Raw genomic sequence first — 57,671 nt, forward strand, 5'->3', positions numbered from 1 at the left:
AAAAAATTTGGAAATACTTTTAGAAAAATAATGCTATTTTATTTCTCAATAACAGGTTTAAGTTCGTTATTGCTCTCATGCATACCTGTTATTTATACCACTAACATAGCATCAAATTTAATAAAAAAAGGATTAAAAATGATTTCAAGGAAATCTGATTGGCATCCTGCCGATATAATTGCAGCTTTACGCAAGCGGGGAACAACCTTAGCTGAGGTATCACGCAGGGCAGGGCTCAGCTCATCAACCCTGGCGAATGCACTATCTCGTCCGTGGCCAAAGGGAGAATGGATAATTGCGAATTATCTGGAAATACACCCTTCAGAAATTTGGCCAAGTCGTTATTTTGATCCAAATACTGGAGAATTATTAGAAAGGAAAGTACGCGAACAAACAAATAATTAGCTAACGAATTATACCCTAATGGATCTCACGATGCATCGCGGCAGCAAGGGAGCGAATCCCCGGGAGCATAGATAACGATGTGACCAGGGTGAGTGAGTGCAGCTAACTAAAGAGGCAACTTGAAAGATGACGGGTATATATTAGTTGAACAAAAACCGCCGGTAATTCGCTATACCAGCGGTTTTATCGTTTCATAGATATATATTTTTTATTTATAAAATATATTAATTAGTTATTAATAAATTTTTCGCCTAATTCTATATCTTTTCTCAATACATCTAGCATGCCTTCCAGTGCTTTCTGTTCAAAATCACTCAACTCACCAATGTTCAAACGCTCTTCTACGCCATTTTTACCCAAACGAACTGGCTGAGCGAAGAAGCGAGCATATTTACCATCACCTTCAACATAAGCGCATTCTACAACATCACTTTCGCCTTGTAAGCCACGGACCAAAGAGAGGCCCAGACGAGCCGCAGCTTGCCCCATAGACAGAGTTGCAGATCCTCCACCTGCCTTAGCCTCAACAACTTCAGTACCAGCATTCTGAATACGCTTAGTTAAAGCAGCCAACTCTCCATCAGTAAAGTTCACACCAGGGATCTGAGACAACAGAGGTAAGATTGTCACACCAGAATGACCACCGATAACGGGTACTTCGATTTCCTGTGGTTTTTTACCTTTCAATTCAGCAACAAAAGTATTAGAACGAATAACATCCAACGTTGTAACACCAAACAGGCGGTTTTTGTCATATACACCCGCTTTTTTCAGCACTTCGGCTGCAATAGCCACCGTTGTGTTGACTGGGTTAGTAATAATCCCAATCAGTGATTTCGGGCAAGTTTTAGCCACTTGTTCTACCAGGTTACGAACGATCCCCGCATTAATATTAAACAGATCTGAACGATCCATGCCTGGTTTACGGGCAACCCCAGCAGAAATCAATACAACATTTGCTCCTTCCAACGCTGGAGTTGCATCTTCACCAGCAAAGCCTTTAATTTTCACTTCCGTTGGAATGTGGCTCAGATCAACAGCCACCCCAGGTGTTACTGGAGCGATATCATATAAAGAAAGTTCTGAACCTGAAGGAAGCTGGGTTTTGAGTAGAAGAGCAAGAGCCTGACCAATACCACCGGCTGCACCGAGAACTGCAACTTTCATCCTGATACTCCTTAAATCGTTTATACTTTAAAATGCTGTGAATTCATCTAGTTAAGAACCATAGATTACTACTTTTTTGAAAACAATCGGTTAACAACCAAATTGTGGACTTACGCTCTAATCGTGGGACGCAAAAGTCGCCGTATTCTAGGCAAAATGCTTATCTGTTAATGAGATAACGGACACTATTTTGAGAATTTCCTTATGATTTTACGAAACAATTGGCTAAATACCTTACACCCAACAACAACGCCAAACAACATCATTTGATTAACAATATATTTACTTGATAACCGGCTAAAAAAGCAAATTTCCATATTCATATTTTATGAATTTCTATATAACATAAGACCAATTTTGCGCGGTTCAAATTGGCTATAAAATCATTATTATTGCATAAAAATTCATTTATATGCATAATACAAGCTTCATAGCTGATTGAATATGGTGAAATATGCGCACTCCCTCTAAACAGGAAGACTTAGTAAAAGCTTTCAAAGCGTTATTGAAAGAAGAAAAATTTAGCTCTCAAGGTGAAATTGTTACTGCTTTACTGGAAGAAGGTTTTGAGAACATTAACCAATCCAAAGTCTCTAGAATGCTGACTAAATTTGGTGCTGTTCGCACCCGTAATGCTAAAATGGAGATGGTTTACTGCCTGCCTGCTGAGCTTGGTGTTCCTACTGCCACTAGCCCACTAAAAAATCTAGTATTAGACGTTGATTACAACCATCCTATAGTTGTGATTCGCACAAGCCCTGGTGCTGCTCAACTTATTGCTCGTCTGCTAGATTCTCTTGGTAAATCAGAAGGTATACTCGGCAGTATCGCAGGTGATGACACCATTTTCGTTACACTCACCAGAGATTCCACAACAGAACAGCTGCGTGGAGCCATCCTTGGGTTGTTCGAACAAGAGCTTTAAATGAACGCGCCAACATGGCGCGATTCATTTTCCCGCAGCTATTCTCAGGATTGATAAGCTTTTTTATTCAACTTAGAGAGTAATTTTTCATGAATATCACCAAATCCTCCATTACTCATAACCAGAATATGATCCCCCTGCTGTGCTTTATCAACAATCATATGCACCAGTGAATCTATATCAGCGCTCCAATACGCAGGCTGAACACAGTGATCTGCAATTTCTGATACGTGCCATTTAATATTAGCTGGCTGGAATAAAAATACTTCATCAGCACGCCCCAATGCTGGTGCGATCTCATTCTTACTCACACCCATTTTCATCGTATTTGAACGCGGTTCCAGTACGGTAATAATACGGGCTGTTCCTCCAACCTTACTACGCAGGGCTTCGAGTGTTGCCAGAATTGCTGTCGGGTGATGAGCAAAATCATCATAAACAGTAACGCCGTTTTCCTCACCACGTAGTTCAAGACGACGACGGGCATTAATAAATTCACTTAAAGCACAACAGGCATCTGCGGGCTGGACACCAACATGATGTGCAGCAGCAATTGCAATCAACCCATTGCGCATATTATGTTCACCCACCAGCGACCCGTTCACTTCTCCGACAACTTTACCACCATAAAACACCTGATAATGACGACTGTCTGTACTGATCTTTTTTGCCTGCCAGTTACCCGTTTCACCCACTAGTTCCAACTCACTCCAACAGCCCATAGACAAAACCTGTTTCAGGTTAACATCGTTATCCGGGACACAGATCTTACCACTACCCGGAACGATCCTGACAAGATGGTGGAACTGTCTCTGAATAGCAGCCAGATCGCCAAAAATATCGCCATGATCGAATTCCAGATTGTTCATGATCAGCGTACGTGGACTGTAATGCACAAACTTAGATCGTTTATCAAAAAAAGCACTGTCATATTCATCAGCTTCTATTACGAAAAACGGGCTTTCCCCGATCTGAGCTGATGTTTCAAAATTCCCCGGAACACCACCGATTAAGAAACCTGGTTTATAACCACAGGCTTCCAAAATCCAAGCTAACATACCCGCAGTTGTTGTCTTGCCATGCGTCCCTGCAACCGCCAGCACCCAACGTTCTGGCAAAACATAATCATGCAGCCATTGTGGGCCAGAAGTATAAGGGAGCCCACGCTCCAACACAGCTTCTACACAAGGATTCCCACGGCTCATAATATTACCGATGATGACCATATCTGGCACAGAATCCAACTGTGCCGGGTCATATCCCTGAATCAGATTAATCCCATGTTTTTCCAGTAAGGTACTCATTGGTGGATAAACATTGGCATCAGAACCAGTCACTTCATGACCAAGAGAACGAGCCAAAATTGCCAGTCCTCCCATAAAAGTGCCGCAGATACCAAGAATATGAATACGCATTGATTTCCTATTCCATAGCATGAAGTTAGCCACTATTCTAACCATCAAAAGCAAGATAAGAAATGGAATAGCCTATGAATCATCCCTTTCTTTGGCTAAACTGCCCGCGTAAGAGTGCAATGGACACTCTAAAACCACTATCAAATCACATTCAGGACTTTCGTCATGAAAACATTAGGCGAATTCATCGTCGAAAAGCAGCAAGATTTTTCTCACGCTACAGGTGAACTCACTGCATTGCTTTCTGCTATTAAGCTCGGAGCAAAAATCATTCACCGTGATATCAACAAAGCCGGTTTAGTGGATATTTTAGGAACCAGCGGTGTGTCCAATGTCCAAGGCGAAGTACAGATGAAACTGGATCTGTATGCTAATGAAAAACTCAAAGCAGCACTGAAAGCACGCGGTGAAGTTGCAGGAATCGCTTCTGAAGAAGAAGATGATATCGTTATTTTCGAAGGCGACCGCGCTGAAAACGCAAAATATGTTGTTTTGATGGACCCATTAGATGGCTCTTCAAATATTGATGTAAACGTTTCCGTCGGTACTATCTTCTCTATCTACCGCCGTATTACCCCCATTGGTCAGCCAGTAACTGAAAAAGATTTCCTGCAACCAGGTCATCGTCAAGTCGCCGCCGGCTATGTTGTTTATGGTTCTTCAACTATGCTGGTCTACACCACCGGCTGTGGGGTACACGCCTTTACTTACGATCCTTCTTTGGGAGTATTTTGTCTTTCCCATGAGAAAGTTCAGTTCCCACCCAATGGCAATATGTATTCCATCAACGAAGGGAATTACATCAAATTCCCTATGGGGGTAAAGAAATACATCAAATATTGCCAGGAACAAGATGAAGCAACTCAGCGCCCTTATACCACCCGTTATATTGGTTCGCTGGTTGCTGATTTCCACCGCAATTTACTGAAAGGTGGTATCTACATTTACCCAAGTACCGCCAGCCACCCATCAGGAAAATTACGCCTACTGTATGAATGTAACCCAATGGCATTCCTGGCCGAACAAGCGGGTGGTAAAGCCAGTGATGGTGCCAACCGCATTCTGGATATCACTCCATCCAAACTGCACCAACGCGTACCTTTCTTTGTGGGTAGTAAATCGATGGTGGAAAAGGCAGAGAGTTTTATGGCTGAGTTCCCTGATGAGTAATTTCATCGGTTAATTACGGATAAGCGGCGGGATTTTTCGTCGCTTTTTTAATTTTAACTATGTTCGTTAGATGATTCTTTAAAATTTATGGTCACCAACGGGTAACCCAAGCCACCTCGAAGAAGTAAACTATACCACTGTGTGATTGACGTATTAGTGATGAGTTATTTTATTACTGATTGGTGGCCACCTAGCAGATCACCTTCAACAAAATGGTGACTACACAAAATCGTGCGCAGGCTCAAGGAGTAGTCACCACTTCTGTCAGATACGAAAAATTCGCTCATCTCCAGTTGGAGGTTCTACGGCTTTATTAGACCACTACAGCTTTATTAAAAGCTCCATCCCAATAGACTATAAATTACACTTTTGAAAAAAATTATTCTGAAAATTTCAGTATATCCAACAAATTAATATACCAGCCCAAATAGCCGGGAAAATCGGACCTTATCGAGAGCTAAGTGACAACCTGTATTATCGGTTAGTAACTACACCACGGAGCAATCATCAAACTCAGAGACAGCATTTACCAACACAGAAAAATGGAGAGTACTTTAAAAAATGTTTTGGCTATAATACCCCACACTCTATTCTGGTTTGAAATAAAGGAAACTTTCATGAGCCTGAACTTAGTACCAGCAGGAAAAGAACTGCCTGAAGATATCTATGTCATTATTGAGATCCCTGCAAATGCAGATCCGATTAAATATGAAATTGATAAAGAATCCGGTGCACTGTTTGTAGACCGTTTTATGTCTACCACGATGTTCTATCCATGCAACTATGGTTACATCAACAACACCTTATCTCTGGATGGTGACCCGGTTGATGTTCTGGTTCCCACACCATACCCACTACAACCCGGCTCTGTGATCCGTTGCCGTCCAGTTGGCGTTCTGAAAATGACTGATGAATCAGGTGAAGACGCGAAACTGGTTGCAGTTCCACATAGCAAACTAACCAAAGAGTATGATCACATTAAAGATGTGAATGATCTACCAGAACTACTACGCGCTCAGATCACTCACTTCTTTGAGCACTATAAAGATCTGGAAAAAGGTAAATGGGTTAAAGTTGATGGTTGGGATAATGTCGAAGCTGCTAAAGCAGAAATTATCTCCTCTTTCGAACGTGCTGCTAAGAAATAACTTTTCTCTATTTAAATAATTAAAAAACCTCTGGGGAACATCACCGGCAGAGGTTTTTTAATACCATACTCCCTTTTTATGACAAAAAAGGGTTTTTATTTACTCTTCCACATGGCGCTTCAACCAATCACCGCTTTTTATCCGCCGTAAACCGGTTATTGGAAACTGATAAAGATATATCCATGCATTGCCATACGGTGTCTGAATCAATTCCCTTACATACTCCCGCGAATTATCTTTCAAATCATCTAATTCTGTCAGTATAGTAGAATTGATTCGATATACCTCACATTCAATACTTCCGTCACCACGGATAACCGCAGGATAATGCCCAAGGTCATATAGCTCATAGCCTTCCAGCCGATGATCACCTAACCATTGAGCATCGGTCATCCAATGATGATTGCCCTGTTTGCGCCGTAAGCTGCCATAAACAATAATTCGCATTTTTAAAACTCAAACTGATAGAGCAAATCCAATGTCTGATCAATACCAGATACCGCTTCCAGATACAATCTAGGCATTAATCTATAGCGTAAGGTTAATGTTGCCAGTGAATCAAATATACCAACACCATACTTAACTTGCAGATCTTTTGTAATTTTCCCGCTAACAACTACCTGTGATTTATCACCAACCCCCTGAGTATCCAGTGCTAAGTCGGAAACACCAAATATTTCACCGATCTTACCCACCAACTGACCACTCTGTGCAACCCCCAAACCTATTAATATTGCCGTCATCTGTGAGTTGTCCGAGTTACTATTCTCTAAACCCTCACCACGCAACAGATAAGAAAGTGCTTCCAATTGTGATCTAACAGGCTCTGAAAAAATTTCTACTTTTGGCTGATCCGCCAAACCAGTCACCCTTACCCCTGCAATAACCTGCCCATCGGTAGAATCTGGATTACGGATAGCCTCAATGTTGAGTAATGGCTGATCAGGTGGACCTGAGAACATAATCAGCCCTTTACGAACGATCAGATCCTGCCCATAAGTACGGAAACGGCCATCAAGAATATCAACTTGACCATTCAAACCCATGCCTTGTTTATCTTGAACAACCATCAGATCGCCTTTAAGTTGTGCTTTAAGACCGAAAGCACTAAGACGAACATCATCTCCTATATGAATCGTCAAGTTACTTTGAATCGGGATAGATGCTTTTTTCTGTTGTAATGGCTGAAGATTTTCATTCAATATGACTTCATCCGATGAAGTCTCAACTGTCGATTCTGGTAGCTCCTTCACGGTAATACGCGCCCAAGGAATGCCAACGCTACCATCCAATTTCAGCAACTGAGGAGAAGCCTCAAACACCAGAGCAGGGCTAACATCAATTTTCACCATTGGTGGAAAAACGACTCTTAACTTGTCACCGTTAGCCGTTACTCGTGCATGCCATGCATCCACATTACGCCAGTCCGCGTCACCATTTAGGTTAAGCTGCCCCTTCGGCGTTTTAATAACACCATCAAGAACGGAACGTATTCCATCAAAATTCACACCCATTTGCCCTTGAACAATATCAAATGGGATCCAATGGCCCGAAGCTTGCAGTGCACTCAAGTCTAACCGGCCAAACAATAATGGATTTCTGACATTGCCTCCCAGACGCAGGTTAGCATTCAAATGACCTTCAGCTTTATCACCTTTCCCAAGAATCGGCTTGATTAACGCCAGTGAAATATCCTGAATATCTACATTACCCGACAGCTTACGGCTCCCAGCAAGATCAGCAACTTGTACGCCACCGTTGAATCGGCCATTTCCCATAATCTTAAATAACCAATTCAACTCTGCTGTGCCATTCTTCAAGCCTGCATTGAGTGTCAGGGTCTGGAAATCTACCGGTAATGCAGTGCCATCAACCATCTGCTTAACATGCACCCCATCACCACGCAAATTAACGTTGGCCTGAGGCAATCCGCTTTCCGCACTCCATTTAACGTCGGCATTGCCACTGAATATACCTTTCAAATGTGTTTCAGGTGCCAGTAATGGCTGAATCAAAGCAAGATCCAAACGTTCAAGAACGATGGATGCACTACCGCTGACACCAGCTTCAATGGATTTAGGTACGCAGAACTGCGCATGTGGATTTAGCCAACAGTGAGGGCCCACAGTAACTTTCTGCTGCTGATTAAGATAATCAAGAGTTATCGCTTTAGTTAAGCGCCATTCTCCAACCGGGGTGTCAAAACGGGTATTGTTAATGCTACCTTTCCATCGCTGTTGCTTACGATCAAAACTACCATGCAATGCAAGTTGACCCGCAATCGGTTTGCCGTCAATCTTCAATTGCAAGTCGTGCTGTTTCTCATTGCCCTTAGCATCCAACGTAAAATTACGGACAATCAAATCCGCTTGTTTCAACTCACTGACTTTAGCAGCAAGATTCCCTTGGATCTGTTCAGCAGAACGTACATCCCCTTTCACATTCACTCGATCAACACGCAAATCCTGCCATTTCAACCCGTTAGCATTGAGATCAACCAAAAGCTGAGGCGCTTGTATATTACCGCGCAGTTTCAGCGTCCCATTCACGACACCGCCAAGCCCCGGAAATATACCATCCAACTTCGGTGCACGGATATCGCCATCCAGTTTCCACTGTTTGGACAATTGTCCCTGGAGATTCATTTTATTGCGCCCTAAAGCCAGCTCGAATTGAGGAATATTCCACTGACCCGCCGCGTTACCAGAAATCTTACCTTTGGCTTTTATTAAGTTCTGTTTTACGTTACCGTCCAGCGTAATTTCCGGGATCTGAAGCTGCCAACTACCACCGTGTAAACTCCCCCGAGTCACTATTTTCCCATCGATTTTAGCAGGCCATTCCGGCCACTGTTTAGCGGTATTGATCCCGGAGAGTGTCAGCACCGCATTCCAACTTACCGCCTTACTCCAATCTGCCACACCTACCAGTTCACTCTTTCCCTGCAAAGCAGACAGGCGTAAACGGGTCAACTTAAACTGTTCTTCATTACCTTTGGCATCTAATACAAGTAATGCTGGCGGGATTTCACTACCGTTAATACCGGAACGCAATGACAAATCATAACCACTGGCCTTACCATTAAGGCGCATTTTTACGCCATCTAGCTGATATTCTGGCTTCCCCGTTAAAGGCCAACTTAGTTGTTGGCTTTCAAGCGTCACCCGCACGGGTAAACCTACCTTAGCCAGTTCCGCTTGAGCATCAAGTTTAGCACTGACAGGACCAGACAAATTTAGCCCTAAGCTGAGTTGCTCCTGTAAAGCGCCATTAAGCTTTACATTAACCTTTTGTCCTTGGATCTCTTGTCGATTTAGCTCACCTTTTATTACCAGTTTTATCGGCCATTGCTGTGCCAGAGTTGCGGAACCATTAATGGCGAGAGAACCTTCCGGCATTTTAACATTCAATTTATTGAGCTGAATCTGCTGCCCCTGATTGCTAAGTTGCAATAAAAACTGATTGATTGTGATATTGGTATCACCCGTCAGCCGTAATTGCTTACCACTTATCCCTGCAACAGTGATATCCAGTGGAATAGGCACTTCTGGTAATGTTGCCAATAGCGGTTGAGAGAATAATTTTTTCAGAATTTCTGCCAACGATTTTTCCGGTTCACTCCCTCGTTTCGCTTTCCCCTCTGCTTCCGCTATTTTCAGCCGTTCAGGCGGCGTTTTTGGCAGTTCCACCAGCAATCCATTAATTTTCGTTGGTTTAAGCGTTAATGCTTTTTGCTGCCAGTGAGCAGCGGTCCTAAATTCATCAAGGGCAAATATCGTATCATTTACGGTGACAGTGACATTTTTAACGGATAGCAAATCAAGTGAGACTGGATACGGTGTCCTCAGTTCGGTGAAAGGTTCTGACTTTGGCGACGGTTCTCCCGCAGGAGGCAATTGTTTAGTATTAATCGCAACTTTTACGCCTTCCGTTGTCAATGCATTCACACATAATTGACTCTTTTTCAGACAGGAAAGACGCAATGAAAGGTGGAGTTGATCCACATTGACATTAACACCGGGCATTTGGTACTTAACGCCTTTCAGGGTCAAATCACGCCAACCGCCGCTGACGCTGGTTATATCCAGCCCCGGTACCCAACGGGCAGCACTGTTAATCATAAAATGCAGGCCAGATTGCGTTCCTACCAATCCAGCAACAGCAATAACCAACAAAGTCACTATCAGCAGAAAAGCAATGCTGACCTTTTTCATCCATCTCATAATTCAGATCCTAACCCGATGTAAAACTGGATGTTACGGGATTCTGAATCCCCTATTGGTCTGGCAAGGTCAAACTTAATAGGTCCGACCGGAGAAGCCCAACGCACACCAATACCTACGCCGGTTTTAAAATTGCTCTTTCTAACGTCATTAATGGCTTCACCGGTATCAACAAAAACAGCACTCCACCAATTACCTGTTACGTTATATTGATACTCAAGCGAACCCACAACCAATGCGGATGCACCGGTCAATTTTCCTTTATTATCTTTAGGCGAGATTTTCTGATATCTGTAACCACGAACACTGTGATCACCACCAGCGAAAAAACGTAGGTCGGGTGGAACCTTCTCGAATGCATTGGTTTCTATCCAACCCAAATTACCCCGAGCAACAAAACGGTGATTATCCCAATAAGTTCTGATCCAAACGTTTTGCGCCTGTAACACCAAGAAATCAACATCAGAGCCCCAAAGGGTATCAGAGATATCAATAGAATAGCGCTGGCTATCGCCCCAATAAGGCATCGTTCCTCCACGCTGGCGGATACGGCTGACGTTCGCCCCTGGGTACAATAACATTGCCGTATTGGTAACATTAGCCTGAGTAAAGTGGCTGAGACTCCAACGCATATTGATCCCATACTGCCAACCCGTTGAAAGATCCCAATTACGGGAAAAATTTACTGTCGCGGTATCTGATACGGTATCGTTGATATCTTTACGCTTATAACCCGTCTGCAATGCGTAATATTGCTCTAACGGATTCACCTTCAGCGGCATTTTATAGGTAGCATCAATAACCTGTTCAGGTGCAGAAAGGTTGATACTGGCGCTAAGGCTGTGTCCACGGGAATTAAGCCACGGTTTTGTCCATTTCGCCTTTACCCGTGGCCCTACATCAGATCCATAACCCCCACCCAGTTCAACATAGTTTTTGGAACGTGGCGTTAATACCGCTTCAAGAGGAAGCATTCCGTCACCATTTTTTCTAGCGGAATTAAAATCCGGTGAGACTACTGCTGAATTAAACCAGCCAGTTTCTGCTAACCGCCGATTCAATTCGGCTAATTGTTCAGAGGTATAAAAATCCCCTTCGCTGAATGGAACTAGATGATTCAAATAATCTTCGCGGATCTGTGAACCACGATAACGCACCTGACCAAAGTGATAACGCTCACCGCTATTAAAAACAAAGTCCCAGAATGCCTCATGTCGTTCTTTGGCAACACCTAATTGGCTCTTTTTCATAACCGCGTCAAAATAACCTTTCCTAATAGCGAGCCCGGTCAAAGAACCTTTAAGGTTTTCATATTCATCATGATTAAGAATCGTTCCTTTCTTTGGGCTTTTGCTTTTAACAAGTTTGGCATAATCTCCATCTGTCTTAGCCCCACCTTCCAAAACAACATTAACATCGGCAATTCTCACCGGTTCGCCTACAGTAACTTTTGCCGTTAATACCGAGCGAGCTGGCGGTCTATTTTCCTGATAGGTAAATTCGATAATGGGTTCATAATAACCAAGCGGGCGCAAGCCTTCACGAATCGCTTTATCTACACGAGATCGAAAACGGCCATCTGGCGCAACTTCATCAGTACTAATAGTGGAGAGATGAATTCGGGCATTTTTTTCCAACTTACCTGTTAATCCTTCTATTTTCAGACGAAGATTAGCACTATGAGCAATGGGAGTTACGATAGACACACAAAGAAAGCATAAAACGGGGTATCTCGACACGCGAACTCCTAACCTGATCGGAATAATTTAACTATAATCAATTTATCTTGAGTAAAGTTTACAATATATACAATCTATCAATATCTGAAAACTTAATAATTACGGGAGTGAATTGTGCCAACTTCAGCTAATAAAAGCCTATCTATTGATCCTCATAGTGCATTACCAGGCAGAACTGAGCCACTTAAGGTTTCACCTAACCATGCTGTTACTGATCATACGATAGAACCTGTTCCAGAAAATATGGAAGTGGCCTATTTTGGTATGGGATGCTTCTGGGGCGTAGAACGCCTATTCTGGCAACAACCTGATATTTACACCACCTCCGCAGGTTATAGCGGCGGTACAACAGCCAATCCAACTTACGAAGAAATTTGTAGCGGCCTGACCGGACATGCTGAGGTTGTTAGAATTGTTTACGATCCAGCAAAAAACAGCTACGAAAACTTATTAAAACTCTTCTGGGAAAACCACGATCCTGCTCAAGGGATGCGCCAGGGCGGGGATATTGGTTCTCAATATCGCTCCGCGATTTATACCGTGTCACCTCAGCAACATGAACTGGCATTAGCCAGCCGTGAACATTTCCAAAAAGCAATGCAACAACAAAGCGACAATCGCCCTATTACAACGGAGATCACAGAAGCGGGGCCATTCTATTTTGCTGAAGACTATCACCAACAGTATCTATTTAAGAATCCTGAGGGGTATTGCGGGCTAGGCGGTATTGGTGTTTGCCTACCCAAAATGAACGAAAACTAGTCGCTACATTTAATTAATGTTATAATTACTACGCTAATCAATAGCTTTCTAAGTGTTTGTCGTCACTTTTTATTTTATATGATTTTTATTGTTTCCTCCGGTGCTTTTCTAATGACAACCTACCCTACCACCGGAGGTAGAACATGGATTCCTTATGCTAAATAGTCTCTTAATAGTATTTCTATTGTGCGCGATAAGCGCCTTTTTTTCGTTATCTGAAATCTCTCTTGCTGCCTCTAGGAGAATCAAACTAAAACTGATGGCAGATGAAGGTAATATCAACGCAGCTCATGTCCTCAAATTACAAGAAACGCCGGGAATGTTTTTTACCGTGGTGCAAATCGGCCTAAATGCAGTAGCAATTTTGGCAGGTGTTGTCGGTGAATCCGCATTCTCTCCTTCATTGAAAACGTTTTTCATGAAATTTATGCGCCCCGAATGGGCAGACCAGTTGGGCTTTATCTGCTCATTTATCATTGTGACCAGTATATTTATTTTGCTCGCTGACTTGACACCAAAACGTATCGGCATGATTAAGCCTGAAGCAGTCGCCGTGAAAATCGTTAACCCAATGCGTTTCTGTCTGACCGTTTTTCGTCCACTAGTTTGGCTATTTAATGGCCTGTCTGATCTTATCTTTAAGCTCTTTAAAATTCCGACAGCACGTAATGAAGATATCACATCCGATGATATTTTTGCGGTTGTGGAAGCAGGGGCTGTTGCGGGTGTGCTGCGTAAACAAGAGCATGAACTGATTGAAAACGTGTTCGAGCTCGAATCCCGCACAGTGCCTTCTGCCATGACCTCAAGGGAAAGTATCATTTACTTCGATAAGGATGAAAGTGAGGAAAGTATCAAGCAGCGGGTTTCTAGCCAGCCACATTCCAAGTACCTGATATGTGATAGAGATATTGATCACGTTATCGGTTATGTGGATTCCAAAGATCTGCTTAACCGTGTCCTAAGTGGTCAAAGCCTAAGCTTCAATAAAGGTGTCCAGATCCGCAACGCGCTGATCATTCCAGATACCTTGACACTTTCAGATGCACTGGAAAGTTTTAAAGCGGCAGGTGAAGATTTCGCTATTATTCTGAATGAATATGCATTGGTAATGGGTGTGATTACCCTTAATGATGTTATGACCACACTGATGGGTGATTTAGTCGACCAAGGACAAGAAGAGCAGATCATCATCCGTGACGAAAATTCATGGTTAGTAGAAGGAGGAACACCTATTGATGATGTACAGCGTGTACTGGATATTGATGATTTTCCTGATTCAAGTAACTATGAAACCATTGCAGGTTTCATGATGTTTCGGTTGCGTAAAATTCCAAAGCGTACTGATTCAGTTAAGTTTGCTGGTTACAAATTTGAAGTTGTCGATATTGATAACTACAAAATCGATCAGCTATTAGTCACAAAAATTACTGATACTCTCACCACGGCACCCACGCAAAACCAGCCTATCAGTGATGATAAATAAAAACGGCCTATTCTTGAGCTAAGGCCGTTTAGTATTCTCATGTTAAGCGCCACTTATTGTTATTTTGTGGCGCAGATTACACCAGTATGCAACCCGATTCTTTTTCGTTATCTATCCTATTTCGGCCTGCAAACGTAGCACTTGCTGATTGACTTCGCTCATTACACTAAAATGGCGCTTATCTCTCACCTTCGGCGGTAAAATTTTGCCGCAGTCAAATTCAAAAGCCCCCATGTCTTTAATGTATAAACGTCCACGGAATAAAGTTTTAACGTAGAGAGCAATTTTCAGTGGGTTATATCGGTGAAAAATTTTCATCTCTGCTTTTTTCCTCCTAGCGACTTCTTACGGTTACGTTTGGTGAGCCAACTCCACACACCATACCGTTATGTAGAATAATAGACTGAATTTATCCGATTTTGTTCCCTCCATTTTTAGTTTTATGCACTGAATTTACATAAAATGACAGATATTTAGATATACATAACTATGTAACTTTATCTCTTACTTAATGTTAAAAATTTGATCTTCTTTAAAGAGATAAATCAGTTAATACCCGCTATGCTAGAGATCCATGCATTGTCACACTAACCTACAAAGGAAAAATTATGATAAAGAACTTTATGCTATATGCTGCGCTACTTTGTTCTCCTGCTTTAGCATTCGCCCACAACATCACTCTGGAACAACAGGTTCCTGCGATCAGTGTTTCTGATAAAGGTGAGTTGTTACTCAACAATAACAAGTTTAGCTACCAAAATTGGGATAGTGGAAAACTGATTGGTAAAGTGAGAGTCATACAACATATTGCAGGTCGTAGTGCAGCTAAAGAGATGAATGCTCCACTGATAGAAGAAATAAAACGCGCTGATTTTTCAAAAGAAAAATACCAAACAACCACCATCATCAATATCAATGATGCCATATTCGGTACTGGACCCTTTGTCCGCAGCAGTATTGAAGATAGCAAAAGAGAGTTTCCGTGGTCTCAGTTTATCGCTGACAGCAACGGTGTGGCCAAAAAAGCTTGGCAGTTGGAAGCTAAAAGTTCTGCCATTATTGTCCTGGACAAAAATGGCGCAGCGAAGTTTACCAAAGAAGGTGCATTAAACAGTAGTGAAATCAAACAGGTCATTGAATTAGTTCGTAAGGAACTACAGTAAAAACATCCGTGGTGATAACGACTTGCAGGTATGTTTTCGTTTGCCCTTATCACCACAGCTCCGCTAAAAAACAGCCATGATTAAAAAATCGTTACTCTAAATCCCGGATTCAGGAATGATTCACGAGGCGTATAATCTAGCGTCTGACCTTTCCAGTTCGTCACGTGAGCACCAGCAGCAATGGCTATAGCGTGACCCGCCGCAGTATCCCAGATATGAGTGGGCCCAAAGCGAGGATAAAGTTGCGCTTTTCCTTCCGCCACCAAACAGAACTTTAGTGAAGACCCTACAGAAACCGTCTGATGTTCACCTAATTGATTGAGATAATCTTCTAATTCTGTATCCATATGAGAGCGGCTAACAACGACCATTGGTGGATTAGCATCACGAATCTTAATCGGCAAACATTGACCTCCACAGGCTTTTTTCCATGCCTGCCGCCCTTGCCCGGAATAAAGCGTATCCTGCACAGGAGCATATATAACGCCCATCACAGGAACGCCCTCATCAATCAAGGCGATATTAACCGTAAATTCACCGTTACGATTAATAAATTCCTTGGTACCATCCAGAGGATCAACTAACCAATAGCGCTTCCAATCACGCCTCTCTTCCCAAGTAGGAAGCTCTTCTTCCGACAACAGTGGAATTTCTGGGGCGATACGGGATAATCCGGCTTTAATTATTTTATGAGCCACAATATCAGCCATAGTAACCGGTGAATCATCTTGCTTATGATCAACTTTCAGGGGATGTTCATCCTGATAAATTGTCATAATAGCCGCACCAGCTTCCTGAGCCAGTTGGCAGATTTGTTCTAGCATCACACACCTCTGCGGTTAGTCATCTGTTATCATTTTATACCCGTTATCTTTCAAATTGCCTCTTTGTTGGCTGCACTCGCTCACTCCCGGTCACATAGTTTGCTATGCTCCCGGGGATTCACTCCCTTGCCGCCGCGATGCATCTTGAAATCCATAGGGTATAGACTATATTACCAATTGATCTTTTTATTGGAACGGTAAGAATTTTATTACCACTCCTAAAATAAAAACAGCCGGATATACCTGCTCAAGTTATTGACAATCTGATGCAATCACTGTGATCTTCATGTTCTCACCAAACACTTTTGCCCAATATGATGCCGTCATCCAACCCGCTGTACCACCAACAATTCATCTAAGCAAGCATTAAACCTTCAAGATATTTGACCGCATTGTGATCAATCAGACATTCGCACGGTTCATCCATCACACCCAGCGCCGTATTCGGGAGCATTTCAGTGATAGCTCAAGAAGAGATGCATTCATTTCCGCCAGACTTTTGGCAATAAAAGCGTTTTTCTGGACCATATTCCTAACATCAGGAGAATTCAAAATTTATTTTCGGGCAGTTTCATTCTCAATTAGATAACGTAACGAGCTTATCAGATGGAAACTTTCCATCGATTTAATCACCAAGACATCGGTTGGTAAATACGGTGAGAAAAATAGGGTATTAATAATGATATTTCAATTGTATTCATTTCCTTTATATCAAGATAACTTCCTGGCTTATTAATCCGCCAGACCTTTCATAATCGTTGATACAATAAAGTATCCATGCCATTCTTAAATATATACCCGTAATCATTGAAGATGCTTGATTTTATCCGAAATGGAGATCATTATCCTCGCTATGAAAATATTCATTACCGATGAACAAAAAGCCGAACTTGAACATCTCCATCACACCTGCCGTGATAAGAGGGAGTGTGATCGCATCAAAGCGGTCCTGCTGGCCTCTGAAGGCTGGAGTTCAGTGATGATCGCTCAGGCCCTGCGTCTTCATGAAATGACCGTTAACCGTCATATCAGCGATTACCTTAATCAAGGTAAACTTAAATCTGATAATGGGGGGTCTGATAGTTTGCTTTCTCAAGAACAAACTGATTTTTTAATCAATCACTTATCTCAACATCTTTTCCATCACACCCATGAAATCGTGGCCTATGTTGCTCAGCTCTGGAATATTACCTTTAGCATTCCCGGCATGAATAAATGGCTACACCGTCAGGGTTTTTCTTATAAAAAACCTTGTGGCGTCCCTCATAAATTCGACGCAGAAAAACAGCGACAATTTATTGAATATTATGAGAATCTTAAAGTCACAGCGAAAGACGAACCCATCCTTTTTCTTGATGCTGTTCACCCGACTCAAGGCACCAAACTCGGTTATGGCTGGATGCGAAAAGGCGAGAAAAAAACAGTCAAAACAACAGGAAGCCGGACTCGCCTGAATATATTGGGCGCGCTCAACCTGAATGCCATTGGTCGTACGGTGTTCCAGGAATATCAAACCATCAATGACTACAATATTTGCTGTTTTTTCAATGAAATAAGAAAGTCTTATCCTGACTATCATCAAAAAATTCATCTTATTGTGGATGGGGCGGGTTACAACAAAGCTCATCTTGTTAAGGAGTGGGCTTATGTTAGCAATATTGAGTTACATTACCTTCCTCCCTATAGCCCAAATTTAAACCCAATAGAGCGATTATGGAAGGTCATGAATGAACAGGTTCGAAATAACCGTTATTTTGCGGATAAACATGAATTTCGAGACAACGTCTTCAAATTTTTCACCACAACGCTACCGGATATAGCGGACTCGCTGATGTCTAGAATTAACGACCATTTTCAGGTGCTAAAAACTGCATCTTGAAGTTTCTTGGGTATATTTAATAAATCAATATTGTTTTTATAATAAAAACAAACAAAATATTGTTTATTTGTCACTAAAGTTATTAAAAAATAAAAAATGCTCGAAAGACTGAAACTCAGCCAAAGGTAAAGTAAATAAGTGCTAACAAGCTAAAGGAGACAGTGAAACCTAATCTTGCCAATGCAAAACGGCATTATGAACACGGTTAAGATTAGAGAGAATCCAAATGCTGGTGGCAATGACACAGAATAGCTAGGAAGATAGTGGGCCAAAGATCTTATTTAAAGAAATAATTAGGAAATTGAGGGAAAGCCAGTTCATCGGCAACATCCTAGCTGAAATTTTCGATGGTTTGAAAATACCCCCCATTTTTTAAATGGGTTTGTCAGTAGTCTGAGACGAATATACCGGCTATTTTTTTAAACCTACTTGTGGATAAAACTTACAGAATATCCAACAATTCCACCTCGAAAATCAGAGTGCTATATGGGGGAATCGATGCACCGGCACCACGCTCGCCATAAGCCAAATTATAAGGGATATAAAGTTCCCATTTAGAACCGACAGGCATCAACGTCAATGCTTCAATCCATCCAGCAATCACCCCATTCACAGGAAATTCAGCAGGTTCACCACGCTGTACTGAGCTGTCAAACACGGTGCCATCAATCAGACGCCCCGTGTAATGGACACGCACGTGGTCAGTATGGGCAGGAATTGCACCATCACCCTGCTTTAGTACAGAGAACTGTAAACCAGATTCTGTCGTGCTTATACCGTCACGCTGAGCATTTTCTGCCAGAAATTTCTGTCCCTCTTCTGCCATAACTTGCTGACGTTCACGACGCACACCATCTGCACGTTCATGCATTTCACGTAAGGCACGATGCAATATATCGACCGGCACCGCTGGAGAATGATTTTCCAGCGCATCGCATAACCCCGCTAACAACGCTTCAGGTTCCAGACCTTGCAGGCCAGACTCCAGTAATTGCTGACCAACTTGCAAGCCAACCCCATAACTTGCTTGTGCTTCGATAGAGTCAAAAGAAAGTTTTGCCATGAAAATACCTGTGATCAAATTAAATTAGACCTGTAAGCATAACAGCGCGATGCAGCAGGGTAAACCGAAGATGTCACCAGGAAAATACATGTCGCCCCAATATATAAGCGCTAATAATCGATATAATTCTAAGTAGCATATTTATTTCTTAAAGGTTACAATATAAAAATTCAATTTTTTAAATTTTTTACTTATAATTGATTATATGAATAAAATATTTTTTATATAAAATTAATTTTATTGCAAATATTATATGATGAGGAAAATCTTATGAACACATCATTTAATGAAATTTTATCAGAAATTAAAAAGTCCAAAACCATGCCTGAATTAGAAAAGAGGCTATTAAACGCGATAAACTATCTGGGTTTTGAATTCTACTCAATTTATCAGGAAGAAAAATATCCATTCACGACAAAAAAATATGTTCTAATAACCAACCTAAATATAGAAACTGCAAGTAATTATAATCAAGATAATAATCATGACAGCGACCAATTAATGAATGGTGATTACACTTTCTCTATTCCGTCAGTTTGTAATGATAAAATATCAAAAAACACTGATTTTACGATTGAAAAATCAAATTCAAATAAAAATGAAGTCAAAAATAGTCTTTCAATCAAAATTAAAGGTTATCATGGAGAAAGGTCGATTTTTTCAGTTGCCAGAAAAGAAGGCACTATTTCTCATAATGAAATACTTAATAAAGCAGGAGTATTAGGCATATTGGCAAATGAATGCATAAAAACATTTAATAACCTAAAAAATAAAAAGGATAAAATCATTATTCCAACACTCTCTACCAGAGAAGTTGAAGTCATAAGATGGACTTGTGAGGGAAAAACTTCTGCTGAAATAGCCGATATACTGGATATTTCAACAAGAACAGTTAATTTCCACATTAACAATGTTATGGAGAAATTAGTGGTTCCCAATAAAGTTGCAGCAGTTGCTAAAGCAATAGCATATAATCTAATCATATAACAATTAGAGCCCAAATAAGGCTCTAACCACACGAAATTATAAAATATAATTAGACAATATATCCCTCCATGCATCATTAATTTCATTCATCAGGGATTCACATTTGACGTGCTCATCATTAATATGCACACAAACATAACCACAGAAATCATTATTGCTTTTTGGTGTTTCATAAACCGGTGAATTCTTATCTAAATTAATTTTTATTGCAATAATTTCGTAATATAATTTACTCAAAATATTATCAACAGATGCTAATAACACTTCATTAATTTCTGTTTGATCGAATTTATCATTAATTTTGCCGTCTTTACCTGCCAGTAAATTAATCAAAAATGCTCTTCCCTTTGCTTCTGGCAATATCATTCGATCACTAAATCCTTTGACTAAATGGTCAACCCAAATTTCCTGCAAGCTTATACCATATACCCGGTTAGCCATATCCCAAATACGCATACCCGCGGGTCTACGATTAGTTTCAACCAGAAAAGTTTCTCCCGTTTTACTATCTTGCTTAATCTCATTATGGAATGCGCCAAAAGTCTGCCCTGAAATCAGATTCATTGCCTGCCCTGCTTTATGTAATGCAATCGTATTTCTGCCATCACATTGCGCCGGAACTATTTGCCCTATTTCAACAGGAAATTCCCCTTTCTGGGAAACTTTTTGCGTTAAAAATGCCATACAACCAATACCATCGTACGAATATTCTGTATCGAAAATAATAAGTTCTTCTGCAAGAATTTGATTACCACCAGATTGCTCAACAGATTGAGCAAAAGCCGTTGGGATTTTACTTCTATCTTTAACCGCTACCACGCCTACATTTGCCCGACCACAATTAGGCTTAATAATCACACCATACGGAACAGAATCATAAAACTCTTCTAGCTCTTTAATCTCATTAATGAAAGTATATCGAGGCGTTTTAATATGTTGTGCCGCAAGCAACGGTAATATTCGAGTTTCTTGTTGGCGAAATTGATATTTCTCAATACCTGCGAAACTTAATTTGGGATCATCACCATAAACGTTTAATTTCTTCGCGATAACAGCCGCATACCCAGATACCGCATCCATAAAAGGAAGAATACCAGCACATGTCATATTAAGTTCAGCAAGAACGGTCATCACACGATCAACATAATTGTCATCAACATAATTTTCTGTTCGTACAGGAATATGATAGACAAATGGTGTAACATTTTTTTCCTCACCGGACAACATATCGCTAATAATCACCAACTCAAGGGAGTAATTATATCGAATATAGTCACGAATATTGACGATTTCATTCAGCCTTGCCGGAAGATAATCAAGCACTAACAAATATTTTTTCGAACTCATATTTCCTCCATTATTGACTATTATGCAGATTAAATTTAAGCGAACGATAAGGGTTAATAATAATAAACATCAATAAAACAAATGCAGAGAATATCAGATAAATACTATTGTAGGAAAAATAGTTCAGTAAATTAGCACAAATAAAACTGGTTAAAGGTGTCGCTAACTGATTCAAAACCAGCACCACACCAAGATACTGAGAAAAACGCTGCTTCGGAATAAGACTTGCTCGATAAGAGCGGGAAAAAAGATTAAAACAACCTTCCGAACCAATAACCAGTAAGAAACCTAATGTGTAAACCACAAATAACGGCCCAGTAGCAAACAGTGTCAGACCACATAACGCAATCAGAAAAGCCGTTACACCAACGATACGTACATCAAAAATCCGGCACAATTTTGGCGCAATAAAAAAAACACAACAATTCACCAGCCCCGCATAAGCCAAAAGCTGAGCATAACTCCCTTTCGGCTGTGAAAAAACACTGGTGATAACATAAACTGCCGTTGACAAAATAGCACCTTGCATCACATTCATCAGGAATGTCAGGCTAATGACGCGTAACAAGGGTGGATTTTCCATCAAGAACTTAAAAATGGCCGGCAGATTATACCCTTCTCTATTAGCGCGTTCTTCAATCCTGTTTTTCCTTTGTAGCTGAAACCATATCAAGCTACTAATCAGGAAAGGAAAAAATGCAAATGCAAATACCGCATAAACACTGAATTTATAAACCAGCACGCCGACAACCGCCGGGGCTGCAATATAGGTAAACTGTTCAACAAATTGTAAACGAGAGTTAACCGAAGGTAATTCTATTGCACTCATGTTTTTAGAGACAAAACCTTCAAGGTTGACATATCCCGCCCCGCTAAAAAAGGATAAAACACATGAGAGAGAAATAATGATATATACGATGCTATTATCAGAATATATAAATGAAAGGATAAAAAGAAATAAGCAAACTAATGATCGAAGAATATCACTCAGGAATAACATAACCAAAGTATGCATCCTGTCCCCCATCCAACCAGAAATAGGGAGAGAAATCACTCTGAATAGCCGTTCAAGCCCAAAAGCAAAAGATGAAAGTGAAGCACTATTAGTTGAGGTATATACTAATACAGGCACAGCGAACATAACAAATGCCTCTGAAAAAACAGAAAAAAATCGAGCCAGTATGATCTTATGTATCATTAATATTACCTCAACCTTATTATACCCGTTATCTTTCAAGTTGCCTCTTTGTTGGCTGCACTCGCTCACCCCGGTCACATCGTTATCTATGCTCCCGGGGATTCACTCCCTTGCCGTCGCGATCCATCTTGAAATCCATAAAGGGTATATCTATCCCATTAAACTATTGTATTTATCAATTTGAAACTGAGCAATGCCCAAATTGATTTCATCAATTACACCTACTGGGATAGACGTTTACTCTGCAATAATTAATGAATCGATTTAATCAAATAATTCCCCAAAACTAAATAATCAATATTAGTTTTCATAAAAGTTTTAATAGCATCTTCCGGTGAACAAACAATCGGTTCGCTATCATTATAAGAGGTGTTCAGCAACAAAGGCACACCGGTTTTCCGATAAAATGCCTCAATCAACTGGGCATAATCTGGATTTGATGCACTATCTACCACCTGAACTCTGGCAGTACCATCTTCGTGAACCACTGCCGGAATTTTCGATGCTTTATCCACTTTAGCATCCATCGCTAACAACATATATTTTGCAGCTTCCGGTAATTCCTTCCGAACATGGAACCAATCAGCAACATGTTGACGCAATACACTAGGCGCAAATGGCCTAAACATTTCACGATGTTTAACTTTACGATTCATTAAATCGCGAATATCTTTATTTCTTGGATCAGCCAACAAACTACGATTACCTAATGCCCGCGGCCCAAATTCCATCCTCCCCTGGAACCAGCCAACGACATTATTTTCAGCCAGCAAGCCTGCGACAACTTCATGAATATTCTCTTCATATGTCCAGTCCAAACCGTGGGCCTTCAAACTACGCTGGTAATCATCTTCACTATATTCCAGACCCCAATAGGTATGAGTCAGAGGATAGCGCTGATTATTTTCAAGAATATGATGCCAAATAAATAGGGCGGCACCTGTGGCAGTCCCGGCATCATGTGCAGCAGGCTGAACAAAGATATCTTCGATATCCAACTCTTCATATAATCGTTTATTCGTTATGCAATTCAATGCAACACCACCTGCAAGGCAGAGTTTATTCGTTGCTGTTTCCTGCAAATAATGATGAGCCATATTTAACACTATTTCATCAGTTATTTGCTGGAGAGAAGCAGCAATATCATAATATTCCTGCGCTACCTCTCCACCGGGAACTCTTTTCTCAATACCAAACAAAGATTCTAATTTAGAAAAGTCTTGGCTGCGGAAATTGAGAATGGTGTTATCGATAGTAAACTCACCTTTCTCATAAATTTTGACAAGTTGTTGGAACGCCGGCATAAAACCTTCAGGCTTACCATAAGCAGACATTCCCATCACCTTACAGGCATCGTATACAGAGAAGCCCAGGAATTCTGCCAATTTCTCCCACATAAAACCGATTGAATTAGGGTATTCAATAGTTTTAATTTTTTTCAGACTATTGCCATCGCCCAGATATACCCCTGCGGTATTATCCTCTCCCACACCATCAAGTGATAAAGTTAACGCTTTATCAAATGGCGAAACAAAATAAGCAGATGCCGCATGAGCTGTGTGATGAGGAACCCAATGAAATTGACCACGGAATCCCATTGATTGTAAAATTTCTGGTACTGAAGTGGTTTTACGATAAAAAATGGACTCACCCGATACACTTCCCCAATTGCCTTCACTGGTGACTTCATCAATAAAGACTGATTTTCTTCGCTCTATCGGATCAATAGAAAACCCAATATGACTCACATCTTCCAAGCGAATACCCGCAAAGTCTAATGCAACTTCAATGGAAGCCAATGGCAGTTCATCAGGATTATCAACATTTGCTGGTTTTCCGTGTTTTCTTCTATTGAGACGCTCTTCTTCAATGGCAAAAATAGTTTCTCCATCTTTTAATAAGCAAACTGCTGATTCATGGTAAACTGAATTTATACCTAAAATATACATGACTTATTATCCTCCCATTATAATTATTTAACTTTTAATACTAAGCAACGCAGACTACCACCACTCTTTAAGAATTCACTCATATCGCATTTAATGACATTATAACCATAATTATTTAATTGACGTTCAACCTCTATAGAACAATCATGCATGAGAATATCTTTACCTATTGGGATATTATTACAGACAAATAATTCCTTAGCATCATGTTCTGATATTGAGATTCGGCGTTCAAATGTTTCAGCAATATAATTCTGGCTCTCTTTAGTAAATGCTTCTGGGTAGTAAATAACTGTATCTTTGTCAATAAACGAGAATGCCAGAGCCACATGAAAGAAAGTCTTATCCTGAATATGCAGTTCACCTTTAACTTCAAGTTCTGGATAAACTTTCTGAATTGTATTTATTGCTTCTTTATCTGAGCGAGGACCATAACCAAATATGATGTCATTATCCCAATAGATAACATCTCCAAGCCCTTCAAAATAGATATCTTCATCAACACGATGTATCTCATAACCTAGATTTTCCAGATAATCGATATAGTGCTGGCTTTCCCCCTGGCGTTCAGCGTGTCGGAAATTACTCGCAAGGAATTTATTATTATGCACCATGCCACAATCACCTGAGAAAGTCATATCAGGCAAACCATTAACAGGCTCGATAGTGCGAATAGTGATACCACGTTCAGTCAACCGTTCATAAAGAAAATCCCATTGTTGCTGTGCCAATTCTTTATTGACGCTATTATTAGGGTCCATCCAATCATTAATAACGTATTCAATATTATAAAAATCCGGTTTACACATTAATAACTCTTTAATCATAACTTTTGCCTCATCTTAGATTTAGCACTTTGCTTAGTATGAATATTAAATATTTTTGCAAATCCCTCTGCATCGTTTTGACTATATAAATGCCCACAATTATATATTGCTAAATTATCATCATAGATAGTTGTCTTTGAAATACGGGAACAAACATTGGCATATTTATAACCTAATTCAAGCTTAATCTCACCATTGACATGTTGATTCATGCTATCAATAAAGTGGTTTAAATGAGTTAATAAGGGATCATACCAAAGCCCAGAATAAACTAATTCAACCCATTTTTTATCAACTATCTCTTTAAACCAATTTTCGTGACGATTACTACAATAACATTCTAAATCACGATGTGCGGTAATTAAGATATGTGCGGCAGGTGATTGATAAATTGCGCGTGTTTTCAAACCGACAATGCCATCTTCAACAATATCAAAAATACCAATTGATAATTTTTTACCAATCTCATTTAATATTTCAATAATTTCATATAATGATTTCTTTTCGCCGTCAATCGATATCGGTATACCATTCTCAAAACCTAATGACAAAAATATTGGCTCAGTAGCTGATAGTGCATGTTCAAATAATTTCTCTCTGGCATCTTCCGGAATTAATGCTTCCGGTTCTGCCAACGGTCCACATTCGACACTTAATCCCCATATATTTTCACTAGTAGAATAAGGGTTATTACAACCAAATTCTTGAGGAATACCATATTTCATCGCATAACTATTTACAATATTTTCGTCGTATTTAAAATCTCTCAACGAAGCAATAGGTATTTTATTCAGAATTTCTATATTCATATCCATTCTGACTTGATCATTACCTCTGAATTGATGAGCAATATAATCAATATTGAGCTCATTGGCAACTTCAACTGCTGCCTCAGCAATCGCAGGCCGGGAAAGTGCAGCACTGAGAAAATAACCATTTTGATAAATAGCATTCGCTTTTATCGCTTTTGTAAGGAAGTGTTCAGCATATTGCGCTCGATAATCTTTATAGATAAATTTATCAGCACCTGCAACCATGCATTCTAATTCAATATCTTCAATATCTCTTACCTGCCCTTCATCAATATAAAGAGCAATTACCTCTCTATATTCAGATTTAAGACTTCTTATGATAAGAGGATTATAGAGGCGATTATAGTAAATCACCAAAACGCGATCAGAACTCATTTAATACGCACCCCATGTTTGTAATAATTTCTTCTAATTGAGGTTCTGTTTTACTTTCCTCAATTAATTCTGAGAAATTATTTTCAAATAACCAAGCATCATTATAAATTGTGTCGATATAACGTTCTCCACTATCAGGAATAATGACAACAATATTATCGCCAGGTTTAAAATCATCCAGGCGATTTAATGCTGCGCTTACCGCACAACCTCCCGTTCCACCAATTAAAATACCTTCATTTCTGGCTAACTTTCTTGCTACTCGGAATGCATCAATATCTGCAACTTTCAAGGTAATATCGATATTGGTACGATCCAAAATAGAAGGTATAAACGCTAATCCTGCACCTTGTACCAGATATTTTCCTGGTTCACCACCGAAAATAATTGACCCCACGGGTTCAACACCATAAATTCGCACCTGTGGATCTTTCTCTTTCAAATAACGGGAAATTCCAGTCAGTGTTCCACAACTTCCTGCTGTCGCAAAACAAGCTGTCAAATTATTGCCAAAGATTTCATACAACTCACGCCCCGTGGAACGATAATGCTCATCAGGATTAACCTGATTTTCAAATTGCATAGGGCTAAACGCATTCGGATAGACTTTTATAATCTCTTTAGTTAAATCAATGCGATATTTGACAGTATCTTTTCCCGCTTCAAATTCTGGTAGGAAAATAATTTCCGCACCAAATGCTTTTATTTTATCGCGTTTTGCTGCCGGCACCATGCGATCTAAAACCGCAATAAATCGATAACCTTTAACAGCACACGCCATTGCCAGACCAATTGCCGTATTCCCCGATGATGGTTCAATCACCACCATTCCCGGTCTTAATTCTCCCTGAGCCTCAGCCCTTTCCAACATAGCAACTGCAATACGATCTTTAATACTCCCACCGGGGTTAATATTCTCCATTTTGAGAAAGACATTAATACCTTTAGTATATCTACCATTCAACATAACTACTGGAGTATTACCTATAGTTTGTAATATGTTTTTACTAAGATTCATACCAGCTTTATCCCTTATGTCTAGGTTAATATGAAGAACATATAATGATGACAAGGTATTTTTATTAACAAATAAATAAATCAATTAAACATCTAATATACCTATTAATTTATTAATGAAACCATTCAATTTACCAATAACTATGGAGAATAAACTCATACCTATTAACAATAAGCGCATTCATTTGTGTTCTCACACAAGGGTTAATTAACAAAAATTATAATTATAAAATTACACTTAAAAGTCTACTGTCAACTCTGACAGTTATATCAATAAAATCCCATATAAATTTTTGATATTATTATTTAATAATAAGGATATATATTGATATTATTAAACATTCTTATGTGAAATCATATAAAATAAATTATCATTATAAAGACAAATAACCAAAATTATATAATAATATATTTTTAATTATTATGAAATAATCACTCGTGTAATTAACCAGATTTAGACGTAGATATATCAAAATATTCGATAAAAAATTCCCACATCACAACAGAATTAACAATGTTGATATTATCTAATAATAAAAAATATGAATTAGATTATTTATAGATAATAATCTAATAATGAATAATATTTTCAATATAAAAACGCAAAATCAATAATAATAAAAACCAGCCAAAAGACAACATTACAGAAGAATAGACAAGAGAAACTATGATTCTATAAACGGCAAATAAGGTAGTAAATGTAAAATATACCCAATGGATTTCAAGATGGATCGCGACGGCAAGGGAGCGAACCCCCGGGAGCATAGATAACTAACCCGAATTCTGCTTAATCCGTCATTGAAAAATCGTCTTCTGAGTAGAAAACTTTCAGTGATGGCTTCTTCAATTTAAGGCAGTAAGCAATCAATCCACCTAAAACGCACAACAGAAAGCCTTTTATACTTCGGTGGCGGGAATGCTCTATTTGAGAAAGAGTTTTTAATTGCCCATTAATCGTTTCAATGATAAAACGCTTTTTTAACATTATCTTATCCCACTCAGCTTGCATACTCGCTTTCATGTTACGCCGTTTTTTCGTGATGAAAGTGACATCGGTTTTAGCTAAATCGTCCGCCAATTCCTGGCTGAGGTAACCTTTGTCACCGTAAAGAGAACCCGTTAATTCTTTTGATAATTCACGAACAGGTTCCCGATCATCCACATTACCCGGAGTCACTTTAAGCGCGAGAATTTCACCCTGATGATTGACAACCAGGTGTAATTTGAAACCGTAAAACCAGCCCATTGAATTTTTTCCGCGCTTTGCTATCCCCGCAAAGACCTTATGTCGAGGGATGCGAATGTTATGGCAGACACTCAAACGGGTGGAATCAATAAAAGCAATGCCTGTGGGTTTCCCTTTTAATTGAGTCAGATAGCTGCATAATGGCACCAAAACGGAAGGAGCCACACTGACAAAACGAGGATAGCTAAGCAAGGTTGGAAAATCCTTATGGTGATATTTCCAAATATGTTCTAGATAAAAATGTTTAAAATCACGGTAATGCGACATATGAAAAAGGATCAAAATGGTCATGATTTCACTGGGATACATATGACCTTGTCGGCGGCGTAAACGATGCCCGCTATCGAGACAAAATTGTTCCCATTGAGGGATGAAAAAACGGCAAAAATCATCGACATCACAGAAAATTTCAACTAAGTTGTCCATAGCCTGTTCCCCCCTCGGAGCTGTTTTTGGTGCACACCAAAACTTTGCTCCTGGAACAGGCTTCTCGTCAATTTCTTATCCAGAATTCGGGTTAACTATGTGACCAGGGCGAGTGAGTGCAGCCAACAAAGAGGCAACTTGAAAGATAACGGGTATAAATCAGATTAATGCTCAGTTACTGGGCATTACCGGCAAAAGCCTTATCGACTACCAAGAGAACAGTAAGTTGAGGCAATAAAAAACGCCGGCATTGCCAGCGTTTTTTACTTGTTAGCATCAGTTAATCAGAGATTAAGCTTCAGCAACAATGTTAACGTTCAATTTAGCGAATACATCGCTGTGTACCTGGAAGTTAACTTCGTGTTCACCAATAGTACGCAGAACGCCATTAGGCAGACGCACTTCGCTCTTAGAGACTTCAACGCCTGCGGCGGTAACTGCATCAGCGATATCACGAGTACCGACAGAACCGAACAGTTTACCTTCGTCACCTGCTTTAGAAGCGATAGTAACGGAACCCAGTGCATTGATTTTCTCAGCGCGAGCTTCTGCTGTTGCCAGAACGTTAGCCAAGTTAGCTTCCAGTTCAGCACGGCGAGCTTCGAAAAATTCGATGTTTTTCTTAGTCGCAGGAACAGCTTTGCCCTGCGGTACTAAGTAATTACGGGCATAACCCGGTTTAACGTTAACTTGATCACCCAGGCTACCCAGGTTTGCTACTTTATCAAGCAGAATAATTTGCATTACCTTATCCTCTCAGAGTCGTTAATGGACTGTGCCGATTACTGATGACGATCAGTGTAAGGCAACAAAGACAGGTAGCGCGCGCGCTTGATAGCACGAGCGAGCTGACGCTGGTATTTTGCACGGGTGCCAGTGATACGGCTTGGTACAATTTTACCGCTCTCGGTGATGTAGTTTTTCAGCGTAGCGATGTCTTTATAATCAATCTCTTGAACGCCTTCCGCTGTGAAACGGCAGAACTTGCGACGACGGAAATAACGTGCCATTTGGCTAGTCTCCAGAATCTATCAATTCAATCTGCTCGGCATGAAGAACCAGTTTGTTAAGACCATTGCGACCTTGATGGCAACTAATGAATCCTGAAACGGTTAATCGACTGCCGACCGTTATACTGTGAGTTAAAACTTGTAACAATTGTCCGCTGGCAATAACGGGCATTCTGCACCATGCTTGCCTGCTCAAACCGGCTTCCTGTTGCTGTGAACGGTGCTCAAGCACAAATTGACAATGAGGAATGCCGGCAGGACTGACTTTTCGAATGGGGACCTTGCACACTGTGCCAGAAAGCACCAAACGATTAGTTGTCACAGTTATTACTCTTCAGAATCCCCAGCTTCTTCAGCATCCATATTGGCGTCTTCCAGAGAGTAGTCACGGCTGCGACGTTCATCTTTGGCTTTAACCATTGGAGATGCTTCAGTTACCGCGTGCTTAACGCGCATAATCATGCTGCGGATAACGGCATCGTTGAAGCGGAAGTTAGTTTCCAGCTCATCAATCACTTCCTGCGGTGCTTCAACGTTCATCAGAACATAGTGAGCTTTGTGCAGTTTGTTAATTGGGTAAGCCAGTTGACGGCGGCCCCAGTCTTCCAGACGGTGAATCTGACCTTGCGCGTTAGTGATAGTCGCACTGTAACGCTCAATCATGCCCGGAACCTGTTCGCTTTGGTCAGGATGGACCATAAAAACGATTTCGTAATGACGCATTAGAATTGCTCCTTACGGATTATTCAGCCTCCTGTCAGGGTCAACCGCGGCCCGTGGAGGCAAGGAACTTGTTTAAGTGCGGCTGAAAAATTGACGCGTAACTATACCTACCCTACATAAAAAACTCAAGGAATGAACAATGCAAAAATACTTTTGTTCATATACCCGTTATCTTTCAAGTTGCCTCTTTGTTGGCTGCACTCGCTCACCCCAGTCACATAGTTATCTATGCTCCCGGGGATTCACTCCCTTGCCGCCGCGATGCATCTCGCAATCCATAGGGTATATATGGGAGGTGGATTGTCACGAGCTACGCTGACGCACCGCCTCAAACAGGCAAACTCCCGTGGCAACAGACACATTCAACGACGAGACAGAGCCCACCATTGGGATGCTAATCAATTCATCACAGTGTTCACGAGTCAGACGACGCATACCTTCCCCCTCCGCTCCCATCACCAGTGCCATAGGACCAGTCAGTTTGCTCTGATACAGCGTATGGTCAGCTTCTCCTGCTGTACCCACCACCCAAATATTGTACTCTTGCAATAAACGTAAGGTACGCGCAAGGTTGGTGACACGAATAAGTGGTACGCTTTCCGCAGCACCACATGCCACTTTCTTCGCCGTGGCATTAAGCTGAGCAGAACGATCACGTGGAATAATAACAGCATGTACACCTGCTGCATCAGCACTACGCAAGCAAGCGCCCAGATTATGGGGATCTGTCACGCCATCAAGCACCAACAAGAACGGGGTTTCTACTTGTGCCAGTAAATCTGGTAGGTCATTTTCTTGGTACTGACGCCCTGGCTTCACTTTGGCAATAATTCCCTGATGCACCGCACCTTCCGTTTGATTATCCAGCCACTGACGATTTGCCAGTTGGATAGTCATCCCGATGCTTTCCAGCGCATGAATCAATGGTGTCAGGCGGCGATCTTCACGTCCTTTCAGGACATAAACTTCGATAAAACGCTGAGGATCACGCTCCAGTAAAGCTTTAACGGCATGAATACCGTAGATAATTTCACTCATAATCTTCTTATTTTTACTGTTATACATATACAGCACTGACGAATACTGTAAGCCTATTCGATAAGCTTCACGTACTCAGGGGGAGATTAAAATATTCAGGCTATCCTGCAACAGGATAGCCCTTTGATTATTTATCTGCGCTTTTCTTAGCCCGTTTGGCTTTGAATTTAGCGACAATTTTCTGAGTTTTGGTAGAAAGCGTCTTACCCTTTTTCTTATCCCCTTTAGGCTTATCCGCAGATCGCTCTTTACGAACAGCACCATCAGGCTCAAAATGAGCTTCTTTGCGATAACCACGCCCTTTTTTCTTACTGCTTTCGCGGCCAAGTTCTACTTTTCTCTCTCTATCGCGCACTGTTTTACCTACATTCCGGGCTTTGCGGGCGGTAGAAAGCAGCTTAAAGTCAATATTACGCTCATCCATATGAACCGCTTCCACACGAATTTCAACTTCATCCCCTAACCGGAAAGTTTTACCCGAGTATTCACCCACTAAACGCTGACCGATATTATCGAAATGATAATAATCATTACTCAACGTGGAAACATGTACCAGACCGTCAATAAACAGCTCATTCAAGCGAACAAAGAAACCAAAACCTGTCACACTCGTGATGATCCCAGTAAAAGTATTGCCCACTTGATCCTGCATAAAATCACACTTAAGCCAATCAGCAACGTCTCTCGTCGCTTCATCTGCGCGGCGCTCTGTCATGGAGCAGTGTTGGCCCAGTTGCAACATCTGTTCCATATCACTGTGCCATCCCCCGGTCGGTGTTCCACATTGCTCAACAATGCCTTGCTGTTTCGCTAGCAGATATTTAATCGCCCGATGCAACACCAGATCCGGGTAACGGCGGATAGGTGAGGTAAAATGCGCATAAGAATTTAATGACAGACCGAAGTGACCCCGGTTTTCCGGATCATAAACTGCCTGTTTCATTGAACGCAGTAATAGGGTTTGCAGTAGCTCATGATCCGGGCGTTCAGCCACTTGATGCATCAGTTGCGCATAATCCTTTGGTGTTGGTTGCATGCCACCGGGCAGCGTCAATCCCAATTCGCCGAAAACCGAGCGCAAGTTAACAATACTTTCTTCTCTTGGCCGATCATGAATACGGTAAAGCACCGGCTCCCCATTTTTTTCCACGAAGCGCGCCGCAGCAATATTCGCCAGAATCATGCACTCTTCAATCAACTTATGAGCATCATTGCGAACAATCGGTTCAATTCGCTCGATACGACGTTCAGCATTAAAGATAAACTTCGCCTCTTCTGACTCAAACGAGATTGCACCACGTTGCTCACGGGCATTTTCTAGTGCCTGATACAATTCATGTAAATGCTCAATATGCTGAACCAGTGGCTTGTAGTGCTCACGCAGCTCTTCATCACCCTGCAACATACGCCATACTTTGGTATATGTCAGACGGGCGTGAGAATTCATGATGGCTTCGTAAAATTTATAGGATGATAATCGCCCCTGCGCTGAAATCGTCATCTCACACACCATACAAAGGCGATCAACCTGCGGGTTCAGAGAACAGAGTCCATTAGAAAGCACCTCCGGCAACATGGGGACAACCTGAGATGGGAAGTAAACCGAGTTACTCCGGTTACGTGCTTCGGTATCTAACGCCGTTTGTGGACGCACATAGTAACTGACATCAGCAATGGCAACCCATAAACGCCAACCACCGCTTCGCTTTCTTTCACAATAAACGGCATCATCAAAATCACGGGCATCTTCACCATCGATTGTCACCAACGGCAGAGTACGCAGATCAACACGGTCTTTTTTCGCCGATTCTGGTACCTGCTCATTCAAGGAAGCAACCTGGTTTTCCACCTGTGGCGGCCAACTGTGAGGAATTTCATGAGTACGTAGGGCAATTTCCACTGCCATGTTCGTTCCCATTTTTTCACCCAACACTTCAACAATCTTACCGATAGCCTTTGTGCGGCGCGCCGGGCGTGTAATTAACTCGACTACCACCACATTCCCCATGCGAGCACCACCGCTTTCATCTTTCGGGATCAAGATATCAAAGCTTAAACGGCTATCATCCGGCACAACAAATCCCATACCAGAATCAAGAAAATAGCGGCCAACAATCTGACTGGTCTTAGGCACTAATACACGAACGATACGTGCTTCATTACGCCCTTTGCGATTCAGGGATAATGGTTGTGCCAGCACAACATCACCATGAATAGCCATTTTTAACTGCTCGGCAGAGAGATAAAAATCGTCTTTGTGACCTTCTACTCGTAGGAAACCATAACCATCTCTATGCCCAATAACAGTACCTTTCAGTAAATCCAATCTTTCCGGCAAGGCATAGCATTGGCGACGAGTGAAAACCAATTGACCATCACGTTCCATAGCCCGTAAACGACGACGTAACGCTTCAATATCCTCATCGTTAATCAGATTCAGCTCTTGTGCCAGTTCCTGGCGACTTACCGGTACAGTATGTTTAGCAATAATGTCTAAGATATACTCGCGGCTTGGAATAGGTGATTCGTATTTTTCTGCTTCGCGCCCCAAAAAAGGATCTTGTGACATAGCTGTTCCTCCGTTGTCATCAGCAGGCTGTTTGCGCCATTTCTTCATTCGGTCAGAAGCAGCTTATAAAGGGGAATATTATCTTCAATCATATCAGCTAAAGTATGCTTATCCAGTTCTTCTAAAAACCTTTCTATTGCCTGATTTAATACGACCTTCAGACGACACGCAGAAGTGATATGGCAAGATTCCTGACTACAGTTAACCAATGATAATGGCTCAAGAGCGCGAACGACATCGCCAATTCTGATATCCTTCGCTGGCTTACCTAAACGGATACCGCCGTTTTTACCACGAACAGCATCCACTAATCCTAAATGACTCAATTGGTTAATGATTTTTACCATGTGGTTACGAGAAACACCATAAATATCAGTGACTTCAGAAATACTGGTCATCCGGCTTTGCGGTAAAGAAGCCATATAAATTAGCGCGCGCAAGCCATAATCTGTAAAACTCGTTAACTGCACATCAACCTCTGGATAATAAGATATAAACTAATATATCCGAGAACAAACTGAAAAAATAAGTATTTGTTCAACTTATATACCATGAATCTACCAAAATCATGTTGATCTCCTCATCGTTAAACAAAAAAGGCCACAATAAATAGCAAAAAACCGGGCTGAAAAGCCCGGCTTCACCTGATTATAGGTACCATCAGGCATCAAACGGATCACGCAGAATGATAGTTTCTGAACGATCCGGGCCTGTAGAAATAATATCAACCGGAACACCGGTCAGCTCTTCTACACGTTTGATATAGTTCAATGCTGCCTGAGGCAATTTTCTATGCTCTTTCACACCGAAAGTGCTTTCATTCCAGCCAGGCATGGTCTCATAAACAGGTTCAATACCTTCCCAGTCATCCGCTGCTAAAGGTGTCGTTTCAATTACACTGCCATCAGGCATACGGTAGCCAGTACAGATTTTTACTTCTTTCAAGCCATCCAACACGTCCAGCTTGGTCATACAGAAACCTGACAGTGAGTTGATCTGTACTGCACGACGGATAGCAATGATATCCAGCCAACCAGTACGGCGGCTACGCCCCGTAGTCGCGCCAAACTCTTGGCCTTTTTCGCGCAAGTAACCGCCAGTTTCATCAAACAGTTCAGTTGGGAATGGACCAGCACCGACACGAGTAGAGTATGCTTTGATGATCCCCAAAACATAATCAACATAGCACGGACCTAAACCGGAACCTGTTGCAACGCCACCCGCGGTAGTGTTGGAAGAGGTCACATATGGGTAAGTACCGTGGTCAATATCCAACAATGTGCCCTGTGCACCTTCAAACATGACCAATTCACCTTTCTGAGTTGCTTTATACAACAAATCAGAAACGTCGACGACCATATCCGTCAAAATATCGGCAACAGCCATGATTTCATCTAGGGTCTTCTGGTAATCAACCGCCGGTTCTTTGTAGTAGTTAACCAGTTGGAAATTGTGATATTCGATAATTTCTTTCAGCTTAACGGCGAATGCTTCCTTATCAAATAAATCACCAACCCGCAGACCACGACGAGCAACTTTATCTTCATACGCAGGACCAATACCACGACCGGTTGTACCAATTGCTTTTGCACCACGCGCTTTCTCGCGGGCATTATCTAATGCAACATGGTATGGAAGAATAAGTGGACAGGCTTCTGAAATGAGCAGACGCTCGCGAACAGGAATACCACGGGATTCTAATGCGTTCATCTCTTTCATCAGCGCATCAGGCGCTAATACGACGCCATTTGCAATAATACTGATAACGTTTTCACGCAGGATCCCTGATGGGATTAAGTGGAGAACGGTTTTTTCACCGTTGATAACCAGTGTATGACCAGCATTATGGCCCCCTTGATAACGAACAACATACTTAGCTCGTTCAGTCAGCAAGTCGACGATCTTGCCCTTGCCCTCGTCACCCCATTGGGTGCCCAATACGACAACGTTCTTACCCATTTCAAAATTCACTCGGTTGCTTAAAAATGGATTCTAACATCTCATCCCACACCTTTCAGTAATTTTTATCACATCCGTTATTTTTGTTAGCCACCAGACATGACAAGGCCCGCCTGATGCGGGCCTAATCAATAGATTCAGCATCTATTAGTGCTGACCTGCACGCTTTTCAGGTGCTTTCATATAGCGGAAGAAATCAGCTTCTGGGCTTAATACCAGAACATCTTTCCCGTCTTCACTAAAGCTTTTCTCGTAAGCACGTAAACTACGGATAAAGGTATAGAAATCTGGCGCTTGACTGAACGCATCAGCAAACAGTTTAGCGGCGTCTGCATCACCAGCACCACGCAATGTAAGCGCTTCACGCTCCGCTTTTGCTCGGATTTCAATAACTTGCTTATCTGCTGCTGCACGCAGCTTTTCTGCTTCTTCCAAACCTTGTGAACGATGACGACGAGCTACCGCTTCACGCTCAGCACGCATACGCTGGTAAATCGCTTCTGAAACTTCCAGTGGTAAATTGATTTGTTTGATACGCACATCAACAACTTCAATACCCAATGCCGCCATACTGTTTGGATTGATAGCAAGCTGTTTATCTGCCGTTTCTCGCTCTACACGAGCCGCCGCCGATGCAATAGCATCATCCGCTTCAGTTGTACTCGCTGTTTCTTTATCCGTTGTACCTTTGTTCAGCGCATCACGAACATCTGTGGTCAATTGACCACGGGAATCCGTTACGATACCACGAACATCCTTACGGCCAATCTCAGAACGCAGGCGGTCACTGAATTTACGTTTTAACAATACTTCTGCCTGAGAAATATCACCATTGCCGGTCGCCAGATAATAACGGCTGAAATCGTTAATCCGCCATTTCAGGTAAGAATCAACTATCAGGTCCTTATTTTCACTGGTCAAGAAACGGTCGGCTTGAATATCCATAGTCTGGATACGAGCATCCAGTGTTTTCACCGTTTCAACAAAAGGTATTTTAAAATGCAACCCCGGCTCATAAACAATCGGTTTATTTCCCGCATCACGCAGAACCTTACCAAAACGCAGTACAATACCACGCTGTCCTTCCTGCACAATAAATAGAGAGGCATAGAGTGCAACTAATACCGCGACAATAACAACGACTAATGATTTACGCATGATTATTATCTCCCTACCCTGATAATGTCATTACGCAGATTATCTGTTCGGTTATAATTCGCTCCCCGGCCTGAATTTGAAGGCACAGTTGGGCGGGTAACCCGCAGGTCAGAAGCTACCGTATTATCTGATTGCACTGTTCCCTCTTTTTTAACACCAGAAACATCGCCACGTAACATTTGTTCTAATGGCAATACCAGCAAATTGTTATTGTGATCATTAACAATAACTTTGCGAGTACGGCTCAATACTTTTTCCATCGTTTCAATGTACAGACGTTCACGGGTAATCTCAGGCGCCTCTTTATACCTAGGCAACATTTTGGCAAAGCCCGCCACTTCCCCCTGCGCTTCCAATACTACACGAGCCTTATAAGCTTTCGCCTCTTCAATGATACGTTGCGCATCACCTTTCGCGCGTGGCAAGACTTCGTTCGAATAAGCCTCCGCTTCACGAATAGACTGCTGTTCATTCTCACGAGCAGCAATAACATCGTCAAAAGCAGCCTTGACTTCTTCTGGCGGACGAGCAGCCTGGAAGTTAACATCCAACAAAGTTATTCCCATGCGGTACGGAAGAATCGTCTTTTCCAACTCACGCTGAGTATCATCACGGACAATCATACGGTTTGCCGTCAAGATTTTATCCATCGAATATTTACCAACAACACCACGTACCGCGCTATCTGTCGCCTGACGCAGGCTGTTATCAGGACTTGTCACGCTATAAAGATAAGCGGCAGGATCAGTTACACGATACTGCACGTTCATCTCCACGCGAACAACGCTTTCATCTGATGTCAGCATCACGCCAGAGGTTGCCAATTCACGAACAGATTCCACGTTAACTGGAACAACTTCATCAATGAATGTAGGTTTCCAGTTCAGACCTGGCTGCACAATATGGCTAAGTTTACCCAAACGGGTAACAACACCACGTTCTGTCTCTTTAATCGTATAAAAACCGCTAGCGGCCCAGATCACGACGACAGCAGCAGCGACAAGGCTAACAATACGCCCGCCAAATTTTGCCCCTTGGTCAGAACCATTACCGCCCTTGTTCCCACCAAAACCCCCGAGTTTACTGCTCAGCTTACGGAACAGATCGTCGAGATCAGATGCCCCACGGTTTCGACCACTTTTGTTCCCGCCGGAATTGCCGCTTTTATTGCTGCTTCCCCACGGGTCGCGGTCTTGTCCGTTGTTCCCGGGCTGATTCCACGCCATGTTTTAGCTCCATTCTTTTATGATTGGTTTTTCAGGCCAAGAGCCTCTTATAAACAAGCCGACTCTCAATCACATAAGTTTTCTGATATTCACCTGACAGGCACATCAGACAACATAATCAAACAAATCCTGTTCTTGTTTGCATAGACGGTGCCAGTCAACAATCGGCATTCTCACTTCGATACCAACTTTACCGTCCTCTTCTATCCACTCTTTCTCTATTGCTTGCAGTTGATAGAAGCGGCTGCGTAAACGACCTGCTTCCGGTGGCAAACGCAATTCGTAGTGTGCAATTTCACCCGAAAGACGCTCCGTTAACGCTTGTAACAATAACGGGATACCTTCACCAGTTTGCGCAGACAGCCAAACTCTAACCGGTAAGTTATCTTCGTTGCGATCAATACGCGGCGTGAAGCTGTCCAGCATATCAATCTTATTCATCACCAACAGTACCGGAATTTCATGCGCTTCAATTTCTTCCAGTACGCTGTCAACAGCGGCAATATTTTCGTCGATGCGGCTATCCGCAGCATCAACAATATGCAGCAACAATGTTGCTTGCCGGGTTTCCTGCAATGTCGCTTTAAATGCCGCCACCAGATCATGAGGCAAATGACGGATAAAACCAACCGTATCAGCCAATACCACCGTACCAACATCATTAACGTCAATCCGTCGCAACGTTGGGTCCAGCGTAGCAAACAATTGATCAGCCGCATAAACCTCAGCAGCCGTCATACGGTTAAACAAACTCGATTTACCGGCGTTGGTATATCCCACCAGTGAAACCGTCGGTATATCCGCTTTATTTCGCGCTTGACGCCCCTGTTCACGCTGTTTCTCAACCCGGCTCAGACGATTCAATATCTGACGGATTTTATCCCGCAATAAACGCCGGTCTGTCTCAAGCTGCGTTTCCCCCGGCCCTCTCAAACCAATCCCACCTTTCTGACGTTCAAGGTGAGTCCATCCCCGGACAAGACGGGTAGAAAGATGACGTAACTGCGCCAACTCTACCTGTAACTTCCCCTCGTGAGTCCGTGCCCGTTGGGCAAAAATATCCAGAATCACGCCGGTGCGGTCGATAACTCGACACTGACAGAGCCGCTCAAGATTGCGTTCCTGTGCAGGACTGAGTGCATGATTAAATAACACAACATCAGCACCACTAGCCTGCACCGCCTCAGCAATCTCTTCCGCCTTACCTTCTCCAACAAAATATTTCGGATGAGGGGCTTTCCTGCTCCCCGTGACAATTTGCACAGGAACTACACCAGCAGAAGTTACCAGTGATTCAAACTCACTGAGATTATCTGTGTCTTTATCCTGCGAGAAAAAAACATGCACCACAACGGCTTGTTCGCCGCCTTCATAACGTTCAAACAAAGGTGCGACCTCTCAGGCTGAGTAAAAAACTACAGGAAAAAACATAGGTAAAACCCCCTACCTATGTTTTTCTTCATTCTATTACTGATCTCAAACTTATTCAGTGCCATCACTTTCCTGTTGTGCTGCCGGAGCAGAAACGCCACCAGAATGATAATTACCTACGCTCGCCCCTACACTCGTATTGCTACTGTGATGAGAAACTGGGCGGGAAGGTACAACAGTAGAGATGGCATGTTTATAAACCATCTGGCTAACCGTATTTTTCAGTAAAATGACAAACTGGTCAAAAGATTCAATCTGACCCTGCAATTTGATGCCGTTGACCAAATAAATAGAAACCGGGACCCTTTCACGCCGCAATGCGTTCAGGAACGGATCTTGCAAAGATTGCCCCTTAGCCATTCTATATTTTCCTTATTTTGTTGTTTTTAACTAAGAACCTAAAGGTTCGAAAAAATGAACTACTCAAAAATTGCGCTTTGGTACTCATCAATTGTACACAATCAATAAACCTATGCACTAACAACCTGCATAACTGTGCTTAAAGCTTGCTCTGGTTGAGAACTATCCAACCAATGAACCGACTTCCAACCTCTGAGCCAAGTTATCTGACGCTTTGCCAACTGGCGCGTCGCACAAATACCGCGATAAATCATTTCATCGTAATCAATTTCGCCGGAAAGATAAGACCACATCTGACGATAACCGACGCAACGAATAGAAGGTAAATCCACATGCAAATCATGACGAGCATAAAGTGCTTTAACTTCCTCTTCAAACCCTGATTCAAGCATTTGATGAAAACGCGCTTCAATGCGTTGATGAAGGAGCTCACGTTTTGCCGGTGCAATAGCAAATTGATGAACACGATAAGGCAGCGACTCTCCTGACAATGTAGTCAGTTCAGTGAGAGTTTTACCTGAAATAAGAAAAACTTCCAGTGCCCGAGAAAGTCTCTGTGGATCATTAGGATGAATTCTTAACGCCGCCGCAGGATCAATCTTCTGTAGTTGCTGATGCAATGCATCCCATCCTTGCTCTGCCGCCTGCTGTTCTATTTGTGCCCGAATAACCGGATTAGCAGAAGGTAAAGGCGACAAACCTTCAAGTAACGCCTTGAAATAGAGCATCGTTCCTCCCACCAGCAGAGGAATACGGCCAGAAGCAGTAATTTCTGCCATCTCCTTCAAAGCATCGTGACAAAAATCAGCAGCAGAATAAGGTTGAGAAGGGTCCAAGATATTGATTAAACGATGAGGTGCCAACGCTTGCTCTTCGGTTGTTGGTTTGGCGGTACCAATATCCATTCCACGATAAATTAGCGCAGAATCAACGCTGATCAGTTCCACAGGAAGATGCTGGCGTAAAGCGACAGATAAAGCTGTTTTGCCTGAAGCCGTCGGACCCATAACAAAAATTGCCGTTGGTAGATGTTGAGTTTTCTGATCACTCATGAGTAAGAGATGCCACCACTGCTTGTAAATCAATTAATTGTAATAACCCATCTGGTGGAGATTTTACCAGTTGTGGGCAAAGACGCTCAACATCAGCTAATAATTGTACCGCCTGAGCAACGTTCCACGTTTCATACTCACTGCCAATATGACGAGCAAGCCAAGTTACAACCTGTTCTGCCGATGCTGATGGCTGTTGTGCCAAATAACCTAGCAACTCAGGAATTAATTTAGGCAGATTTTGTTGACGTAATGGTAACGATACCGCACATAGTGTCGCTTTTCCATGAGATACAGATGCTTCAATACCAAAAGAGCCCAATAAGTCACTATAACGGTTTAAAGCACCAGCTTCCTCTTTACTAAGAGATAGTTTCAGCGGTATCAACAATGGCTGTGATTTCAGCCCTTGCTCTGTTGGTGCTAACTGTGCTTGTCTTAACCAGCGTTCAGCTACCGGCAAAGATAACAACCCAAGTCCCAATGGAGATTCAATCAGAGCATAACATGGTGAATATATGCTCAATACCTTACCAAAACTATGATTGCTATTTTTAACCTGAACAGGAGCAGAAGTGGCCTTTTCTGCCATAACCGGAGCGGTTCTTGCCGGAAACAGCTCTCTTTTTTCTTCAGGTTCAGACTGCATCAGTTTCTGATATACCTCACCCTGACGTTTCTGATAATGATCGCCATGATATTGGCGATTCTCACCACCGCGAGAGCCCCCCATATTCCCTTTACTTGACAAAACCTCTTTTGGTGATGATGCTGCCACAGATGTCGCATTGCTTTGCCGAGAAAAATGATTTCCCCCTGCTGATGGCCGATTTTCCGGCTCCCAGGCTGGCGCAGGTTCACAGCAAGCGATATCCAGTTCGGCACCGCTTCCGCGCTGTTTTAATACGGCTATTACACCCTGATAGATAAAATCATGTACCAAACGAGCTTGATGGAAGCGAACTTCATGCTTCGCAGGATGCACATTCACATCCACTTGATGTGGATCAACCCCCAAATATAAAACATAAGCAGGCTGTTGTTCTCCCCGGAGCAAATCTTGATAAGCTTGACGGATAGCATGATTAATTAAACGATCACGCATCATACGCCCGTTTACATAACAATATTGAATATCACCGCTCGCCTCAGTATTCATCGGGTCAACAACCCATCCTTTAATCGATAAATCGTCGTGCTGCCAGGAAAGAGAAAGTGCCCGTTGCATAAAAGCGGTACCACAAATGGAGACCAACCGCCGCTCATACTGTGATTCATCTTTTGCCGGCCGGTATTGGCGCACCAATTTACCGTTATGGTGCAAATTGATTAATACATCCAAACGCGCCAACGCAATGCGTCTAACGACTTCATCAATATGACCAAATTCCGTTTTTTCTGTTCGCAGAAACTTGCGCCGCGCAGGAGTATTATAAAAGAGATCCAATACTTCAACAGTACTGCCTACTGGATGTGCTGCCGGCTTCACGGTCACTGCCATATCTCGCCCTTCCGCGTAAGCTTGCCAGGCTTCGTGCTGTTCTTCGGTACGGGAAGTTAATGTCAGACGTGAAACTGAACTGATACTCGCCAGCGCCTCTCCACGGAATCCCATACTGATAATGGCTTCCAAATCATCAAGGGTAGCAATCTTACTGGTAGCATGACGAGCCAACGCTAGCGCAAGCTCCTGATGGTTGATGCCACAGCCATTATCACGGACACGAATAAGTTTTACTCCACCCCGCTCAATTTCAATATCAATACGGTTAGCACCAGCATCAAGGCTATTCTCCACCAACTCTTTTACTACTGATGCAGGGCGTTCTACGACTTCGCCAGCCGCAATTTGGTTTGCTAATTGAGGAGGTAAGATCTTGATAGCCATATTTAACCTTTACTTCTTGGCTGCTTTAGGTGCAGCCTGCAATGGATTTGCCAGAAAATAGTTACGCAATCCCCGATGAATAGCACTTGCTAGCTTATCCTGAAAATCATTAGAACCCAGTAATGCTTCTTCCGCCGAGTTACTGATAAATCCTGTTTCCACCAAAATTGAAGGAATATCCGGTGAACGTAACACACCTAAGCTGGCATGTTCTGGCGAGCGTTTATGTAATAAACCGACCTTGCGCAACTCACTCAAAACCTGTACTGCAACGTTATAGCCCACCCGTTGGGAGTGGCCGAATTGCAAATCCAGCACCGCCTGGCTTAGATAAGGATCAGCCCCATTTGCCAGAGCATTACCTGCACCACCCAGTAACTCCGACTGTTTCTCATGCTGTTCAAGCCAATTACCCAATTCACTGTTTGCACGCTTGTTTGACAGCACCCAAACAGAAGCACCACGCGCACTACGATTAGGAGCGGCATCCGCATGAATAGAAATCAGCATATTTGCGCTATGTTTACGTGCAACCTCAGAACGACCAGCAACAGAAATAAAATAGTCTCCGTTACGGGTCAGTACGGGTTTGAACATAGGATCATTGCGTAACAACACTTCAAGCTTACGCGCCACACTGATAGTCACATTTTTCTCTTTCAATCCACGTTGCCCAATCGCACCGGGGTCCTGACCACCATGTCCTGCATCAATAGCGACAACTACCCGCTGACCGCCCTTAGAAGTTGTTTGCAAAACAGCCTGTTTTGTCGTCCGCAATTTACTGTTAGTAAGTGATAGCTTACCTGTATCGGCTTGTGAACTCTCTCTAAAAACAGACTTGCCAGTAGGTACCCCAGAAGCCCGTAGGGTAAAAATCACCCGATATTCACTATCCAACTGCTGCACTATAGAGTTGACTTTAACTTTATTATTTAGTTCAAATACAATGCGTTTTTTTTGTCGATCAGGTGCCTGGCTGGAACGGATTTTCCTTACTAAATCCTGCTCCGGTAAATTCATAGGTAAACCAACAATTTTTTCTGATTGATGGATATCTACCACTAAACGCTCTGGCGAATGCAATGGGAAAAAACTGTAATTAGGGCGACCACCGGAAAAAACCATCGTCACTTTAGACTCATTTATGCTGTTACTGACGTGAATATTGGATAAAGTCGCCGCGGCTGCGGTTGTTACCACTAAACTGCTCATCATAATAAACAACCAGCACATTATCATAAAACTGATCTGCCATTTCTTTATCATTTTTGCGACTAAAGGACACATCATGGTCGGGTGATCCCTTATAAATATTTCAATTTATCTAACAGGCTCTCACCATATTTAGACAAAGCAATAAAATGTGCCTGTCTCCCTTCGGGCTGGTAACTCAAATGTAATTCAATATCTGCATCCGGTAATACACCTTCTCCTTGCTGAGGCCATTCCACCAAACAAATGGCATCTTGATGGAAATAATCACGTATTCCCATAAATTCCAGCTCTTCCGGATCTGCCAATCGGTAAAGATCGAAATGGTAAACCGACCTCGGTGTTAAAGCATAAGGCTCAACCAAAGTATAAGTTGGGCTTTTTACATGCCCTTTATGACCCAGGGACTGCAAAAAACCACGGCTAAACGTAGTCTTACCGGCACCCAAATCACCATATAAATAAATTACACTACCACTATTACAGGCAGCAGCAACCGCGCTTCCAAGAGAAACTGTCGCATCTTCATCTTTAAGTGATAAAACAAGTTCTTTCATCGAATAATATCTGTTGTTTTATTAATTCATCAGCTAAAACGATAACCCTAACACACTTCTATTATCAACATTTAACATCTTCTGCTCAGTTTCATTATCAAACCCACTATTTTTGGGCTGAAATAAATTATGCTATACTGCAACACCTTGCAGTATAAGCCGATTTCCACCATGACAACGCCTCTCAATCTTAACCTCTTGGCCGCCAAGATCAAACAATGGGGTCATTCCCTTGGCTTCCAGCAAGTTGGCATTTGCGATACCGATTTATCCGTGGAAGAACCAAAACTTCAGGAATGGCTGGATAAACAGTATCACGGGGAGATGGCATGGATGAAGCGCCACGGCATGATGCGTGCCCGCCCAAACGAACTTTTGCCAGGGACATTGAGGGTTATTAGCGTAAGAATGAATTACCTCCCTGCAAAAGCTTCTTTTGCCAGCACGCTAAATGACGCCGAACTCGGTTATATCAGCCGTTATGCCTTGGGAAGAGATTATCACAAACTGCTGCGCCAACGTCTTAAGAAACTCGGGGAGCAAATCCAAAATTATTGCCATGACTTCGAATATCAGGGAGTCCTTAATTTTCGACCTTTTGTTGATTCAGCCCCCGTAATGGAACGCCCACTCGCCGCTAAGGCTGGATTAGGCTGGGTCGGTAAACACTCACTTATCCTTAATAGAGAAGCTGGTTCATGGTTTTTCCTCGGTGAGTTGCTGATTAATCTTCCTCTGCCTATAGATCCTCCACAAGAAGAGCAATGTGGACGCTGTGTCGCCTGCATGACAACCTGCCCAACCGGTGCAATTATCGCCCCTTATACTATTGATGCCCGCCGTTGTATTTCCTACCTCACAATTGAATTGGATGGCATTATTCCTGAGGAATTTCGTCCACTGATGGGAAACCGTATTTACGGTTGTGATGATTGCCAGATTATCTGTCCCTGGAATCGCTTTTCCCAATTGACAGATGAAGATGATTTCAGCCCTCGTGTAACATTACATACACCAAAGTTATTGGATTTATTCAATTGGAGTGAAGAGAAGTTCCTACGGATAACGGAAGGTTCTGCAATTCGTCGCATCGGCTATTTACGCTGGTTACGCAATATTATTGTTGCTTTAGGAAATGCACCCTATCAATACGATATCATTCTGGCTCTGCAACAGAGACTAGGATTAAACACAATGCTAGACGAACATATTCATTGGGCTATTGAACAGCAAATCATTCGCCGTAAAACGAATACTGTTAGTGTACAAACAGCACAACAGAAACGACTTATTAGAGCGATAACCAAGGGCTTGCCCAGAGATGCTTAATTATTAGCCATCTTTATAGCGTATAAAAAGATTCAGATAATTTTCCTGTGAATAAAATAAAAACCCCTTGTTGATCAATGCTCAAAAAAAGCGCAAGTGATCAATGTGATATTTCTTAACAAAGGATCATTCCGAAAAATTATCAATAAGTTACAAAATAAATACTCATTTTGTAACATTCAAAGTCAGGAAAATTCAAATGCAACAGCCTGTGGATAAGTCTGTGTGATAATTTTAAAGCATCAAACTTATTTACCGGGAAACCAACTTCCTGGCTGTGGATAAAAAATAGAAATCTGCACTGCGCAGATATAACCCAAAAATCAAATCAAAGTAAGCGAATACAACCATTGAGGAAGAAACTTAGAGCGGGAAGTAAATCCTTCGAATATCAGCTAATTCATTGATTCAAAAGAGATTTTACCCAGACCTCATTGACGAAAGGAGTGCATTATGTACTACCTCAAAAAGTTTGGCAAGCAGAAGTTAAAAAAATATTTTTGCAATTATAAGGATAATACTTTCTTCCCCCCTATAAATACCACCCACTGAACTCAGTACAATCGGAATACAAAGTTGGCTACCGATGTCGAAAAAGACAAAGAATCTACAACCAAACAATACCCCTTTAGGCATAAACATCACACAACATCGATCAAGCCAGCGCACAGATTCAGACATTCAGCCAAAGCCTTCGCTTGATCCGCCATTATTACAGTGAGATTCTTTTTATTCGATCAAGGAAGATTTGAACAACCATAGGAATCAATAAGCAAGCAATTTTCATGTGCGCCAATCATATTAGATATCGCACCGCTATTGCATGCAAATAACAGTAAGATAACTCGCTAGCAATGAGGATTGAAGAATGAAAAGATTTACCAAAATTGCAGTAGGTTTTCTAGTATTAACCACGGCTCAGCTCTCCTTTGCCGCTACCAGCATGTGGTCACAAACGAGCCGTGCCCCAAATGTTTATGCTGCCGGCTACACTAACTCAAGTTTCTTTACCACGCCCTCTTCGGTACCGACAAGAGCAACTATTACGACAGTATCTTGGAATATCGGTTTATATAGTAATGGTGCGACAACTCAGACTTTCAGCGTTTGTTACACCCCACGATATTCATCCACCCCATCGCTATGCCTGGATGTCTCCGGTAACCTAAATGGCTCTACAAATGCCTTTATCGGCCATGATGCCAAAGGTTCCTTTAGAATTAGCGGGATTCTCGACGGAGGTACTTACCCCGTTTACCCGTCCCATTACAATATGATCAAAGTTGATTATCAGTATTAAGATTAAGCAATCCGACCTGAAGCCTCATGGCCTCAGGTCATTAATAGGAAAGTTACTTTAGACAATTTTTTCACGTTCTAAGCACAATATGTGCTAGCAGAAGGACGTAACATGCTATTAAAGCTGAGATCATTCACTAACAAGCTCCTTGGAAACCGGAGAGATTGCCGAACTCACCATGCGAAATTTTTTAGTCGCCAATGCGATAAATGCTTTAGCGGCCGGTGACGATTGACGTTCATCAAACACAGCCAACCCAACATGTCGTTTCACTTTTGGATTCAGCGTTTTCTTGACATAGTGAACTTCATGAGTCAGCGGCAGGGATGACTCAGCAACAATCGTTACCGCATCCCCACGTTCAACCGCAGCCAAGGTACTTAACAATTGAGATGTTCGATAACGAATATTAGGTTGCAACCTTGCCGATAAAAAAAGCCTGGAAACCAGTTCAGCCGATCCCGCTTCTGTCAACGCGAATGGTCCAACACACAGATCCTTCAACGTCACTGTATCCTGCAATACTAAAGGATGATCTACCGGTAACAAAGCCACCATTTGGTCTTCAAGAATCGGATAAGTGTCGAATTGCTCTTCCGGCAAGGTCACAAATCCCACATCTACTCGCCTATCCATAAGCCATTGCACAACCTGTCTATCTGGCCCCTCATCAATATGGACCTCAATGCCGGGGTAAAGCCTGCGATAATCGGCCAGTACCGTTGGTAACAGCCACAAGGATGAAGTCGGGCCAAACGATCCGATTCGCAGCGTACCTCGTTTCATCCCTCGTGCATCCGCTGCTTCTTGCCTCATAGTTTCAGCCAGACCAAGAATGGCCTGAGCTTTTTGTAGCAAGCCTTCTCCTATATCTGTCAGTTCAACAACTCCCTGATGCCGATGCAGAAGCTCTACGCCAAGCTCCTGCTCAAGGACTCTGATAGCATGGGAAACCCCAGACTGAGAGATCTTGAGCTGGGCCGCAGCTAAGGTAAAGCCCTTCCGTTCAGCAACAACAGCAAAAATTTCGAGCTGGGTTAAAGTCATTATCTCCCCCTTTGAGTAATCACTCATTTCCGCATGATCATACATCTGAATAAGTATATGCAATGCGGATATAAAACAATAGGCGAGGCATGCTCGCCGAGCGCTCAACCGAGTTTCCAACCCATAATTAATTAAAAAAGGGGATTTTATGAGTTACCAATGGCCTTCAGATGGCTCATCTTCCATATGGCCGGAGATAAACAGCACGTTCTTATCCCTCCGTGGATTTTCAGACGAATTTATTCCCATGAATGACACTCAGCGAACCTACAAAAAACTCCTGATGGGATTTGATGCAATCACCTCTTGCGAAATGAAAGAGCTTTATAAATTCAAAATCACATTAACTCAAATGAACGAGCACGATCTCTCTCTCCCTGAGCTTTGTCTTATCCATAAGGCATTCAGCGCATGGGTAAAATTTGATTACGAAAACGCGAGATCGCTTCTGACCCAACATATTCGAGCATACCCATCGGATATTGTCGCGCTCTTCTTCATTCACATGCTTGATTTCTGCACTGGCAAAACAACCAACCTGAGATCTCTTCTGCTTTATTGTGACGAACACATTCCGGGCACTCACTATCTCTACCCATATTATCTTTCCATAAAATCATTCGTCCTTTGTGAAGCTCAATGTTTTGATGATGCCTTAGAGGTTGGTTTTAAATCTGTTAAGTTAATGCCGGACAACATCTATGGCATTCATGCTGTCGCACATGCCTTGCATGAGCTAGGCCGCTGGAAAGAACTTTGCCATTTCCTGACCAACTGCAAAGAACATTGGATAACCAACACTGGAATGGGAATGCATGTATACTGGCATCTCGCCATTGCGTATGAGCGATCCGATGAGATCACGCTGGCATTGCAAGCTTTTGATGAATTATATGCACTAAAAGACAATCCATTTGCTAAACAGGATTTGGACGCCGTAGAATTCTTATGGCAACTCAGGCTCAAATCTGCCGACGCTAAGTTCCAACCAATATGGGAGCGTCTTGCCGTCCTTTGGACAGGCAGCATCAGCTCATCCACCTCTTACTTCCACAAAATACATGCAGCACTCGCTTTTTCTGCAATAAATCAGTCTTTTCTTATCGAGAAGCTAATCGCGGAAAGCGATGGATTTGGCATCGAACCAGACACACATTCCACAGGGATAGACGTCCTTAAAGCGATCTTACTATTCACATCGAGACACTACGAAGAGTGTTTAAGCAAACTCCGTCTCAGCTATGAGAAATGGCCATTATTGGGAGGTAGCCGTGCTCAACGTGAAATATTAGAACAGACGATGGAATACGCCGCCTTGAAAGCCTCTTCCACCCTATAAATCGCGATATTGACAAACATGAAAAGCAACCACGCATCAACGCAGTCGGTCAACAACTACTCAACCTATATCAAGCTGTCTCTTGTGGCTATCATCTGGGGCGGAACATTTGTTGCAGGTCGATATATTTCTGTCGAGACACCACCTTTATTATCAGCAAGTCTCAGATTCATTCTTGCGGGCATGACGCTAATTATCTTCCTCGTTTTATCAGGAAAAATGTTCGTCAAGATTAATCTATCCCAACTATTGAAAATCATTGGACTTGGCCTCAGCGGAATATACACCTACAACCTGTTCTTCTTTTATGGTCTACATCATACAACCGCATCCAGAGCTTCACTTATCGTGGCGCTGAATCCAGCAGTAATGGCGATTTTTTCATATCTCTTTTATAAAGAAAGGCAATCACCATTGAAAATACTGGGAATTATTCTTTGTCTGCTTGGTGCAATGATCGTGATTTTCAGCAAAACACCACAACTGACGGTGGGAGCAGAGGGTAACTGGTTGGGTGATACGTTGATCTTTGGCTGTGTTTTAAGCTGGGTTGCTTATAGCGTCTTCTGCAAGAATATTGTGAACCAAATCGGCCCGCTACATACCGTTACATACTCCATCCTGGCAGGCGCTATCATGCTGACAGCAACGGCCATTTTCACAGGGCAAATGAGTTTATCTGCAATACATACATTGCCCATAACTGATCTCTACAGCTTACTTTATCTCGGTGCAGTAGGCTCAGCGGTAGCCTACATCTGGTATTACGACGGAATCCAAAGAATTGGTTCCACTCGCTCTGGCGTATTTATTGCGCTTAACCCTTTGACTGCGGTATTGCTCGGCGCAGTACTATTAGATGAGAGATTAACATTCCCAATGTTCATCGGCGGTGCTCTCGTCATCGGAGGCATCCTGATCTGCAATAAGAGATCAACCGATAAAAAACTTATTCCACCAGAACCTAAATCTGGGATCAATCATATAGCAAAAGCAAAGAATTACAGGAGATAAGCCAGAAATTTCCCCCTATCGACACTTTGGTACAAAACAAAAGCGTCGATCTTAATGAGACCTGATGGCAAACCTGATTTCTGAACTTAAAAACCATGAATGTAAGAGACTTCAATAGGCATTTGTATATCAAAAATGGGCACGGAGAAATGCAATTCATAGCCTCTTTCTAATAAGTCAAAAAATAATAATGAATGAAAACGATAAAAAAAGCCGCATTACTTTCATGGTGCGGCCATAATGCCATTAATTATTCTAAATCATTAGAGAAACAGATCTGGCCTTACGTTGAAACGCTCAGAAAGTGCTTTAATGTGCGCAATCGTCAATGAGCGTGTACCAGAGAAAATCTGGCTGATAAGCGACTTAGAACCGATTTCCTCTTTCAGGTCTGAGTAAGAGAGGCCGTGTTGATCCATCAACACCCGCAGCGCCGCAACACCGGTAGGCATATCATCTACAGCTTTATTAAATGCGGCAAAGCGCTCATTGCTGTTTTCATAGTCAGCAATTTTAGCGGACAGAAAGTCAATCAGCGGGTTTTCATCATCGTGTTCGATAAGGTAATCCACCATTGCCAAAGCGTCATTATAGGCATCCTCGGAAGTGCTATTCCCCAAGAAAGGAACAGCAGCTACCAGTAGCTTTGTGGCTTCAAGTGCTTAGGTAGGTTCTGCAATCATTCTTTCATCTCCCGATACTGCTTAGTTAATTTGTCATACTCTGCATGAGTGGCTATATGCTTGACGTATAGGCGTTTATTAACGAAATTTATATAGGCAATCATCAGCATTTGCTTAATTGGCAAGATGATTTTATAATCAACAAATTGACTTTTTATAGTCTTTATTTAGTCCTTTTTGATGTGAGGGATTCTATGCGTTATTCAGAACAGATCAAACCCATTAGCTACCTAAAAGCCAATGCAGCTACGGTGATGACGACACTCGCTGAGTCCCGTTCACCGATGATTATTACACAAAATGGCGAGGCAAAAGCGGTGATTCAAGATATTGCCTCTTATGAGCAGACTCAGGAAACTATAGCGTTGTTAAAGATTTTAGCTTTAGGACAACAACAAGTTAAAGCAGGTGAAGTCACACCAGTAAAGGATGTGGTTCAACGCTTAAAAAATAAAGGGAAGTCCACCTGATGCCATATCATGTAATGCTGACTAAAAATGCCGAAGCAGATTTAGAGGACATTTACGATTACATTGTCGAAAATGACAGTTCAGAGAAAGCTGATTATGTATTGGATCAGTTACTGAAAACAGCAGACAGTCTGGCTAACTTTCCTGAAAAAGGCAATTATCCCAAGGAGTTGCAGGCGTTAGGGATCCGCGACTTCCGCCAAACATTTTTTAAACCTTACCGGGTTATTTACCAAATCACAGGTAAACAGGTGGTAATTTTTGTGATTGCCGATGGTCGGCGGGATATGCAAACCCTGCTTACGCACCGGTTGTTAAGTGTATCTGCATGATAAGAAAGACTTGGAGCGGGAAACGAGACTCGAACTCGCGACCCCGACCTTGGCAAGGTCGTGCTCTACCAACTGAGCTATTCCCGCATTACTGACTGGTGATCACCTGAAATAATATATCAATCCCAAGAAACCAATTGCGAATCTAAACTTGGAGCGGGAAACGAGACTCGAACTCGCGACCCCAACCTTGGCAAGGTTGTGCTCTACCAACTGAGCTATTCCCGCGTCACTGACTGGCTAACAATAACCATGAATAACATACTGATTCCAAACCAAAATTTGGAGCGGGAAACGAGACTCGAACTCGCGACCCCGACCTTGGCAAGGTCGTGCTCTACCAACTGAGCTATTCCCGCATATCTTTTAGTATGCCATCCATACCTTATGAAATTCATCATCGGTATGGGGTGCGCATTATACGAGAAATCGTTGCGCCCGCAAGCCCTTCAATGCAAAAAAACAAACTTTTCGGCAAAATGACGATTTAGCCATCAAAATAGATTAATTAATCGTCATACTGTGCTTGCGTTATCAAGCCAGTTAAAACTTTCTGGCTTACAGTTGAATAAAATGTTCCCGATAATAGGCTAATTCAGCAACTGATTCACGGATATCATCCAGCGCCTGATGAGTATTCTGTTTCTTAAGCCCAGCAAGGATTTCCGGCTTCCAGCGACGAGCTAATTCTTTAAGTGTACTGACATCCAGATAGCGGTAATGAAAGTAAGCTTCCAATTCTGGCATATAGCGGAACAAGAAACGCCGATCCTGACTCACACTGTTACCACAAATGGGAGAAGCACCTGCCGGAACCCATTTTTCCAAAAATTCAATCGTCGCCTTCTCTGCCTCACGATCATCAATTTTACTTGCTTTAACGCGTTCAACCAGCCCACTGCCCGTATGGGTGCGTACATTCCATTTATCCATCAGAGCAAGTTGTTCATCAGACTGATGAACCGCAATGACAGGCCCTTCATCCAGGATATTCAAATTTGCATCGGTGACAATTGTCGCAATTTCAATAATGCGATCCCGCTCTGGATCTAAGCCCGTCATTTCTAGATCTATCCAGATAAGATTGTGCTCACTTTTTGACATGTTATATCCTAGATTGGAGAGAGAGTTATTATTAATGGTGTATCATAGCGCTTTTAAGCAATAACAGCGATAAATTGGAACAAGTGAGGTTCGGTGGCTAAGCATAAACTATCCAAAGGCCAGCAACGGCGGGTACGGGAAAATCATCAGCGCAGGCTGAAAAAACAGGATAATAAGCCTGAAATGGATGATAATCAGTTAGGAGAACCTCAGGAAGGGCTAGTTATCAGCCGTTTCGGCCAACATGCTGATGTCGAGGCAGAAGACGGTTCTACACAACGTTGTAATATTCGCAGAACAATTCGTTCATTGGTAACGGGTGATCGGGTGGTATGGCGTCCTTCGCTGCAAACCCAAGCAGATGTAAAAGTAAATGGTATTGTTGAAGCCGTTCACGAACGGACTTCCGTACTTACGCGGCCTGACTATTATGATGGTATTAAACCTATCGCCGCCAATATTGATCAGATAGTGATTGTGTCAGCCATTCTTCCTGAACTGTCACTCAATATTATCGATCGCTACCTCGTTGCCTGTGAAACATTGGGCATTGAGCCCTTGATTGTATTGAATAAAATTGATCTGTTGGACGAAGAAAGCCGTGCATGGGTCAACGAAATCATGTCCACGTACCACAACATTGGTTACAGAGTATTGAAACTATCAAGCCACACTGGCGAAGGTATGGAAGAATTAACGAAGATGCTCGCAGGTCGAATCACTATTTTTGCCGGTCAGTCTGGTGTGGGTAAATCAAGTTTACTCAATACACTCTTGCCAGAAGATGAGGAAGAGATTCTGGTCAACCAGGTTTCAGATGTTTCCGGTTTAGGCCAGCACACCACAACGGCATCCCGTCTTTATCATTTCCCACATGGCGGTGATGTTATTGATTCTCCTGGTGTTCGGGAGTTTGGCCTATGGCATTTAACATCGGAACAAGTCACTCAGGGTTTTGTCGAATTCCGTGATTATCTAGGAGGTTGTAAATTCCGTGATTGTAAACATCGGGATGATCCAGCATGTGCGTTACGAAAAGCAGTGGAAGATAATGAAATAAATCAAGAACGTTTTGAGAATTATCACCGTATTCTCGATAGCATGGATCAAATTAAGCCACGCAAGACTTTTACAGATAACGATAGCTAACTGACATCAAATGAAAGGACAGGTACAATAACCCCCTTTTGTCTAATTTTGCCAATAGAATCCAAGAGGTTGACGTGCTGGATAACATTAAAATCAGGTTGCACTATTTACTGCCTAAACAGGGAATAACTCATCTGGCAGGCTGGTTTGCTAACAAAAAAGCTGGCTGGTTGACTCAACTGGCAATCAAGGCGTTTGCCCGTGTTTATAAAGTGGATATGAATGAAGCGAAATCACCTGAGTTTTCAGCATACATCACATTCAATGAGTTCTTTATCCGCTCATTAAAAGATGATATTCGCCCAGTCGTCAGTAATGAACACCAATTAGCGCTACCTGCTGATGGTACTATCAGCCAGTTAGGCAATATCCGGACAGACCAGCTCCTTCAAGCCAAAGGGCACCACTACACGCTTGAAGCTCTACTCGCCGGCAATCATCAATTGGCAGAGATATTCCGTGATGGGCAGTTTGTAACGACTTACTTATCACCTAAAGATTATCACCGTGTACATATGCCTTGCGATGGATTACTGAAAGAGATGATCTATGTCCCAGGTGATCTATTCTCTGTCAATCCATTGACTGCCGCCAATGTGCCAAATCTGTTCGCTCGTAATGAAAGAGTCATCTGTCTGTTTGAGACTCAATTTGGTCCCATGATACAGATTCTGGTTGGTGCAACTATCGTCGGCAGTATCGAAATGGCTTGGTGTGGTATGGTTACACCACCACGGGAAGGTATTATCAAACGCTGGACTTACCCGGAAGCCGGTACAACTGGCGCGATTTCTTTCAAGAAAGGTGAAGAAATGGGGCGTTTCAAACTGGGTTCTACCGTCATTAACCTGTTTGCACCAAATCAGATACAGTTAGCCGGGCACTTGAGCAGTGGCTCAACAACCCGCATGGGTGAACTGTTAGCCCAAGCTATCATGCTTGAAGAACCCACTGACAACATAAGCTAATCCCTTGCTAAGGAGAGCCCTCTATCGTGCGCCTGATTATCAGCTTATTGCTTAGCCTGCTCATTATTACTCCGGTTTCTGCTGCGATTCCACTTGATGAAAATCAGCTCAAACAAGAACTGAAACAAATTGAATCCAGCAAAAACCCGCAGGATGCAGAAGTTGCTCAGGCGCTGCAAGGTGCACTCAATTGGATTGCCGATACTAAATCAGCTAACGACAGAACACAAAAGTATCAGACCGCCATTGATGATTTTCCTAAAATAACTAAAGAACTTCGTCAAAAATTACTTACTGAAAGTGATACTCCCCGCCCAATTCCTGCTAACCAACCCATAGCAAGCGTTGAGCAACAGATCATTCAGGTCAGCAGTCGGTTGCTAGAACAAGGGGGGCAATTACAGCAAGAGCAGGACAAAGGACGGGAAATCAGTGACTCTCTAGTACTATTACCGCAACAACAATCAGAAGCACGACGCTTGCTAACTGAAGCATCTTCTCGCCTGCAATCATTAGGAACACCATCCACCCCATTAGCAGAGGCTCAATTTGCCTTAGCTCAAGCCGAAGTCAATGCCCACAAAGCGACAGTCAATGAACTCGAAATAGCTCAACTTTCTGCGAATAATCGACAGGAAATTTCCCGTATGCGGGTTGAACTGTTCAAAAAGCGATATCATCGACTTGATCTTGAACTGCAACAACTCCGTAGCCAACTTAATGCACAACGCCAGCAAAAAGCAGAATTAGCCCTGGAACATACCGAGATGCTGGCGGAGCAAAGTGATCAACTACCAAAATTTCTGCTTGATGAATTGCAACTGAACCGGAATTTATCTCAGGAATTAAATCAGCAAGCACAACGAATGAACGTCATCGGCTCAAAGCAACGCCAAGCCGCCAGTGATATTATTCAGGTCCGGCAAGCATTGAATACCATTCGTGAACAGGCACAATGGCTCGGAGGCTCTACAACGCTCGGAGAAGCGCTCCAAACTCAACTTGCCCGTTTGCCTGACATGTCTAAACCACAGCAACTTGATCGGAATATTGTCAAATTCAGGGTCGATCGTCTGAAATACGAAGACATGCTGGATCAGTTACAAAAAGACACAAAACCCGTACAGAAAAGCAACGTTGCGTTAACTGCTGAACAAGAGCGGATTTATGATTCTCTTACCCGCACCCGCAAAGAAT

53 protein-coding genes, 3 tRNA genes and 1 pseudogene (1 of these 57 cut by a window edge) are annotated in these 57,671 nt (G+C 42.3%); 18 read left to right on the plus strand and 39 right to left on the minus strand.

The features are described 5' to 3' along the window. Positions 1-138 precede the first annotated feature (138 nt). Positions 139-405 carry a helix-turn-helix domain-containing protein gene (locus PluTT01m_RS23315; protein WP_011148622.1) on the plus strand — a complete coding sequence of 89 codons (267 nt, stop codon included), beginning with the start codon at positions 139-141 and terminating at the stop codon, positions 403-405. A gap of 228 nt (positions 406-633) precedes the next feature. Here the strand turns inward: PluTT01m_RS23315 and mdh are convergent, their stop codons facing one another. Continuing rightward, positions 634-1,572, minus strand: coding sequence for a malate dehydrogenase (mdh, locus tag PluTT01m_RS23320; RefSeq protein WP_011148623.1), 939 nt, complete (start codon positions 1,570-1,572; stop codon positions 634-636). Positions 1,573-2,026: 454 nt separating this feature from the next. Here mdh and argR point away from each other — a divergent pair, with 454 nt between their 5' ends. Next, positions 2,027-2,497, plus strand: coding sequence for a transcriptional regulator ArgR (gene argR, locus PluTT01m_RS23325; protein ID WP_011148624.1), 471 nt, complete (start codon positions 2,027-2,029; stop codon positions 2,495-2,497). 44 nt (positions 2,498-2,541) lie between these two features. Here the strand turns inward: argR and mpl are convergent, their stop codons facing one another. Continuing rightward, on the minus strand, positions 2,542-3,912 hold the full coding sequence (gene mpl, locus PluTT01m_RS23330; protein ID WP_011148625.1) for a UDP-N-acetylmuramate:L-alanyl-gamma-D-glutamyl-meso-diaminopimelate ligase: 1,371 nt from the start codon (positions 3,910-3,912) through the stop codon (positions 2,542-2,544). A gap of 165 nt (positions 3,913-4,077) precedes the next feature. Between mpl and fbp the strand changes: the two genes are divergently transcribed. Further along, positions 4,078-5,082: a class 1 fructose-bisphosphatase gene (fbp, locus tag PluTT01m_RS23335; protein ID WP_011148626.1), complete on the plus strand. Its 1,005-nt coding sequence runs from the start codon at positions 4,078-4,080 to the stop codon at positions 5,080-5,082. Positions 5,083-5,699: 617 nt separating this feature from the next. Next, positions 5,700-6,230 (plus strand): inorganic diphosphatase, encoded by a 531-nt coding sequence (gene ppa / locus PluTT01m_RS23340; RefSeq protein ID WP_011148627.1) that lies wholly within the window; start codon positions 5,700-5,702, stop codon positions 6,228-6,230. A 99-nt stretch (positions 6,231-6,329) separates the two neighbouring features. On the opposite strand, the gene PluTT01m_RS23345 is transcribed toward ppa, so the two are convergent. From PluTT01m_RS23345 to tamA, 3 genes are read right to left on the minus strand one after another with little or no spacing between them, the layout of a single operon-like run. Then, positions 6,330-6,677 (minus strand): gamma-glutamylcyclotransferase family protein, encoded by a 348-nt coding sequence (locus PluTT01m_RS23345; RefSeq protein ID WP_011148628.1) that lies wholly within the window; start codon positions 6,675-6,677, stop codon positions 6,330-6,332. A 2-nt stretch (positions 6,678-6,679) separates the two neighbouring features. Continuing rightward, positions 6,680-10,453, minus strand: a complete 3,774-nt coding sequence (tamB, locus tag PluTT01m_RS23350; RefSeq protein ID WP_011148629.1) for an autotransporter assembly complex protein TamB — start codon at positions 10,451-10,453, stop codon at positions 6,680-6,682. Then, positions 10,450-12,192 carry an autotransporter assembly complex protein TamA gene (gene tamA, locus PluTT01m_RS23355; RefSeq protein WP_011148630.1) on the minus strand — a complete coding sequence of 581 codons (1,743 nt, stop codon included), beginning with the start codon at positions 12,190-12,192 and terminating at the stop codon, positions 10,450-10,452. The genes tamB and tamA overlap by 4 nt, the downstream gene beginning before the upstream one ends. 114 nt (positions 12,193-12,306) lie before the next feature. On the opposite strand from tamA, the gene msrA reads away from it, so the two are divergent. Then, positions 12,307-12,954: a peptide-methionine (S)-S-oxide reductase MsrA gene (gene msrA / locus PluTT01m_RS23360; RefSeq protein WP_011148631.1), complete on the plus strand. Its 648-nt coding sequence runs from the start codon at positions 12,307-12,309 to the stop codon at positions 12,952-12,954. Positions 12,955-13,108: 154 nt separating this feature from the next. Then, complete coding sequence (gene paeA / locus PluTT01m_RS23365) at positions 13,109-14,440, plus strand: polyamine export protein PaeA (protein ID WP_011148632.1); 1,332 nt, start codon at positions 13,109-13,111, stop codon at positions 14,438-14,440. Between the two features lie 111 nt (positions 14,441-14,551). On the opposite strand, the gene PluTT01m_RS23370 is transcribed toward paeA, so the two are convergent. Beyond that, positions 14,552-14,758 (minus strand): DUF1107 domain-containing protein, encoded by a 207-nt coding sequence (locus PluTT01m_RS23370; protein WP_011148633.1) that lies wholly within the window; start codon positions 14,756-14,758, stop codon positions 14,552-14,554. Between the two features lie 290 nt (positions 14,759-15,048). On the opposite strand from PluTT01m_RS23370, the gene PluTT01m_RS23375 reads away from it, so the two are divergent. Beyond that, positions 15,049-15,603, plus strand: a complete 555-nt coding sequence (locus PluTT01m_RS23375; protein WP_011148634.1) for a YtfJ family protein — start codon at positions 15,049-15,051, stop codon at positions 15,601-15,603. An 80-nt stretch (positions 15,604-15,683) separates the two neighbouring features. On the opposite strand, the gene cysQ is transcribed toward PluTT01m_RS23375, so the two are convergent. Next, positions 15,684-16,427 carry a 3'(2'),5'-bisphosphate nucleotidase CysQ gene (gene cysQ / locus PluTT01m_RS23380; protein WP_011148635.1) on the minus strand — a complete coding sequence of 248 codons (744 nt, stop codon included), beginning with the start codon at positions 16,425-16,427 and terminating at the stop codon, positions 15,684-15,686. Positions 16,428-16,679: 252 nt separating this feature from the next. Then, a complete protein-coding gene (locus PluTT01m_RS28360; protein ID WP_369931556.1) occupies positions 16,680-16,778 on the minus strand; it encodes a tryptophan 7-halogenase in 99 nt (32 codons plus the stop codon). A gap of 502 nt (positions 16,779-17,280) precedes the next feature. On the opposite strand from PluTT01m_RS28360, the gene PluTT01m_RS23390 reads away from it, so the two are divergent. Further along, entirely contained in the window at positions 17,281-18,306 is a 1,026-nt protein-coding gene (locus PluTT01m_RS23390) for an IS630-like element ISPlu19 family transposase (protein ID WP_011144720.1), read from the plus strand. Positions 18,307-18,748: 442 nt separating this feature from the next. Here PluTT01m_RS23390 and PluTT01m_RS23395 read toward each other — a convergent pair whose 3' ends face one another. Beyond that, a complete protein-coding gene (locus PluTT01m_RS23395; RefSeq protein ID WP_011148636.1) occupies positions 18,749-19,369 on the minus strand; it encodes a BamJ family beta-barrel-assembly machinery protein in 621 nt (206 codons plus the stop codon). Between the two features lie 270 nt (positions 19,370-19,639). Between PluTT01m_RS23395 and PluTT01m_RS28000 the strand changes: the two genes are divergently transcribed. After that, a complete protein-coding gene (locus PluTT01m_RS28000) occupies positions 19,640-20,356 on the plus strand; it encodes a helix-turn-helix domain-containing protein (RefSeq protein ID WP_011148637.1) in 717 nt (238 codons plus the stop codon). Between the two features lie 36 nt (positions 20,357-20,392). Here PluTT01m_RS28000 and PluTT01m_RS23405 read toward each other — a convergent pair whose 3' ends face one another. The 23 genes from PluTT01m_RS23405 to tsaE all read right to left on the minus strand — a co-directional run bounded on the left by PluTT01m_RS23405 (position 20,393) and on the right by tsaE (position 45,739). Then, on the minus strand, positions 20,393-21,703 hold the full coding sequence (locus PluTT01m_RS23405) for an ATP-grasp domain-containing protein (RefSeq protein WP_011148638.1): 1,311 nt from the start codon (positions 21,701-21,703) through the stop codon (positions 20,393-20,395). A gap of 10 nt (positions 21,704-21,713) precedes the next feature. After that, a complete protein-coding gene (locus PluTT01m_RS23410) occupies positions 21,714-22,901 on the minus strand; it encodes an MFS transporter (RefSeq protein ID WP_049789808.1) in 1,188 nt (395 codons plus the stop codon). Positions 22,902-23,152: 251 nt separating this feature from the next. Next, on the minus strand, positions 23,153-24,850 hold the full coding sequence (locus tag PluTT01m_RS23415) for a carbamoyltransferase family protein (protein WP_011148640.1): 1,698 nt from the start codon (positions 24,848-24,850) through the stop codon (positions 23,153-23,155). Between the two features lie 23 nt (positions 24,851-24,873). After that, a complete protein-coding gene (locus PluTT01m_RS23420; protein ID WP_011148641.1) occupies positions 24,874-25,677 on the minus strand; it encodes a dimethylarginine dimethylaminohydrolase family protein in 804 nt (267 codons plus the stop codon). Then, positions 25,674-26,864 (minus strand): argininosuccinate synthase, encoded by a 1,191-nt coding sequence (gene argG, locus PluTT01m_RS23425; protein ID WP_011148642.1) that lies wholly within the window; start codon positions 26,862-26,864, stop codon positions 25,674-25,676. Before argG ends, PluTT01m_RS23420 begins: the two co-directional genes overlap by 4 nt. Continuing rightward, entirely contained in the window at positions 26,854-27,966 is a 1,113-nt protein-coding gene (locus PluTT01m_RS23430) for a PLP-dependent cysteine synthase family protein (RefSeq protein WP_229008973.1), read from the minus strand. The genes argG and PluTT01m_RS23430 overlap by 11 nt, the downstream gene beginning before the upstream one ends. A gap of 702 nt (positions 27,967-28,668) precedes the next feature. Continuing rightward, entirely contained in the window at positions 28,669-29,553 is an 885-nt protein-coding gene (locus tag PluTT01m_RS23440) for an IS982-like element ISPlu6 family transposase (protein ID WP_011144786.1), read from the minus strand. A gap of 291 nt (positions 29,554-29,844) precedes the next feature. Then, positions 29,845-30,297 (minus strand): 50S ribosomal protein L9, encoded by a 453-nt coding sequence (rplI, locus tag PluTT01m_RS23445; RefSeq protein ID WP_011148644.1) that lies wholly within the window; start codon positions 30,295-30,297, stop codon positions 29,845-29,847. A 38-nt stretch (positions 30,298-30,335) separates the two neighbouring features. Then, positions 30,336-30,563: a 30S ribosomal protein S18 gene (gene rpsR / locus PluTT01m_RS23450; protein ID WP_000135199.1), complete on the minus strand. Its 228-nt coding sequence runs from the start codon at positions 30,561-30,563 to the stop codon at positions 30,336-30,338. A gap of 4 nt (positions 30,564-30,567) precedes the next feature. Then, positions 30,568-30,885, minus strand: a complete 318-nt coding sequence (priB, locus tag PluTT01m_RS23455; RefSeq protein WP_011148645.1) for a primosomal replication protein N — start codon at positions 30,883-30,885, stop codon at positions 30,568-30,570. Positions 30,886-30,890: 5 nt separating this feature from the next. Next, positions 30,891-31,286, minus strand: coding sequence for a 30S ribosomal protein S6 (rpsF, locus tag PluTT01m_RS23460; protein WP_011148646.1), 396 nt, complete (start codon positions 31,284-31,286; stop codon positions 30,891-30,893). A 303-nt stretch (positions 31,287-31,589) separates the two neighbouring features. After that, on the minus strand, positions 31,590-32,324 hold the full coding sequence (gene rlmB, locus PluTT01m_RS23465) for a 23S rRNA (guanosine(2251)-2'-O)-methyltransferase RlmB (protein WP_011148647.1): 735 nt from the start codon (positions 32,322-32,324) through the stop codon (positions 31,590-31,592). 127 nt (positions 32,325-32,451) lie between these two features. Then, a complete protein-coding gene (rnr, locus tag PluTT01m_RS23470; RefSeq protein WP_011148648.1) occupies positions 32,452-34,893 on the minus strand; it encodes a ribonuclease R in 2,442 nt (813 codons plus the stop codon). 44 nt (positions 34,894-34,937) lie between these two features. Continuing rightward, positions 34,938-35,363: a nitric oxide-sensing transcriptional repressor NsrR gene (gene nsrR / locus PluTT01m_RS23475; protein WP_011148649.1), complete on the minus strand. Its 426-nt coding sequence runs from the start codon at positions 35,361-35,363 to the stop codon at positions 34,938-34,940. Between the two features lie 190 nt (positions 35,364-35,553). Then, positions 35,554-36,852: an adenylosuccinate synthase gene (locus PluTT01m_RS23480; RefSeq protein WP_011148650.1), complete on the minus strand. Its 1,299-nt coding sequence runs from the start codon at positions 36,850-36,852 to the stop codon at positions 35,554-35,556. A gap of 147 nt (positions 36,853-36,999) precedes the next feature. Further along, positions 37,000-38,010 carry a protease modulator HflC gene (gene hflC / locus PluTT01m_RS23485; protein ID WP_011148651.1) on the minus strand — a complete coding sequence of 337 codons (1,011 nt, stop codon included), beginning with the start codon at positions 38,008-38,010 and terminating at the stop codon, positions 37,000-37,002. A gap of 5 nt (positions 38,011-38,015) precedes the next feature. Further along, the gene (gene hflK / locus PluTT01m_RS23490; RefSeq protein ID WP_011148652.1) at positions 38,016-39,236 is read right to left on the minus strand and encodes an FtsH protease activity modulator HflK; all 1,221 of its coding nucleotides are present in this window, start codon (positions 39,234-39,236) and stop codon (positions 38,016-38,018) included. 105 nt (positions 39,237-39,341) lie between these two features. Beyond that, on the minus strand, positions 39,342-40,622 hold the full coding sequence (hflX, locus tag PluTT01m_RS23495; RefSeq protein ID WP_011148653.1) for a ribosome rescue GTPase HflX: 1,281 nt from the start codon (positions 40,620-40,622) through the stop codon (positions 39,342-39,344). Positions 40,623-40,718: 96 nt separating this feature from the next. After that, the gene (gene hfq, locus PluTT01m_RS23500) at positions 40,719-41,027 is read right to left on the minus strand and encodes an RNA chaperone Hfq (RefSeq protein WP_011148654.1); all 309 of its coding nucleotides are present in this window, start codon (positions 41,025-41,027) and stop codon (positions 40,719-40,721) included. A gap of 110 nt (positions 41,028-41,137) precedes the next feature. Next, a complete protein-coding gene (gene miaA, locus PluTT01m_RS23505; protein WP_011148655.1) occupies positions 41,138-42,079 on the minus strand; it encodes a tRNA (adenosine(37)-N6)-dimethylallyltransferase MiaA in 942 nt (313 codons plus the stop codon). Then, positions 42,072-43,967, minus strand: coding sequence for a DNA mismatch repair endonuclease MutL (mutL, locus tag PluTT01m_RS23510; protein WP_011148656.1), 1,896 nt, complete (start codon positions 43,965-43,967; stop codon positions 42,072-42,074). The genes miaA and mutL overlap by 8 nt, the downstream gene beginning before the upstream one ends. Positions 43,968-43,976: 9 nt before the next feature. Further along, positions 43,977-45,260, minus strand: coding sequence for an N-acetylmuramoyl-L-alanine amidase AmiB (gene amiB, locus PluTT01m_RS23515; RefSeq protein ID WP_041380420.1), 1,284 nt, complete (start codon positions 45,258-45,260; stop codon positions 43,977-43,979). A 14-nt stretch (positions 45,261-45,274) separates the two neighbouring features. Next, the gene (gene tsaE, locus PluTT01m_RS23520) at positions 45,275-45,739 is read right to left on the minus strand and encodes a tRNA (adenosine(37)-N6)-threonylcarbamoyltransferase complex ATPase subunit type 1 TsaE (protein ID WP_058588968.1); all 465 of its coding nucleotides are present in this window, start codon (positions 45,737-45,739) and stop codon (positions 45,275-45,277) included. Positions 45,740-45,910: 171 nt separating this feature from the next. Here tsaE and queG point away from each other — a divergent pair, with 171 nt between their 5' ends. After that, the gene (gene queG, locus PluTT01m_RS23525) at positions 45,911-47,068 is read left to right on the plus strand and encodes a tRNA epoxyqueuosine(34) reductase QueG (RefSeq protein ID WP_041381219.1); all 1,158 of its coding nucleotides are present in this window, start codon (positions 45,911-45,913) and stop codon (positions 47,066-47,068) included. A gap of 868 nt (positions 47,069-47,936) precedes the next feature. Next, positions 47,937-48,368, plus strand: coding sequence for a flagellar protein FlhE (locus tag PluTT01m_RS23530; RefSeq protein ID WP_011148661.1), 432 nt, complete (start codon positions 47,937-47,939; stop codon positions 48,366-48,368). Between the two features lie 129 nt (positions 48,369-48,497). Here the strand turns inward: PluTT01m_RS23530 and PluTT01m_RS23535 are convergent, their stop codons facing one another. Next, positions 48,498-49,415, minus strand: a complete 918-nt coding sequence (locus tag PluTT01m_RS23535; RefSeq protein WP_011148662.1) for a LysR family transcriptional regulator — start codon at positions 49,413-49,415, stop codon at positions 48,498-48,500. Between the two features lie 148 nt (positions 49,416-49,563). Here PluTT01m_RS23535 and PluTT01m_RS23540 point away from each other — a divergent pair, with 148 nt between their 5' ends. After that, positions 49,564-50,754, plus strand: coding sequence for a tetratricopeptide repeat protein (locus tag PluTT01m_RS23540; protein WP_011148663.1), 1,191 nt, complete (start codon positions 49,564-49,566; stop codon positions 50,752-50,754). A gap of 18 nt (positions 50,755-50,772) precedes the next feature. After that, the gene (locus tag PluTT01m_RS23545; protein ID WP_011148664.1) at positions 50,773-51,768 is read left to right on the plus strand and encodes a DMT family transporter; all 996 of its coding nucleotides are present in this window, start codon (positions 50,773-50,775) and stop codon (positions 51,766-51,768) included. A 263-nt stretch (positions 51,769-52,031) separates the two neighbouring features. Here the strand turns inward: PluTT01m_RS23545 and PluTT01m_RS23550 are convergent, their stop codons facing one another. Next, positions 52,032-52,409 carry a helix-turn-helix domain-containing protein gene (locus PluTT01m_RS23550; RefSeq protein WP_228956845.1) on the minus strand — a complete coding sequence of 126 codons (378 nt, stop codon included), beginning with the start codon at positions 52,407-52,409 and terminating at the stop codon, positions 52,032-52,034. Positions 52,410-52,447: 38 nt separating this feature from the next. Then, positions 52,448-52,555, minus strand: a pseudogene (locus tag PluTT01m_RS23555) (type II toxin-antitoxin system HigB family toxin); the annotation flags it as partial. 90 nt (positions 52,556-52,645) lie between these two features. Between PluTT01m_RS23555 and PluTT01m_RS23560 the strand changes: the two are divergent. Further along, the gene (locus PluTT01m_RS23560) at positions 52,646-52,921 is read left to right on the plus strand and encodes a type II toxin-antitoxin system Phd/YefM family antitoxin (protein WP_011148666.1); all 276 of its coding nucleotides are present in this window, start codon (positions 52,646-52,648) and stop codon (positions 52,919-52,921) included. Beyond that, entirely contained in the window at positions 52,921-53,253 is a 333-nt protein-coding gene (locus PluTT01m_RS23565) for a type II toxin-antitoxin system RelE/ParE family toxin (protein WP_011148667.1), read from the plus strand. Before PluTT01m_RS23560 ends, PluTT01m_RS23565 begins: the two co-directional genes overlap by 1 nt. A gap of 11 nt (positions 53,254-53,264) precedes the next feature. Here the strand turns inward: PluTT01m_RS23565 and PluTT01m_RS23570 are convergent. The 4 genes from PluTT01m_RS23570 to orn all read right to left on the minus strand — a co-directional run bounded on the left by PluTT01m_RS23570 (position 53,265) and on the right by orn (position 54,357). Next, a tRNA-Gly gene (locus PluTT01m_RS23570) sits at positions 53,265-53,340 on the minus strand. A 65-nt stretch (positions 53,341-53,405) separates the two neighbouring features. Beyond that, positions 53,406-53,481, minus strand: a tRNA-Gly gene (locus PluTT01m_RS23575). 55 nt (positions 53,482-53,536) lie between these two features. Beyond that, positions 53,537-53,612: transfer RNA gene (locus tag PluTT01m_RS23580), tRNA-Gly, on the minus strand. Between the two features lie 199 nt (positions 53,613-53,811). After that, a complete protein-coding gene (gene orn, locus PluTT01m_RS23585; protein ID WP_011148668.1) occupies positions 53,812-54,357 on the minus strand; it encodes an oligoribonuclease in 546 nt (181 codons plus the stop codon). A gap of 93 nt (positions 54,358-54,450) precedes the next feature. On the opposite strand from orn, the gene rsgA reads away from it, so the two are divergent. The 3 genes from rsgA to mscM all read left to right on the plus strand — a co-directional run. Then, positions 54,451-55,506 carry a small ribosomal subunit biogenesis GTPase RsgA gene (gene rsgA, locus PluTT01m_RS23590; RefSeq protein ID WP_011148669.1) on the plus strand — a complete coding sequence of 352 codons (1,056 nt, stop codon included), beginning with the start codon at positions 54,451-54,453 and terminating at the stop codon, positions 55,504-55,506. A 74-nt stretch (positions 55,507-55,580) separates the two neighbouring features. Next, a complete protein-coding gene (gene asd / locus PluTT01m_RS23595) occupies positions 55,581-56,474 on the plus strand; it encodes an archaetidylserine decarboxylase (RefSeq protein WP_011148670.1) in 894 nt (297 codons plus the stop codon). Between the two features lie 26 nt (positions 56,475-56,500). Then, positions 56,501-57,671: the 5' end (the start) of a miniconductance mechanosensitive channel MscM gene (gene mscM, locus PluTT01m_RS23600; RefSeq protein WP_011148671.1), read on the plus strand. 2,165 nt of this gene lie beyond the right edge of the window; only the first 1,171 of its 3,336 coding nucleotides appear in the window; the start codon lies at positions 56,501-56,503; the stop codon falls past the right edge of the window.

The organism is Photorhabdus laumondii subsp. laumondii (genome assembly GCF_003343245.1).
Classification (GTDB): Bacteria; Pseudomonadota; Gammaproteobacteria; order Enterobacterales; family Enterobacteriaceae; genus Photorhabdus; species Photorhabdus laumondii.

What these genes read in the sequence shown, in the direction of transcription:
- PluTT01m_RS23315 (WP_011148622.1), top strand. Translation starts at nt 139, where the DNA reads ATGATTTCAAGGAAATCTGATTGGCATCCTGCCGATATAATTGCAGCT.
- mdh (WP_011148623.1), bottom strand. Translation starts at nt 1,572, where the DNA reads ATGAAAGTTGCAGTTCTCGGTGCAGCCGGTGGTATTGGTCAGGCTCTT.
- argR (WP_011148624.1), top strand. Translation starts at nt 2,027, where the DNA reads ATGCGCACTCCCTCTAAACAGGAAGACTTAGTAAAAGCTTTCAAAGCG.
- mpl (WP_011148625.1), bottom strand. Translation starts at nt 3,912, where the DNA reads ATGCGTATTCATATTCTTGGTATCTGCGGCACTTTTATGGGAGGACTG.
- fbp (WP_011148626.1), top strand. Translation starts at nt 4,078, where the DNA reads ATGAAAACATTAGGCGAATTCATCGTCGAAAAGCAGCAAGATTTTTCT.
- ppa (WP_011148627.1), top strand. Translation starts at nt 5,700, where the DNA reads ATGAGCCTGAACTTAGTACCAGCAGGAAAAGAACTGCCTGAAGATATC.
- PluTT01m_RS23345 (WP_011148628.1), bottom strand. Translation starts at nt 6,677, where the DNA reads ATGCGAATTATTGTTTATGGCAGCTTACGGCGCAAACAGGGCAATCAT.
- tamB (WP_011148629.1), bottom strand. Translation starts at nt 10,453, where the DNA reads ATGAGATGGATGAAAAAGGTCAGCATTGCTTTTCTGCTGATAGTGACT.
- paeA (WP_011148632.1), top strand. Translation starts at nt 13,109, where the DNA reads ATGCTAAATAGTCTCTTAATAGTATTTCTATTGTGCGCGATAAGCGCC.
- PluTT01m_RS23370 (WP_011148633.1), bottom strand. Translation starts at nt 14,758, where the DNA reads ATGAAAATTTTTCACCGATATAACCCACTGAAAATTGCTCTCTACGTT.
- PluTT01m_RS23375 (WP_011148634.1), top strand. Translation starts at nt 15,049, where the DNA reads ATGATAAAGAACTTTATGCTATATGCTGCGCTACTTTGTTCTCCTGCT.
- cysQ (WP_011148635.1), bottom strand. Translation starts at nt 16,427, where the DNA reads ATGCTAGAACAAATCTGCCAACTGGCTCAGGAAGCTGGTGCGGCTATT.
- PluTT01m_RS23390 (WP_011144720.1), top strand. Translation starts at nt 17,281, where the DNA reads ATGAAAATATTCATTACCGATGAACAAAAAGCCGAACTTGAACATCTC.
- PluTT01m_RS23395 (WP_011148636.1), bottom strand. Translation starts at nt 19,369, where the DNA reads ATGGCAAAACTTTCTTTTGACTCTATCGAAGCACAAGCAAGTTATGGG.
- PluTT01m_RS28000 (WP_011148637.1), top strand. Translation starts at nt 19,640, where the DNA reads ATGAACACATCATTTAATGAAATTTTATCAGAAATTAAAAAGTCCAAA.
- PluTT01m_RS23405 (WP_011148638.1), bottom strand. Translation starts at nt 21,703, where the DNA reads ATGAGTTCGAAAAAATATTTGTTAGTGCTTGATTATCTTCCGGCAAGG.
- PluTT01m_RS23410 (WP_049789808.1), bottom strand. Translation starts at nt 22,901, where the DNA reads ATGATACATAAGATCATACTGGCTCGATTTTTTTCTGTTTTTTCAGAG.
- PluTT01m_RS23415 (WP_011148640.1), bottom strand. Translation starts at nt 24,850, where the DNA reads ATGTATATTTTAGGTATAAATTCAGTTTACCATGAATCAGCAGTTTGC.
- PluTT01m_RS23420 (WP_011148641.1), bottom strand. Translation starts at nt 25,677, where the DNA reads ATGATTAAAGAGTTATTAATGTGTAAACCGGATTTTTATAATATTGAA.
- argG (WP_011148642.1), bottom strand. Translation starts at nt 26,864, where the DNA reads ATGAGTTCTGATCGCGTTTTGGTGATTTACTATAATCGCCTCTATAAT.
- PluTT01m_RS23440 (WP_011144786.1), bottom strand. Translation starts at nt 29,553, where the DNA reads ATGGACAACTTAGTTGAAATTTTCTGTGATGTCGATGATTTTTGCCGT.
- rplI (WP_011148644.1), bottom strand. Translation starts at nt 30,297, where the DNA reads ATGCAAATTATTCTGCTTGATAAAGTAGCAAACCTGGGTAGCCTGGGT.
- rpsR (WP_000135199.1), bottom strand. Translation starts at nt 30,563, where the DNA reads ATGGCACGTTATTTCCGTCGTCGCAAGTTCTGCCGTTTCACAGCGGAA.
- rpsF (WP_011148646.1), bottom strand. Translation starts at nt 31,286, where the DNA reads ATGCGTCATTACGAAATCGTTTTTATGGTCCATCCTGACCAAAGCGAA.
- rlmB (WP_011148647.1), bottom strand. Translation starts at nt 32,324, where the DNA reads ATGAGTGAAATTATCTACGGTATTCATGCCGTTAAAGCTTTACTGGAG.
- rnr (WP_011148648.1), bottom strand. Translation starts at nt 34,893, where the DNA reads ATGTCACAAGATCCTTTTTTGGGGCGCGAAGCAGAAAAATACGAATCA.
- PluTT01m_RS23480 (WP_011148650.1), bottom strand. Translation starts at nt 36,852, where the DNA reads ATGGGTAAGAACGTTGTCGTATTGGGCACCCAATGGGGTGACGAGGGC.
- hflC (WP_011148651.1), bottom strand. Translation starts at nt 38,010, where the DNA reads ATGCGTAAATCATTAGTCGTTGTTATTGTCGCGGTATTAGTTGCACTC.
- hflK (WP_011148652.1), bottom strand. Translation starts at nt 39,236, where the DNA reads ATGGCGTGGAATCAGCCCGGGAACAACGGACAAGACCGCGACCCGTGG.
- hfq (WP_011148654.1), bottom strand. Translation starts at nt 41,027, where the DNA reads ATGGCTAAGGGGCAATCTTTGCAAGATCCGTTCCTGAACGCATTGCGG.
- miaA (WP_011148655.1), bottom strand. Translation starts at nt 42,079, where the DNA reads ATGAGTGATCAGAAAACTCAACATCTACCAACGGCAATTTTTGTTATG.
- mutL (WP_011148656.1), bottom strand. Translation starts at nt 43,967, where the DNA reads ATGGCTATCAAGATCTTACCTCCTCAATTAGCAAACCAAATTGCGGCT.
- amiB (WP_041380420.1), bottom strand. Translation starts at nt 45,260, where the DNA reads ATGATGTGTCCTTTAGTCGCAAAAATGATAAAGAAATGGCAGATCAGT.
- tsaE (WP_058588968.1), bottom strand. Translation starts at nt 45,739, where the DNA reads ATGAAAGAACTTGTTTTATCACTTAAAGATGAAGATGCGACAGTTTCT.
- queG (WP_041381219.1), top strand. Translation starts at nt 45,911, where the DNA reads ATGACAACGCCTCTCAATCTTAACCTCTTGGCCGCCAAGATCAAACAA.
- PluTT01m_RS23530 (WP_011148661.1), top strand. Translation starts at nt 47,937, where the DNA reads ATGAAAAGATTTACCAAAATTGCAGTAGGTTTTCTAGTATTAACCACG.
- PluTT01m_RS23535 (WP_011148662.1), bottom strand. Translation starts at nt 49,415, where the DNA reads ATGACTTTAACCCAGCTCGAAATTTTTGCTGTTGTTGCTGAACGGAAG.
- PluTT01m_RS23540 (WP_011148663.1), top strand. Translation starts at nt 49,564, where the DNA reads ATGAGTTACCAATGGCCTTCAGATGGCTCATCTTCCATATGGCCGGAG.
- PluTT01m_RS23545 (WP_011148664.1), top strand. Translation starts at nt 50,773, where the DNA reads ATGAAAAGCAACCACGCATCAACGCAGTCGGTCAACAACTACTCAACC.
- PluTT01m_RS23560 (WP_011148666.1), top strand. Translation starts at nt 52,646, where the DNA reads ATGCGTTATTCAGAACAGATCAAACCCATTAGCTACCTAAAAGCCAAT.
- PluTT01m_RS23565 (WP_011148667.1), top strand. Translation starts at nt 52,921, where the DNA reads ATGCCATATCATGTAATGCTGACTAAAAATGCCGAAGCAGATTTAGAG.
- orn (WP_011148668.1), bottom strand. Translation starts at nt 54,357, where the DNA reads ATGTCAAAAAGTGAGCACAATCTTATCTGGATAGATCTAGAAATGACG.